The following is a 57,671-nucleotide window of genomic DNA, read 5'->3' on the forward strand; positions in this document are numbered from 1 at the left end:
TCACTAAAAGATCTTTTGGCCTTGCAAGATAAGCTGGTGAACATTGATAATATCCAGCGCATTGTGGCGGAATATTATAAAATTAAGATCAGCGATTTGTTATCCAAGCGTCGCAGTCGTTCTGTCGCTCGTCCTCGTCAAGTTGCCATGTCACTTGCGAAGGAATTGACCAACCATAGCTTGCCAGAAATTGGTGATGCGTTTGGCGGCCGTGATCACACCACGGCTTTGCATGCGATTCGTAAGATCAAAGAACTACAAGATACGGATTCTGATATCCGTGAAGACTACAAACAATTGATGCGAATTCTGACCACCTGATGGTCTAAGACGTTGAGTTAACGGGGAAAATAATGAAATTTTCAGTTGTCCGCGAGACACTTCTTAAGCCACTTCAATTGGTGGCGGGCGTTGTAGAGCGCAAACAGACCATGCCTGTTTTGGCCAATGTATTGGTGGAAGTAAAAGACCAAACATTAACCCTTACCGGTTCGGATTTGGAAGTGGAATTGGTGGGCCATGTCCCATTAGACGAGTGTGAAGAAGGTCGTATTACTGTACCTGCTCGTAAACTAATGGACATCTGCAAAAGTTTGCCAGACAGTGCTGTTATTGAATTTACACTTGATGAGCAAAAAGCGGTGATTCGTTCTGGTCGCTCGCGTTTTAGTTTGTCGACATTACCAGCCGATGAATTTCCGAATATTCAAGACATGCAAGGTGATCTAACGGTCTCTATCCCGCAAATAAGTGTGCGTCGTTTGATTGATCGCACCGGCTTTGCCATGGCTAACCAGGATGTTCGTTACTATCTTAACGGCATGTTGTTCGAAGTTGCTGATGGTCAGTTACGAGTTGTAGCAACCGATGGTCACCGTTTGGCGACAGCGGTTGAAGATGCACAAGTGAGTGGTGATTTAACGCAAGTCATTGTCCCTCGTAAGGGTGTCTTGGAGTTAAATCGTCTATTAAACGATACCGAAGAAGTGGTTGAACTAACGATTAGTTCCAATCATATTCGCGCAAAAGTAGGCGAATTTGTCTTCACATCTAAGCTTGTTGACGGCAAATTCCCAGATTATCATCGGGTTATTCCTCGTAATAACGAGAAAATCATTATTGCGGATCGTCTTGAGCTACGCCAAGTCTTTTTACGCGCTTCGATTCTATCGAATGAAAAATACCGCGGTGTACGTTTAATTTTGTCTAACGGCATGTTGCAAGTTTTTGCTAATAACCCAGAGCAAGAAGAAGCCGAAGAATCCGTATTGGTTCAATACCAAGGCGATAATCTAGAAGTTGGCTTTAACGTGGGTTATTTGTTGGATGTTCTGGGTGTGGTCGATACACAAGAAGTGCGTTTATCGCTCAATGACTCCAATAGCAGTGCGCTCGTTGAAGAAGCACAAAGCCATGCGGCACAGTACGTTGTGATGCCAATGCGCCTATGATCTCTTGTTAACCATGTAGTCATTAGTTGCCTAATGACTACATGGTTTTCTCTTTCTCACTCCGATTAAGGTTTCCGCTTTATGCCGCTGGTGCGTTTGGACATCTCTCATGTTCGCAACCTCTCAAGTGTGCGCTTTGAACCTTCGCCTCAAGTTAATATAATTATTGGTGAAAACGGCAGTGGTAAAACCTCTGTTCTTGAAGCCATTCATTTGCTCTCTTTCGGGCGTTCCTTTCGTAGTCATAAACACAAAACCTACATCCAACACGAAAACGAGCACTGTTTAGTGTTCGCCCAATTGCATCAAGAGCAAGGCAATCCAATCCCTGTCGGGCTGCAACGCCATAGAGATGGGAAAATAGACGTGCACATTCAAGGTCAGCGTGCCCAATCAGTTGTGGAACTTGCTGAACGTTTGCCTGTGCAACTTATTAACCCTGATGCGTTTCGATTATTGGAAGGTGCTCCTAGCGTTAGAAGGCAGTTTATTGACTGGGGCGTGTTCCATTTTGACGGTGAATTTATTCGTGCATGGCGTGGCTGGCAAAAAGCATTAAAACAGCGGAATACCTTGCTCAGACGTGGTAAAATATCTCCCAGTTTATTGGCGGCTTTTGATCAGGAATTAATCCGCCTCGGTGAACAGGTCAATACCTCGCGTAAAGCTTATGTTGAACGCCTAACGCCTTATTTTTTAAAGGTGTTAGCTCTGCTGAACGAAGACTTAACCGTCTCTCTGCAATTCTTCCAAGGCTGGGATTCTCAAAAATCCTTACAAATGGCTGTGGAAGCTGGACGAGAGCGCGATATTGAACTGGGTTATACGCATACCGGCCCACAAAGAGCCGATTTACGTGTAAAAGCCGAGACTGGCGATGCATTAGATACCTTGTCACGTGGACAGCAAAAGTTAGTCGTGTCCGCATTGAAAATCGCCCAAGGGCAACTACTGATCGACATGGGTCGCCCCTTGGTCTTTTTAGTGGACGATTTACCCGCAGAGTTAGATGCCAATCATAGGCAAAAACTGTGTCGTTTATTGGAATCACTAAACAGCCAAATTTTTATTACGAGTGTTGGACCAGATACCACGGATTTTACGTGGGCCGACACCACAGACGTTCGTCACTTTTCTATGAATAACGGCGAATTGTCCTTATCGAGCAAAGGTTTGCAGGAGAGTTAAATGAGTGAAAATAATTACGATTCGTCCAGTATCAAGGTGCTCAAAGGGCTAGATGCCGTACGTAAACGCCCTGGTATGTACATTGGCGACACGGACGACGGAACCGGTTTGCACCATATGGTGTTCGAAGTTGTAGATAACTCGATTGATGAAGCCTTAGCGGGTCATTGTGATACGGTCACGGTACTTATTCATCCAGATGAATCGATTTCTGTTTCTGATAACGGCCGTGGTATCCCTGTGGATATGCACGAAGAAGAAGGCGTATCTGCTGCCGAAGTTATCATGACCGTTCTGCATGCTGGCGGTAAGTTTGATGACAATTCTTATAAGGTCTCTGGCGGTCTTCATGGTGTAGGTATTTCAGTAGTAAATGCTCTATCTGAAGCCGTTACCTTGACGATCCGTAAAGAAGGTAAAGTCTATGAGCAGCATTATACTCATGGCGTACCAGATGCACCGTTAGCCATTGTCGGCGAGTCCGATGGTGCGGGTACGACGGTTCATTTCAAACCATCTGCTGAAACATTCAGTAATATCTTATTTGTTTATGACATCTTAGCGAAACGCCTTCGTGAATTGTCTTTCTTGAACTCTGGTGTTGCGATTCATCTAAAAGATGAGCGTACAGGTAAAGAAGATTTCTTTAACTATTCCGGTGGTTTACGTTCGTTTGTTGAGCATTTGAATACCAACAAAACCCCTATCAATGATATTTTTCACTTCATCTGCCAACGTGATGACCTGGAAGACGGTATCGCGGTTGAAGTGGCATTGCAGTGGAATGAAGGTTTCCAAGAGAACATCTACTGTTATACCAATAACATCCCTCAGCGCGATGGTGGTGCTCACTTAGCGGGTTTCCGTGGCGCGTTGACGCGTACTTTGAACACCTTTATTGAGAAAGAAGGTCTAGCGAAAAAACAAAAAGTAGCGACCACCGGAGATGATTCTCGTGAAGGTTTGACCGCGATTGTGTCTGTGAAAGTACCCGATCCAAAATTCTCTTCTCAGACCAAAGATAAGCTTGTCTCTTCTGAAGTGAAAACGGCCGTTGAACAAGAAATGAGTAAGCGCTTTTCTGAGTACCTTCTTGAGAAACCAAACGAAGCCAAAATCATAGTTAACAAAATGATTGATGCGGCTCGTGCTCGTGAAGCCGCACGTCGTGCGCGCGACATGACTCGTCGTAAAGGCGCGTTAGACATCGCAGGCTTGCCAGGTAAATTGGCCGATTGTCAGGAGAAAGACCCAGCACTTTCCGAAATCTACCTAGTGGAGGGTGATTCTGCGGGTGGTTCTGCAAAACAAGGTCGTGACCGTCGTACACAAGCGATTTTGCCTCTTAAAGGTAAAATTCTTAACGTCGAGAAAGCACGTTTTGACAAAATGCTATCGTCTGTCGAAGTAGGTACTCTAATTACCGCTCTAGGTTGTGGTATTGGCCGTGATGAGTTCAATGCAGACAAACTACGCTACCACAGCATCGTCATCATGACCGATGCCGACGTCGATGGATCGCACATTCGTACCTTGTTGCTGACTTTCTTCTTCCGTCAAATGCCAGAGATCATCGAACGCGGTCATATCTTTATTGCGCAACCGCCATTGTTTAAAATCAAACGTGGTAAGCAAGAGCAATACATTAAAGATGAAGCGGCGATGCAGCAATACTTGATCGAAGTGGCGTTAGATGGCGCGCACATGCACGTTAATGAAGAAGCACCGGGCATTCAAGGCGAACATCTAGCAACATTGGTTCGTGATTACATTCGCATTGAAGGTGATATTGACCGTTTGTCTCGTGTATACCCAAAAGATGTTATGGGTAAGCTTCTGTACTGCAAAGCGTTAACTCAAGACGATCTAATGAACGAAGCCGCCGTAACAGAATGGGTCGAAGCGATTCGTAGCCAAATGCCATTGGATGCACGTACCGGTTTCCGTTTTGACTTCTCAGTAGAGAAAGACGATGAGCGTAACTTGTACTTGCCAGTGGTCAACATCATGTCTCATGGTGTGTCGAACCGTTACCGTTTTGAAGCGACTTTCTTCAACTCTCCTGAATACAAGCGCATTGTGGCTATGTCTGAAACCGTCGCTGAATTGTTTGGTGAAGAATCTTTCATCCAACGTGGCGAACGTCGTCAGCCGGTAGAAACCATCAGCGACATGAAAGCTTGGTTGATGAAAGAAGCGTCTCGTGGCTTAACGACACAGCGTTACAAAGGACTGGGTGAGATGAACCCTGACCAGCTATGGGAAACAACAATGGACCCAGATGCACGCCGTATGTTGCGGGTTACCATCGACGACGCTGTTGCCGCTGACCAAATGTTCACAACCTTAATGGGTGACGAAGTAGAACCACGTCGTAACTTCATTCAAGAAAATGCCTTGAATGTAGCGAACTTGGATATCTGATTCTTCGTACCAATATTCTTCAAAAAAGCGGTTAGAGTGAAAACTCTAACCGCTTTTTTTATGGCTAGATAAGCCTTTTATTAATAATAGGTCTGAATCATGGTTGTTACATGATCCATCTACACTGCTTTAAAGTGCGGCTTTGATGCTGTCTTCGATTGGTGTCGTTGGTCGGCCGATCAGTGTCGATAATGTTTTACTGTCATTGAATAAGCCGCCTTTTGATGCGCCAACGTCTGAGTCTGCGAGTATGGCGGCAAGGCCTTCAGGTAAGCCAACTTGAACGAGTACTTTAGCGTATTCTGCTTCTGGTAGGTTTTGGTAGACCACGCTTTTACCATTGATCTGACTGATTTTTTGTGCGTATTCGGCTAACGTAAACGCATTGTCTCCTGCTAACTCGTATACTTTTCCAGCTTGGTTTTCAGCTGTAATAGCGACCGCCGCGGCTTCTGCATAGTCTGCTCGTGCTGCTGTGGCGTATTTACCCTCTTCTGCACTGCCTAAAACAGCGCCATGTTCAATGGCCATAGCGACGGTGCCAGTGTAGTTTTCTGAGTACCAGCCGTTGCGCAATAGAACATGAGGAACACCAGAATCTAGTAGCGCTTGTTCTGTTTCTACGTGTTCCGCAGCAAGAGCCAATGGCGAGTTTTGCGCATCGAGAATGCTGGTATACGCCAGTAGTTCAACCTTGGCATCTTTTGCCGCTTGAATCAGGTTTTTATGCTGTGGTGTACGTTGGCCCACTTCACTGGATGACACCAGCACAACTCGCTTTACGCCTTCCATTGCAGCGGTTAAAGACGCTGTATCTGTGTAGTCCGCTTGGCGCACAATAATACCCTGCTCTGCTAAGTCTTGTGCTTTTTCAGGTGAACGTACGGCTGCGACGATTTGATTGGCAGGCGTGCCGCGTTGGATTAAATTTGCGACGATAAGACGGCCCAATTGACCTGATGCACCGGTGACTAAAATCATGGTTTTCTCCTTTGAGTTGTTCGTTGATGAGAGTAGAATAATCCACTAACAAACTTTTAGTAAGTACATACAAAAAGGTAAGTATGAAAAAACATGATAATAATTTAAATGGATCTGAAGAAACGGGGTTAAGCCAAAAGTTTAATCGCGGAAATGTATTTTCAGACCAATGTCCCTCTCGGAATATTCTCAAGCATGTAACGAGCCGCTGGGCTGTACTCGTGTTATTGGCCTTGAAAGGTGGAGAAACACACCGTTTTAGTGAGCTACGTCGTACTATACATGGCGTTAGTGAGAAGATGCTGGCGCAGACGCTGCAAGTGTTGGAGAAAGATGGTTTTATATTGAGAGTGTCTTATCCTGTCGTACCGCCTCATGTGGAATACAGCTTGACTGAGATCGGCCAGCAAGTATCAGAGCACGTCATTGGGTTGGCGGATTGGATCGAGGACAATATAGACATTCTGATTAAGTCAGAAAATGAGGTCATGGACTAACATGACCTCATTGTTTATTTGCTGGGGAGTCTAAAAACTTTCGGAGTATATGTGGTCTCGTCTTATGCCAAGCGCTTCAAGTTTTATTATTAAATCAGTAAGGAAATTTGTAGGCCCGCATAGGTAAAAGTCGGCGTTTAAATCGGCTACTTTTCGTTGAATGAGCTCTCCTGTAATTCGCCCTGTTTCATCGTAGTCTTCGCCAAGTGTATCCTGCTCGCTAGGCTGACTAAATAAGATATCCAGATGAAACCTATCATGCTGCTTTTCTAGAACCCGAATTTCAGGTAGCAAAGGTGCATGGGTACCATTACGAGCGCCATAAAAAAAATGAATCGAGGGCGCAACATTTGATTGGATCGCGGAATGTAACATGCTGACTAAAGGAGTGGCGCCAATGCCAGCACTGATTAATACCACTGGGCGGGTGGGAAATTTTAGTAGGAAGTCGCCATTAGGTTTTTTAGCCTGAATAATATCGCCAACTTGAATGGAATCGTGCAAATAGCGTGAGCCCAGACCATGGCTCTCACGTTTAACACTGATGCGATAGTGTTCGTCTGTTGGTGAGTTTGAAAGAGAATAAGTTCGTTCTGTAAGAGCATCTTGCGCAGATAAAGCGAGTTGTATTGGCAGGTATTGTCCTGCTCGAAAAACTGGCAGCGCGGTTTGATTGTGTGAAACGAGTTCGAACGAGGTGACATCGTCGCTTTCTACGACCTTTTTGGTGACCATTAGTCCACCTTTAATGCCTTCTGGTAAGCGCCAGCGCAATGGCAAAACACCGTCTAACTGTACTATTTTATCTATATCTATGTTCAATAATCGATGTGCGCCTTGGTACGCTCGTACTTTTTCTGAATCCCAATCTATTTTTGCTCGACCACTCAATTGCAATAAACTGCCTGTATCGAAGTCAATAAATAGTAATCCTATTAAAGGGTCTAACAGTAAATTCCCGATGGTGTTAAAGAAATTATTACCAGAATAATCAGGTATAACCAATTTATTATCATTAGAAATGGTTACAAATCCCGCGGCGCCACCACGGTGTGAAGCGTCCATCCCATAAGCTGATGGTTTGTTTTCATCGTGACTGTCTTCTGAATAGCCGCTGGCAATAAACAGAGTGTCTGCAGATGCGATCCATTTCTTCATAGAGGGTGTTAAGTGGCGATGCTGTGTAACAGATATTTTATTCTCATCAACATCGGTATGTTGCCATTCTCTTTCTGAAATGTACTGGGGACAATTTCCATAAGATTGAGAAACGGCGAAAGTGATGCCGCTTTTATCTGCCTTTGTTACTGAGCCACTCGCCCTGTTACGACGACGACTTTCTAATTCAATACCAATAAGGCCGATTTCAGCGCCATCTGTAAAAGCATGTTCAAGTGCATCGCCTTTGTTTGGTAAGGCTGAAAAATGTAAATGTGCCTTGTCTGGTGAAGAAATAAAGCCAATGTCCCCCGCCAACATGGTTACCCAAGGTAAGCCGTTCTTATCTCTAGCAGAAGCGATAATGAAAGGAAGTTGGCGAAAGAAATCACGGTGTTGTTCTGGAAAGAAAGGTCGAATGGCCCTCCCTCCCCAATGGGCAAGTGTTTCACGTGCGCCAACACGTTCTTGCGCTTGCTGTTCACCGATATGAAAAGGTGCATTAGGGGAAGTATTAAAGGCCATATATACCTCTGATATTGTATTAATAAATCATGACGAGGTGATTAAATTGCAATCAATTCAAGGCGAATGTTACCAGGGATTCGGCACATCATGTGTTGCAATCCACTTTCACCTAAATCTTCTGGCGCAAATTCGATGGTCACGTCATCGCGTGAACTTAGTTGTTCATGTAGTAATGCCAACGTCGTCGTGTCGGCAAGACGCAACGCAAAATGGTGTAGCCCAATATTTTCTCGACGATTAAAAGGCGTTGCTTTTTCGGGATTTTCTGCCTGCCAAAGTGTCAGCATGACGACACCATCAGTAACAAAAGCCGCTGGATACGATGGTACTTCTTGTACTTGTGTGAAACCTAATGCTTCTACAAAAAAGGCACTTGCCTCTTTAACGTCAGGAACAGTAAGACCAAGATGATGGATTCCTTGAGTATGTGCCATGTTTTTTTGCCTTCTAATTAGTTAAAAATTATAACCTTTGAAATCAAGGTTTAACGGTTATGTTATATTTCCTTTTCTAACCTGTAAAGATAAATTATAATGGTTAGTATGAGAGAAGATAAAAAAACCTTTATCCGAGTGGGAAATAATCTCGCTGTGGATTTTATCAATACGCAATTCTCCACCCATGAAAAAGTGGTGAATCAACTTGAGTGCCTGCAGGACTTGTTTCAGTGGGCGGCAGAAATGGAGGTGCCTTTAGAAAGTATTGATACCAATGCAAATATAGAAGATGTATGGCAGCTTAGGAGTAGTATAAAAACATTGGTTACTGCAAACACAGACAAGCAGGTATTGCCTGAAGATGCGCTCAGTGTGCTTAATAAGCATTTGCGCAATGCACCGCTTCAGCAGCAATTGTTAGTGGTTAACCAAGATATTTCATTGCAGCCTTTTGATAAAAAACTGTCGGTAGATAAATTGCTTGGAAAAGTAGCTTACGAAGCGGCCAATTTACTGACTTCGCCTCTTAGTCTTCATGTTAAACATTGTTCGAATGAAAAATGCATATTGATGTTTGTGGATACGTCTCGCTCGAAAAAACGGCGATGGTGTAGTATGGATATCTGTGGGAACCGCGCAAAAGCATCGAGCTTTTATCACGCACATAAAGAACAATAGTATTTCAAAATAAAGAGTTAGTAAGTGATCACTAACTCTTTAGTCTTCTATTAGAGATACTTGTGTAATGTTGATATGGTGAAAGCCGCTAGATCGGTATATATTTCGAAATGAAAGTCGATGGCTTTATATTGAGTCTCTCGGCCATTGCCTGTTAGTACAAGTACGGGCGAGCAGCCTCTTGCTTTGCCGGCTTGTAAATCTCTTAATGAGTCTCCTACCATGATGGCTGGCGTCGTTTCGAAAGACAAACCAAGCTGTGTTTCGATGGCTTCAATCATGCCGCTTTTTGGCTTTCGGCATGAGCAATTGTCATCTGGCCCATGTGGGCAATATTCAATACCAGCAATCGAACCGCCTTCTTTCGCGACGAGTGCTTTCATCTTATCGTGCATCGCGTTGAGTGTTGCTTCGTCGTAATAGCCTCGAGCAATACCAGATTGGTTTGTTACGACAAATACCTGAAAACCTGCTTTTGATAATGCCGCAATGGATTTAATACTACCTGGTAACGGAATCCATTCATCGACAGACTTTACATAAGCATCAGAATCTTGGTTAATCACACCGTCTCGGTCTAATAGAATAATGGGTTTTGTTTGCAGCATTGTGTTGATTACCTTTCTTTAAATGTACCTAGCCTTAAATATTAAGACGGATACAAACGTATCTAGTGGATTATTTTTCGTCACGAATGTCAGCAAAGCTTGCCTCATGACACGCTTTGCTTAAATCTTGTGGTGCAAGTCCGATGTCTAATCCTCGCTTTCCGCCGCTCACATAAATTTTTTCAAATGCCAGCGCACTGCTGTCTATGCAAGTTATCAGGCGTTTTTTTTGACCTATAGGACTGATACCGCCGACTAAATACCCTGTTAATCTTTCTGCTTCTTTCGGTTCTGCCATGCGTAACTTTTTCACACGCAAGGCCGCTGCCGCGCGTTTTAAGTTAAGCGTCCCTGTTACTGGGACGATGGCAACAAAGAAGCTTTTCTCATCGCTGACTAATAATGTTTTGAAAACAGTCGCAGGGTTTAAGTTGAGTTTTTCTGCGGCCTCTTCGCCAAAATTATGGCAATCAGCTTCATGCGCATATTCGTGAATAGTCACGGCAATATTGAGTTTCTTTAATAAATCGATAGCCGGAGTCATATACTTCTCTCTTGGTTATTTCTGCCAGAACATAGGCGTAAATAATACCAACAAGGTAAACACCTCTAAACGCCCTAATAGCATAGAAAAACATAACATCCATTTCGCTGGATCATTTACATCTGCGAACGTGTTCGAAACGGCGCCGAGCCCTGGACCTAAGTTGTTTAGCGTGGCAGCAACAGCAGACCATGCTGTTACTTGATCCATACCTGTTGCCATTAAGCCAATCATTAAGACGACATACACTAAAAGGTAAGCGGAAAAGAACCCCCAGACGGCGGAGACCACACGCTCAGGAATGGCCTTGCCACCCACTTTGACAGGGATGACCGCATTAGGATGCACCAGACGCTGTATTTCTCGAACCCCTTGCTTGAGGATTAATAAGATACGAATCACCTTCATACCGCCCCCTGTCGAGCTGGCACAACCACCGGCAAAGGAAGTTACAATTAATAAGAAGGGTAAAAAATGTGGCCACGTCGAGAAATTGGAGGTACTAAAACCAGACGTCGTTGCAATTGAAACACTTTCAAAGACGGCATAGCGTATTGACGTTCCCCAATCATAGGTGGATGTCATTGCTAATACGAAGGTCGATAGCGTGATAGTACAAGCCAAAATAAACAGAAAGAAACGGGCTTCTGGGTCGAGCAAATAATGCAATACGCTTTTATGTCGCCACGCATGAAAATGAAGAGCAAAGTTAAATGCAGAAACGACCATAAAGAAAGTCGCGATCATTTCAATTGGAACACTATTAAAGTAACCAATACTGGCATCATGTGTAGAAAAACCACCGATGGCGACTGTTGAGAAGCTGTGACAAATCGCATCGAATAAACTCATTCCAGCAGCCCAATAACCTAATGCACAAAGACAGGTTAACGTTGCGTAGATGTACCACAGCGCTTTGGCTGTTTCGGCAATACGAGGAGTAAGCTTGGTATCTTTTACTGGGCCAGGTGTTTCTGCCCGATAAAGCTGCATACCACCAATGCCTAGCATAGGCATGATTGCCACGGCCAGAACGATAATCCCCATACCGCCTAACCAAGTTAACAGTTGACGATAAAAGAGAATGGATTCGGGTAAGCCATCAATGCCCGTTAAAATGGTTGCCCCTGTTGTCGTCAACCCGGAGATGGATTCAAACAAAGCATCAGTAAAGGAAAGGTCTGGTGTGTCAGCTAAAAAGAATGGTACTGATCCAAAAAATCCTAGGACTGTCCAAAACAGAACAGTAATCAAAAAGCCATCACGTATTTTTAGCTCCCCGCGGTGATTGCGCACAGGAAACCAAAGGAGAAAACCACCGATTAAGTTAATGCCCATGGCATAAACAAAGGAATCTAAAACGCCATCAGAATAAATTAAAGAGACAATCATAGGCGGAATTAAGGAGAGGCTAAACACCATAACCAATAAACCAATAACGCGTAAAATTACTTTAATATGCATAGCTGCTTCCTAGCACCAGATTCTCTTGAATCTGGTTTGATTAAATCACCTAGCTGAAGGTCTTTTTATTTTCAGCGCCCTCCCATGTCTCGGGCGGATTTCCTCGTGATGGAAAAGATAGTTAATGACGCTTAACGTTATTCGGTCTTTTGGCTAAAAGAAAGTTAATCCTACTTGGAACAATTGCTCAACGGCTGGAATCTGTTTCTTATTCGATACAAAGATGATGACATGATCCTCAGCTTGAATGACAACATCCCCAGTGGCGAGAATAATTTCATCACCTCGAACAACCGCGCCTATGGTTGCACCTTCTGGTAAATTGATTTTGGCAATACTACGACCGACTACTTTAGAGGATCGGAAATCACCATGAGCAACAGCTTCTAATGCTTCAGCAGCGCCTTTGCGCATTGAGTGTACGTTTACTACGTCGCCACGACGAATATAACTGAGTAACGAACTGATGGTTGTTTGCTGAGGGGAAATTGCAATGTCGATCATACCTTCCTGAACGATATCAACGTACGCAGGGTTATTGATAATGGTCATTACCGTACGTACTCCCAAAACTTTGGCCAGCATTGAAGACATGATATTGGCTTCATCGTTGTTGGTCAGCGCACAAAATACATCGGTTGATTCGATATTTTCTTCTAATAATAATTCTTTTTTCGAAGCATCACCGTTAAGCACAATGGTGTTATCTAGGTTTTCAGAAAGATAACGGCAGCGTTCTAAATCTCGTTCTATGATTTTTACACGGTATTCTTTTTCAAGGCTATGAGCTAAACGCTCACCGATGTTACCGCCACCGGCAATAATAATTCGTCGATAAGGCGTATCTAACGGGCGCAGTTCACTCATTACATCTAACACATCACGTTGTGGCGTTAGAAAGAAAACCTCGTCATTGGCACGAATACAGGTATTACCGTCTGGTTTTATAGATTTACCATCGCGATAAATGGCCGCAATTCGAGTCTGGATTGACGGCATATGTTCGCGTAAATAGCTGATAGGTTGATCAATAAGAGGACCTCCCTTTTCTGCTTTTACAACAACAAGCTGGACTTTACCTTCTGCAAATTCCATCACTTGAAGTGCACCAGGATAACGAATCAATCTGCTTAAATGTTTTGTTACTTCCTTTTCTGGACTGATACGAACATCGATTGGTAATGCTTGGTCGTTAAACAGTTGCGGGTAATTAGCGTAGGCGCTTGAGCGAACACGGCCAATTTTTGTTGGCGTTTTAAATAAGGTATGCGCAACTTGGCAAGCCACCATGTTGGTTTCATCATGGTTACTTACCGCGATTAACATATCAGCATCATTACAACCTGCTTGCTCCAATACGGCAGGATGCGAGCCACTGCCTTCGACAGTCTGAATATCCAAACGATCCTGAAGCTCTCTTAGGCGCGTTAGATCAGGATCAATAACGGTAATGTCATTGTCTTCGTTAGCAAGGTTTTCAGCGAGCGTTGCGCCAACTTGGCCAGCCCCGATAATGATGATTTTCATATTTTGCCTTAGAGCGCGATCTTAAATCATTGCTCTTTTTTAGTTGTTCTTGTTGGCTCTCATGAGCGCTAATAATGATCTTGATTTACCCTACATGGTAGGCTGTATTTTAAAGACTTCAAACTAATACTTTAATGACATTTGTGAAATATTTAAAAAATTAAGCTTTAAATAGTCATATAGAGGGAAAGTAAGCATGAGCCTTAAAAAATGCTCAGACAGTTTGTGTGTTTCATGTGAAACAATTGCCCGAGCATTTTTTAAGTTGTCGAATCTAAACGATTCTTTTCTTCGATTTAGTGTTCTGTGTTACTTAGCTGTTTTTTTGGATCAGGCAATAATAGAAGCCGTCGTGTCCCTTAAGTGTTGGGAATAATTGACGCCCATGAGAAACAGCAATGCCCCACTCTGTATTTATGGATGGATTTAAAGCGTTCATAACCACCTCTTTAGCATCAGCATGAGACGCTAAGAAATCAGCAATTTGCAGTTCGTTTTCTTCAGGCATTAAAGAGCAAGTCGCATACAAAAGATGGCCGCCTGTTTTCAGTGTGCTCCAGACCTTATCCAAAATAACTTTTTGAATGGCAATGAGCTCTTCAATGTCGACAGGTTTTCGATTGATCTTAATGTCTGGGTTCCGACGAATAACACCGGTTGCAGAACAAGGTACATCAAGAAGGATTTTGTCGAATGACGTACCATCCCACCAAGCATCCAAATCCCCTGCATCGGCGCATTGTAAGTTTGCCATTAATCCAATACGTTCTAGATTGGCTTCGATTTTTTCTAAACGCCACGGTTCTAACTCAACGGCGGTTAAGTCGAGTGTTTCTTCTGCGTCTTGTGCCGCAGCAGCAAACTCAAGCAGATGGCCTGTTTTGCCCCCCGGCGCGGCACACGCGTCTAAGACGTGTTCGCCAAGGCTTGGAGCCAAAATATGTGCAGCCAGCTGAGCTGATTCGTCTTGAACGCTGGAAAAGCCTTCATCGAATTCAGGTAACTCATTTACTCTAACGGCAGATCTTAGGTACAAAGAAGAAGGTGAAAGTAACCCTTCTTCTGAATCTATACCCTTCTCAGCCATTTGAGTCTTGTATGTTTCACGTGAAACTTGGCTTTCGTTTACGCGAATGCACATTGGAGGATGCGCATTACTGGCTTCGATTATTTGTTCGAACTGTTCTGGCCAATGTTTCTTAAAGCGTTTCACTAACCATTTTGGCTGGTTGTATTCCACTGATGGCATGGCTTCAAGTGTCTCAACAATGTCGTCTGCTTCGCGTTGGTAGCGGCGCAGTACGGCATTGATCAACTTGGTCGCCCAGTCTTTCTTTAGTAAACGGCAGGCTTCAACGGTTTCATTTACCGCAGCATGATCTGGCGTATTCATGTAGCCAAGCTGGTATAAACCAATCAACAGAGCGGCATAAAGATCCATGTCCTTCTCTTCGAACGGATGGTTCAACAGGTGCAGAGCAATACTGTTTAATAATGGGAACTGACGGCAGACACCAAAGCACAATTCCTTTAGAAGCGGGATGTGCTCGCTGGCAACATCGTGTTGGTGACGTGCTAGCTGAGTGCTAAGGGAACCTTGTTGTAACAAGACATTAGTAACAACTTGAATCGCGACTTGGCGAGCGCTGTGTTGGATTGAAGGGACATCTGTTGGTTTCATTATAATTACTCTACTAAGCCGAAGCGTTGGCCAATTTGTAAGGCCGCTTTGTGTTTACCGTTTAAGGCATCTTGTACTTTTATGCGCTTGCCGCCGGCAAACTGTACGTCCGTGATTCGAATGCAGCCTTGCCCTGTTGCAACAATAACACCCTCTTTACTGACGACTAGAATCTCACCCGGTGTTGCGCTATCGGATTCGACGCTGGTCAATTCTGCCGCATGAATTTTCATTACGCCTTCGCTGCTTTGAGTGAAAGCAGACGGCCAAGGAGACAAACCACGCACCAGACGTTCGATGAGCTCTGCTGATTGTGACCACTGAAGCTCTCCTTCTTGCTTGGTGAGTTTAGCGGCATAGTTACTTAAACTGTCATCCTGTTTCTCTGCAACAAGCTCGCCTTTTTTGAGTTTCTCCAATGCTTCAACCAATGCTACGCCACCGAGTTTAGCTAGATGATCGTGCAAGCTTGACGAAGTATCTGTTGGCTTGATATCGCAATAAGCTTTCAGCAGCATATCACCTGTGTCTAGCCCAACATCCATTTGCATAATAGTGATGCCAGTCGTTTCATCCCCAGCGATGAGCGCACGATGTATAGGTGCAGCCCCACGCCAGCGAGGCAAGATGGAACCATGGACGTTAAGGCAACCTAACTTTGGCGTGTCGAGTACGGCTTTCGGTAAAATAATCCCATAAGCCGCGACTATCATAATGTCGGCGTTGAGTGCCTCAAGAGCGGCCTTGTCTTCTTCCGATTTAAAGTTAACTGGTTGGAATACTGGAATATCATGCTCAAGCGCCAATTGTTTAACTGGGCTCGCTACTAACTTATGACCACGGCCAGCGGGACGATCTGGCTGCGTGTAAACGCCAACTAACTGATAGTGATTTTGTTCTTGGCTATCTAATAAAGCTTGAAGACTGATGGCGGCAAATTCGGGTGTGCCTGCAAATACAATACGAAGTGGAGAGGTGGTCATTTTGTTTCCTTAACGAAAAAATCAGGCCGAAGCCTGATTTACTCAACGGGTATTCATTTGTTCAACGGTAACCTTTCTTTCAGTACTCTCGCACTTCAGAAAAGCTTGGCATTGAAGCGAAAACAATCAGCTTTAAGGTTTCGCTGCGTTTTTCTGCGCTTTGACTAATTTCGTTTTAATGCGATTTCGTTTTAATGGTGATAGGTAATCTACCATTAGTTTGCCGTCTAAATGATCTACTTCGTGTTGTACGCAAACGGCCATTAGCTCATCTACTTTCATTTCAAACGGTTTTCCGTGTCGATCTAACGCTTTGACGACAACTTCCGCTGCACGGTAAATATGTTCATAAAAACCAGGCACGGATAAACAGCCTTCTTGGTACTCATTAGGCTCATCGTTGATTACTTCAAATTCAGGGTTAATGAACACAATAGGCTCACTATGATCTTCTGAGAAGTCCATCACAACAAGGCGATGATGGTAATCAACTTGCGTTGCAGCTAGACCTAAACCTTTATCTTCGTACATGGTTTCTATCATGTCATCGATTTGGATTTGTAGTGCATCGGTAAATTCGGTAATAGGTTTTGCGACTTTACGTAGGCGCGGGTCTGGGTATTCTAGTATAGTTAAAACGGCCATGATCTTTTCCAATATGTCTTTTATTCGTCGGCCGAGACGCTTTTGGTCTCGACTCTTTGTCTTAGCTATATTGTAACGCAAGTCATCAAGATGGGCATTGCTGAGATGTCGGTTTTTTAAGCAATTCTAATAAATCGGCTTAATAGTATTAACCTATCCTAGACTTTTCATGGTGAAAGTGGGATTTTTAAATGAGACCAAGGAATGGTCTGTTTACAAATTATTGTTATATCTATTTTATTGAATGGCAAGGATGCACACAATATGACAACTTCTTCGCGTTTGATCGGTGGGCTCAGTCAAGAGAATTGGCTGTGTTTGAGTTTTTTGACGGGTATAGGTCCTTCCCGACTTTCTCGGTTGTTTACTTATTTTGATCAGTTGGATCAGTCCCATGAGTGGGATTTATTTTCTGATGAACAGACCGTTGATGATTTACCCGATACCATTGTCTATGAGCTGCTAAGGCAATTGAAATGGCCTGAGGTGACAGCTCGTGAAGCGATGGCGTATCTAGATCATGGCACTTTATCTGAAGAACAAACTCAAAAAAAACAAGTCAGTTTAGAATGGCTTGAAGCCGATGCTCATCACCTCTTACTGCAAAGCGACCCTGCTTATCCTAGCGATTTAAAAGAGATAGCTGTAGCGCCCGCATTCCTTTATGTCGATGGTGACTTAACCAGTTTTTCCTATCCCAAATTAGGTATTGTCGGCGCGCGGCATTGTACTGGATATGGACGTGAAGCGACTCGACAATTAGCGAGCCAGTTATCGCACCGGGGCATTGCTATTGTCAGTGGTGGTGCAAGAGGTATTGATACTGCCGCTCACCAAGGTGCTTTAGAGGCACAATCAACACCCACTATTGCCGTAATGGGAACCGGTTTACTAAACCACTACCCAAAACAAAATAAGGCATTGTTTCAAGATATTTTATTGCATGGCGGGTGTTTGGTTAGTGAATACCCTTTAATGACAGATGTTCGTCCTCATCTTTTTCCACCTAGAAATAGAATTATTAGTGGTCTGAGTTTAGGTATTCTTGTTACTGAAGCATCTCCAAAAAGTGGATCTTTGATCAGTGCAAATTATGCGGTGCAACAGAACCGTGATGTTTTTGCTTTACCTGGTCGAGTTAAAGATATTCAGGCCGAAGGTTGCCATCAGTTGATACGCCAAGGAGCGATACTAGTTCGTCACGTGGAAGATATTTTGGAGGAAATCCTACCCTACTCTAACGAGGAAACTGGCAATAACAAGAAGGCTTTAATGGTTAAAAAGAAGGCAAATGTTTCACGGGAAACATCTATAAAACAACCAAGTTCTAATAAAGAGGTCGTGGAGTCTTTGATCGAAGAGCCTAAAATGAACCCCCTTCCTTTGCATTTATCCGCAAGTGCTCGTGCCATAGTGAAGGTGCTAGAGGTTGAAGCGCAAGCTATGGATTTCGATTCACTTATACGACACACTCAGATAAACGCCGCTTCAATGATGCAAGCGCTTATGGAGCTGGAATTAAGTCAATGCATCGAAAATAAAAACGGTGCTTACATGCGGTGCTGAAAAGCCTGTAATATATGATGTCTATTGAATGGGCTACTCTGTACCACTAAACATGTCTTTTTTGAGTTGTTTAATGTCTCGGCGTTCTTTCTTGTTCGGCTTATGGTCGGACATAATACGACCACCAAAGGATTTGTGTTCGAGAGCTTTCTTTTCGCGTTTCTCAATAGACTCTGATGTTTCTTCGTACAAGAGTTGTGCTTCTGGTGCTCCGCGGCGTTGTCCGCTGATGGTTTTGATCTCGATGGTTTTTTCATCCCAACCAAGACGTAAGCCAATAAGCGCTCCCACTTCTACGTTACGACTGGCTTTGCCCTTACTACCGTTGTAAGAAACCTTGCCGCCGTCTATCGCATCTTTGCAAAGAGAGCGAGTTTTAAAAAATCGTGCGGCCCAAAGCCATTTATCTAGACGTACTGCTTGTGATGCTGGTTGTTTTTCTGCTTTACTCATAAGTTACGTATTAACCCAATTTTGATTATTGTCATGTTCGAGGCTGTTATGCGGGATGTAAATCATCACCCTATTTTCCAAGCGTTACAAAAAATAATACACGATGCTGCTGATGTGATCATGGAAATTTATCAGCGTGCTGATTTAGGCATTGAGCAGAAATCAGACCATAGTCCGGTAACGGCGGCTGATATTGCAGCACATCAAACCATCTTAGCGGGTTTATATGCCATGGCGCCAGAGGTGCCCGTTTTATCAGAAGAAGGCGTAGTCCCTTTTGAAGAGCGCTCTCAATGGCCACTATTATGGATAGTTGATCCTTTAGATGGCACTAAAGAATTTATTAAACGCAATGGTGAATTCAGTATTAATATTGCGTTGGTTGAAAATGGCGTGCCAATCATTGGCATGGTCTATTTACCAACGACATCTGAAGGTTACTTTGGCGTTACTAAAAGTTGGCGAGGGTTGCCTCTTGGGGCAGTTAAATGGCATGGCAAGGATATTGAGCCTATTAGTGTCCGCAAACCTAATACGCCGTTAATAGCAATGACGAGTCGTAGCCATGGTCCCTCTCTTCCTGTTGCATTAAAACAAGATTTGAAAAACATCTATGAATCGGTACGTGAAATTCCCAAAGGGAGCTCTATTAAGGCATGTCGTATTGCCGAGGGTGTTGCAGATTTACATCTACGTCGTGGGCCAACGAGTGAATGGGATACCGCAGCACAACAAGCGATAGTCGAAGCTGCCGGAGGTATGTTGGTATCGTCAAAAGGCAAACCATTTAAATATAACCAAAGAGAGTCACTGCTTAATGGCCATTTCTTCGTATCAGGGCCAGAAATTGCACCTAATGTGTTGGCTTGGTATCAGCAAAGAAATTCTGATGAAGAAGAGTAATCACTCGATTACTCTTCTAGTTGGCGTTAATCAGGTTTAGTTTTTTAACATTTATCTGAGACAATTTTAGTGTCTTGAATTGCCAAATTGATTCTATTAAAAATGCGTGATTGGGCGCGTTTTAAAAAATCTCTTTGTAATGGCTGAGTGATGGAACGAGCAATGGCGACTGTTCCTACTAACGAGACAACGGTTTCTTCCGCAAGGTCTTTTACATCACCTGTACTGCCTTGTTTTTTAAGAATGATCGTTAGCCTATCTACCAGACTATCAAAGCATGCTTGGTAGGCCTTGCGAACCTTTTCTTCTTTGTGTGCTGCATCAGTGACCAAAAACTCTAATGGGGATGGAGAGTCACCGCTATTTCTTGTCCAGCTAAGATATCGAGTGAGGAGTGCTTTAATATGAGTCTCTTTATTCTCCGATTGCTTCTCTCTGCGTGCCCAAAATGAATGGGAGGCAGCAAGTTGCAATGCGGCTTCATATAGACTGCTTTTACCCGAGAAATGAGCATAAAAAGCCCCATGAGTCATGTTGGCCTTTTTCATGATTTGATCTAGCGTAACGCGGTCAAATCCATAGGTACAAAATAACTTGGCGGCCGTTTGCAAAATTCGCTGACGGGTTTGTTCTTTGTGCTTTGGCGTGTAAGGCATATTTAGTCTCCTAAATATTATCTTGATCATATATAGCACTACTCTAACATGGCATGTTTCCTTGAGTCGAAAGTAAACGAGGTTTTCTTATGTCAATCAAGCAAAGAATTGTTATCACAGGCATGGGCTTGGTATCTCCTTTAGGCTTGGGAGTGAATGCTGTCTGGGATCGCATTACCAAAGGTGAATCTGGTATTCGCCGCATAGCCCTGCAAGGATCTGAGGCATTATCAACCCAGATAGCAGGACAAGTACCGAGTCATATCGAACAAGAAAATGGTCTAAACGAAGCCGACTATATGACGCCAAAAGAGCGTAAACGCATCGATTTATTTACCTTGTTTGCATTAGCCGCAGCCGACGAAGCATTGACGCAAGCAAATTGGTTTCCAACATCGGATGAAGACAAAGAAGCGACGGCGACCATTATTGGCACTGGCATCGGTGGTTTGCCAGCATTAACAAATGCTCAAAAAATATTGGACGCGCAAGGGCCAAGACGTTTGTCGCCATTTACGGTACCCTCTTTTTTAGCCAATTTAGCGGCTGGGAATGTCTCAATCAAATATGGTTTCAAAGGCCCTTTAGGTACGCCAGTGACAGCCTGTGCTGCGGGTGTTCAGGCGATTGGCGATGCGGTCCGTATATTGTTGACTGGTGAAGCAAAAGTGGCGTTAGCAGGCGGTACAGAAGCCTGTATTGATCCATTGTCATTGGCAGGCTTTGGTGCGTTGAAAGCTTTGTCTACATTGAATGAAGCGCCAGAGCACGCATCGCGACCGTTCAGTAAGGACCGTGATGGTTTTGTCATTGGTGAAGGTTCTGGTCTATTGGTGATTGAAACTTTGGAGCACGCGTTAGAGCGTGGTGCCACACCACTTGTTGAAATTGTCGGTTACGGCACCAGTAGCGATGCTTATCATTTAACGTCTGGTCCTGAAAGTGGCGAAGGCGCCGCGCGTGCAGTGAAGCAAGCGCTGAAAATGGCGAATCTGGAGCCAAGTAAAATAGGCTACGTGAACGCCCATGCAACCTCGACGCCTGTGGGCGACCGTAGTGAAATTAACGCCCTACGGAGTATTTTTGGTGAAGGCATTAAAGACGTCGCAATCTCATCGACCAAATCGGCAACAGGTCACTTATTAGGTGCCGCTGGCGGGATTGAAAGTATCTTCAGTGCGCAAGCTATCTTGACCTCTACTCTTCCGCCCACCTTGAACTTGCGTGAGCCAGACGAAGGTATGGAAGACTTAGACCTAGTGCCACTAGTGGCGCGTAAAAAAGACGTGGAATATGTACTTTCAAACGGCTTTGGATTTGGTGGTGTCAACGCAGCATTGATTCTGAAACGCTATAAAGCATAAATTAATAAGTAAGTGTGTACTTACTTATTGTATGCGTTAATTGATCAAAGGCGACTCATTGAGTCGCCTTTTTTGTGTTCATACATCAGAGTAGAAAAGTAAAGGCGGATAACGCTCGCCTTCTTTTAAGCGGTATAAGAGAATACTTGGCACAGATGAATATAAAGCAGAGGAATGAGTTGCCATGAGCGCAAAAAATTACTCATTGGGTCAAGTCGGCGATTATGAGATAAAGCAATTAAAGGTGTTTAAAACTGTGGTGGATTGCGGTGGTTTTTCGGCGGCAGAAACGGCGTTGAACATCGGTCGCTCAACCATCAGTTTGCATATATCCAACTTAGAATCGCGTCTAAACTTGGTGCTTTGTAAGCGTGGACGTGGCGGCTTTTCTTTGACTGAAGAAGGCGTTGTGATTTATCAAATGACAGAGAATTTATTGGATTCTTTGGATGCTTTTCGAACCACGGTGAACAATCTTAATGCTAGTCTGACTGGGAAATTAAGAATCGCTTTATCTGATAAGGTGAGTTTGGACCCTCGTAGCCATTTTCCAGAACTGATTGAACGTTTTTCTAATGAAGCCCCAGAAGTCTCTATCACGACCAATGTGGCGTCTATGTCGAATATCGAACGTATGATACTCAATGATGAGGCTGATATAGGCTTTATTCCCTACCATCGTAAGCTAGAAGGCTTGGATTATATCCACCTTTATCGTGATGTTTGTTATTTGTATTGTGGCAGTGATCACCTATTAGCGAGCATGTCAGAGGCAGAGCAAGACAGCACAGCGGATCTCTATCCGGCGACTCACGCAGGATTGAAACCCCATGAAGCGATCAGTAATCAGATTGCGAGGATGAATATGACCGCCGTGTCTTACTTCTACGACAGTCGTCTTGCGCTGATTTTGTCTGGTAAATACATTGGTTTTTTACCTGACTTGTACGCCCAGCCTTATGTTGAACAAGGCAAGATAGTAAAAGTAGCGCCACAACATCGCTCTTATACGTTAGGCGTAGCGGTCATCTGCAAAAAGTCATCTCAACCTAATAAACCACAAGAACTGTTTCTTAATCTTCTTACACAAGCCTTTCAAGAGTTAAACGCCGCGCCTTATTAATCGCGAGCCTGTTAAAAGCAAAAAAATCGCTGTATCAAAGGATACAGCGATAATAGGAGGCAAAATCATTATTAACAACGAAGCCTAGTTTTAGCTTCGTTGTTCTTCTGTTTTTTAAACAAGTTCAGCAAAGCAACGTTTAAAGATCGCCATGCCTTCTTCAATAATGTCAGTTTCGATGGTCAGTGCCGGCAAGAAACGAATGACGTTGCCGCGAATACCACAAGACAAAAGCACCAAACCATTTTCAGCGGCTTTAGCGGACAGATTTTTTGCCATTTCCGGATAAGGTTTATTTACATCTCCATCGTGTACAAGTTCCACCGCGATCATGGCACCGGCATTACGAATATCGCCAATAATGTGTGGGTATTCCGCTTGAAGACCTTGTAAATGCTCTACAAATTGATTGCCTATTTGTGTTGCTCGAGTGCACAGCTGTGCTTCTTCGATGATATCAAAAACAGCCAAAGCAGCGGCACAGCCGACAGGAGAACCACCATAAGTACCTCCTAAACCTCCAGGAATTGGCGCATCCATTATTTTTGCTTTACCAACAACCGCGGCTAGAGGGTAGCCTCCAGCAATACCTTTTGCTGTTGTCATCAGATCCGCTTCGATGCCTGCTTGCTCGTGGCAGAACATAGTCCCAGTTCGTGCAAAACCAGACTGTATTTCATCTAGAATTAATAATATGCCATGTTTATCACACAGTTTACGAAGCGTTTGTAAGAAGCTTGCAGACGCTTGGTAGAAACCACCTTCACCCTGCACTGGTTCGATAATGATTGCGGCAACACGGGCAGGCTCAATATCACAAAGAAAGCGTTCTTCTAGGTCAGTAAGTGCTTGCTCTTCAGTGATACCAAGGTAGTCATTTGGATAAGGAATATGATAAATATCGCTTGGAAAAGGTCCAAAGCCAATTTTATATGGATTCACTTTTCCTGTTAGACCCATGGTCATATTAGTACGACCATGAAAGCCACCATTGAACGCAATCACACCAGGACGTCCCGTGTAAGCGCGAGCGATTTTAACGCAGTTCTCTACCGCTTCTGCACCAGTAGTGACAAACATGGACTTTTTCGGTGTATCACCAGGAGCCACTGCATTTAACTTTTCAGCCAAAATCACAGCTGATTCATAAGGCGTAATTGTTAAGCAGGTGTGAGTGAAGCGTTCAAGCTGTGCTTGCACCCCCGCTTTTACTTTAGGATGGTTATGACCTGTGTTGACGACGGCAATACCGGCACCAAAATCAATATGGCGCTTGCCTTCAACATCCCAAATTTCCGAATTTAGAGCATGGTCAATATAAATAGGAGCCATGTTGCCTTGACCACGAGCGATCGCACTGTCTTTGCGTTTTTGTAAATCTGCGTTGTTCATTTTAACTTTCACCTTTTAGAGTATGCTCAATAATCGAAATGCGGCGTGTGATACGCGGCCTCTACTTATTAAATAGGATAAATTAGTGGTACTAATGGAATGGCTTAAGCCAAACCGCCCATACACATATATTTAATTTCAACGTATTCATCGATACCGTATGAAGAACCTTCACGACCACTGCCAGACTCTTTTACACCACCAAATGGCGCAACTTCAGTGGAAATAAGACCTTCATTAATGCCGACCATGCCGTATTCCAAGGCTTCAGAAACACGCCAAATACGCGCGATATTTTGGGAATAGAAGTACGAAGCCAAACCAAAAGGGGTATTGTTTGCCATAGCAACGGCTTCTTCTTCCGTTTTAAACTTAAATAATGGCGCGACCGGACCAAAAATCTCATTAGAGAAAATGTCCATCTTGTCAGTGACGCCGGTCAAAATGGTTGGCTCAAAAAAGCGTTCGCCGACGCTGGATTTAGCCCCACCAATAATCGCCTTCGCCCCTTTTTCGATCGCGTCGTTGACGAGCGTCTCAACTTTTCCGATGGCCGCATTATTGATTAATGGACCGATAGCTACGCCCTCTGAAAAGCCATCTCCTGTTTTGAACTCCGCCACTCGCTTCGCTAATTTCTCAGCAAAGGCATCGTAAACACCTTCTTGGATCAATAAGCGGTTAGCACATACACAGGTTTGACCTGCATTACGGTATTTAGAAGCAATCGCTCCTTCTACTGCTGCGTCTAGATCAGCGTCATCGAAAACGATAAAAGGTGCGTTGCCACCGAGTTCCATCGACGTGCGTTTTACCGTTTGTGCGCATTGAGAAAGCAGTAACTTCCCTACTGGTGTTGAGCCTGTAAAAGACAATTTACGCACCGTAGGATGACCTGTTAGGACGCCACCAATGGCTTTCGCATCGGTACCCACAACAACGTTTAACACACCGGCTGGAATGCCTGCTTGATGCGCAAGTTCCGCTAAAGCAAGCGCGGATAAAGGCGTTTCATCAGACGGTTTGATGACGATCGCACAACCCGCAGCCAAGGCTGGCCCTGCTTTACGAGTGATCATTGCGATTGGAAAGTTCCACGGCGTAATCGCCGCAACCACACCAATAGGTTGTTTGATAGTCAATACGCGTTTGTCTTTGGCAAAGGTAGGAATAGTATCGCCATTTAGACGACGGGCTTCGTCGGCGAACCAGTCAATGAAGGACGCGCCGTACAATACTTCGCCTTTTGCTTCTGCAAAGGGCTTACCTTGTTCTAATGTCATGAGCGTAGCGAGGTCATCTTGATTGTCTAGAATCAGTTGATTCCAGCGGCGCATTAACGTCGCACGTTCTTTAGCCGTACGAGCTTGCCATTCTTTTTGAGCCACGGCAGCGGCTTCAACCGCTTGCGTTGTCTCTTGCGCGCCCAAATCTTGCACATCAATCAGGTGTTCGCCATTTGATGGATTGATAATTGCAAAGGTCTTACCTGATGCCGAAGGCACCCATTCGCCACCAATATAAGACTGGCTTTTAAGAAGAGTTGGCTGTGTTAACTGTACTGACATAAATGACTCCAAACTCGCTGCGGAGAATTGTTGTAAAGTGCCGTTAAGGTAGTAATAACCGCGTTCTTTGATAGTAGATAAAGCGCTGGAATAGAAAAATGAAAAGCTATCAACGCAATGTTTGAAGTTTCTCAAACATTGTGATCAAAAAACAATCAAACATAAGTGGTCTTCTTTGTTTTTGATGACTTTTTACTAAAAGTATCCGTTCAAAGCCCAATACTACAAAAGTGGTTGTAGATGTATCTTTCTGGTTTTAATGTGAATCAACTGGTTTATATCGTCGCCAAATATCGCGAGGAATCTGATGAAAACAACAATGATGGGTAAAATTTTGGAGAGGATTAATTGAATAATAGGTCTGCTTTGTAGACCTTAGTGAGTAGGTTTTGAATTGACTCACTAAGGGGCAATAGCCGTAGTCGCTGGTAAAGTACGCTTACCTTTAGAAAAGACTAAACCCTCAGCATGAGGACTTATTGTCAGATATTGGTTTTAGTTTTGATGATTAAGTGATTGTTACTTAATCTAATTCTTAAGTTTTAAAAGATCATTATAAAGTGTTTTTGGAATGTCTACGGCATTTCTAACTAGGTTCCGCTCACGTGCTTGATAGCGACGTTGTGATGGTAGACGAGCACCTTGTTCAATAATATCGGCAAACAAACGCTCCGCTCTATCATTATTGGCTGGGACATTACCGCCGCTTAATAGATTAGGGTCAAAAGCGATAATAATTTCTCCATGATACGGCGCCTCAGGTTGTCCGTTAGCGGCTTCCATGCTCTCTTTACTGGTTAAATCATCAATTAAAGGGCCGGCGAGCAGCTCGATCATAATCGACAACGCCGAGCCTTTATAATCCCCAAACGTCAGCATGGAGCCATCCATCGCGGCTTGTGCGTCTGTGGTTGGATTACCGTCTTTATCAATCGCTACGCCCTCAGGAAGTGGTTTTCCAGCTCGGCGATAAAGTTCTATTTCACCGCGTGCGAATTGGCTGGTGGCAAAATCAAACGTAAATGGATTCGTTCCTTGGCGCGGCCAACTAAAGGCCAGCGGATTGGTGCCAAGCGTACCGCGTTTTCCGCCTGCAGGTGCGACCCATGCATGGCTAGGTACCATCGCCAAACCGGCTAACCCAACGGCTGACAGTTTCTCAACTTCAGGCCATAAGGCAGAGAAGTGGAAGCAATGGTTAATCGCCAACGCCGCAATCCCATTCTTTTTCGCTTTTTCAATCAATAATGGCAAGGCGGCATCCAGCGCCAATAATGAAATACCACCGCTTGCATCAGCTTTTACGACAGATGGCGCGGCATCCACGATCGTTGGTTTGGCCGAGCCGCTAATACGGCCGATTTTCATACTTTGGGTACACATGAGAAGACGAAATAGGCCATGAGAATGACAGTCGTCTTGCTGGCAAGCCGCGATGACATCGGTAATAGACTTAGCGTGATCGTCACTGAAACCGTTGTCCATTAGAATGCTTTCGCTTAGTTCTCGTACTTCTGCCAAGCTCAGAGTGATGGTATCGCTCATGCCTTTCTCCATTAATGATGAATGTTTATTGAATGGCGCTTATTATAAAAATCCATTTATCGTTTTCTTGCAAGATAGCAGATTACGACCGACACGGGTAATCGTTAGAATGGCTAGTATTAATATTTTGTGATTAGGGTGGAGCGGTGTCTTTTTCTTACTTAGAACAATTTATGCAGCAGTGGAAGGTGTATTTAAAGCAACATTTTAAACGTTGTGGGTTGAGCTACGTCGAAGTAGAAGGTGATGATCAGCTGGATATTAAAGCGAATTCGTTGACTTATTTTGCTTGTTTACGGACGACCTCTCAATCTATCTTTAATATGGATGAATCACGGGATGAGCTTGCTTGGATTATGCTTGAGAAACAGTTAAAGGCGCTGGCGAAGAAGGCCGAGATAGGCGCGTCTAATCTCGTTTCTAAGCTGTATATTGAAGAGACTCAAATCTTGATCCGTCTGAATTTTAGTTACGATAATGAGCAGCATATTATCTATGTGGGTTAGCATCAAAGAGCGAGTAGAGGCTGGTGAGAAGGCTAAGAAACGTCTCTAGCAGCCATTGAACGTACAGACGCGATTTCGGCCGGTCTGTTTGGCTTTGTAAAGCGCAGTGTCGGCTTCTCGGAGCAATTCATCAATATAACAATGCATCCCGAAGCTGAAAGTCACTCCAAGAGACACTGTGTAATAAATCGTTTGCTTATCATGGCTGGATAAGCCATCTGCCGCGAGTGATTCACGTAGAGATTCTGCAATTTCTAGGGTGGTTGCTCGGTCGGTATCGGGTAATAAAATAGCGAATTCTTCACCACCAATACGCCCTAATACCGCACTCTCTGGCAGGTTAACAAGGCTGTTTCGAGCCAGATGCTGTAATACTAGATCACCGTGGTCATGACCATGAATGTCGTTTATTTTCTTGAAGTGATCAACATCCATCATCAACAATGCACAGTTTTCTTTCTCTATCGATGCTTGTTTAAGCATGGCGTTACTGAGTTCAAAAAAAGAGCGGCGATTGCTGAGCTCTGTTAAATAGTCAATGTTTGCGCGCCGTTCCAGCTCTTGGTGCGCGTTGTGGTTTTCAATGGCAATGCTGGCTAAGTTGCTGGCGAACTGAATCTGCTCAATGTCTTTGTCGGTTGGCTTTGCTGACGGTGCGTTGTAAATAGCAAAGGTGCCCAGCAATAAACCATCAGAAGAGATAATAGGTTCAGACCAACAAGAGGTTAGTTCTGCGGCTTGTGTAAGATCAGTAAAGGCGCTCCAATTAGGGTGCGTATTAATGTCTTCCACTATGACTCGTTGTTTATGGTAAGCCGCGGCGCCGCATGAGCCAACAGTAGGTCCTATGGGAACACCATGAATCGCTTGGCTGTAAAAAGCGGGTAGGTCTGGCGCGGCACCCAGTAACAGGCGCTGTGCTTCTTTGTCGAATAATAAAACGCTACACAAAGATTGAGGGCTTTCTCTTTGCACCTGTTGGACAATCATGGTGAGTACGTCTTGAAGAGATGAACTTCTGGCCACCATTTCGAGCATATCACTGCGCACTTTCAAGCGTTGTTCAATGATTAGGTGATCAGTGATGTCGTTCACATAAAACAGCTGTTTTCCTTCGAACAAGGTGAGAGACAAACTAACCTGTCGGACTCGGTCGTTTTTGTCGCGCAGACTTGTTTCTATGCTGGTCGATGCGTTATCGAGCGCGATTTGCGCCAACCACGATTGTAGAGTTTCTTCTTTGGCATTGTGAAGAGAAAAAGACTTGGCGTACCAGCTATCAATGTCTGGAATATCTGTTTTTGTATAGCCGAACGATTTACGAAAAATGTCATTGAGTAATAGGGTTTGTTTTGAGTCAGAATCGAATACACCGATTGCTACAGGAGCAAACTCTAATAAGTTTACTAATTGCACCATCTGATTATTTTCTGCCAATTTCGTCATGCCATGCTTCTCTCGTAAATCTGTTCCAATCAGTGGTCCTCACCGATTACTTGTTGAGCTGAGGGCGCTCATTGGAACAACTTAATTGCTTAGTAAATATACAGTAAACGCTGAACTTAAGCGTGTAGTATTACGCTTTTTGATGGTGTCTATTGTCATAATTTTGTAAGCGGAGGTATTTTACTGAAGGCAGAGCTAGAAACGAACCCATGAGAACACTCAATGGGCTCGTTGCAAAAGAAACTAGCGACGCTTCTTATTCGGAAGGTCAGTAATGGTCCCCGCCCCTAGCTCAGCGGCTAAGCCTACGCTTTCATGCAAACTTGGGTGTGCATGAATGGTTAAGGCGATGTCTTCTAATGTGGCACCAAATTCGATGGCTAATGTTAGTTCGCCTAACAGCTCGCCAGCATGGGAGCCAACAATACCAGCCCCAAGCACACGCTGACTTTCGTCGTCGTAGATCAGTTTAGTTTTACCTTGGGTGACACCAGAAGCGATAGCGCGACCACTCGCACTCCATGGGAAAACGGCGGATTTAACTGCAATATCTTGTTTTTTCGCTTCTGTTTCAGTTAAACCAACCCAAGCAACTTCTGGGAAAGTATAAGCAATAGAAGGGATAGCCAGCGGTTGGAAATCAACCTTGTGTCCAGCGATAACCTCAGCGGTAATATGTCCTTGATGAGACGCTTTATGGGCCAACATAGGACCATGAGTTACATCACCAATGGCAAAGATATTAGGTACATTGGTTCTGCCTTGTGTATCGGTCAAGACAAAACCACGCTCATCCAATTCTACACCCATTTCTGGAATGCCAGCTTTGCGGCCATTAGGCGAACGCCCTACTGCCACTAACACAGCATCAACCGCTAGATTACGAGCACCATCTTTATCTTCTAACGTGATGTTCAGCGCTTCAGGTGTGGCTTCGATGTTGGTCACTTGTGTTTTAGTTAAAAACGTCATGCGGTCTTTGTTTGCTTGTTCAAAAACACGCACCAAATCTTTATCGGCGCCCGTCATAATTTGGTCGCCCAGCTCAGCTACGGTGATTTTCGAGCCTAGAGATTGGTAGACAGTGGCCATTTCCAAACCAATAATCCCACCGCCTAGTACCAATAAATGCTCTGGAATACGTTCCAATTGCAGTGCGCTGGTGGCATCTAGAATGCGCGGATCATCGTAAGGTACGAAAGGCAAGCGAATGGCACGAGAGCCAACTGCAATAATGGCGTTTTCGAATTCAACTTTCTCGTCTTTGCCATCTCTACTAACGACGATGGAATGCGTTGAGTCGAATACCCCTTCCCCTTGAAGCACAGCTACTTTTCGGCCTTTTGCCATGAGCGCCAAGTTACCTGTAAGCGTATCGACTGTGGATTGGCGATGATGACGAATGGCATCTAAATCAATTTTTGGTTTAGGGAATTCGACGCCATGACTTGGCTCATCTGCCATGCGGATTTTCCCAGCAATATGCAGCAGCGCTTTTGATGGAATACAGCCTACGTTTAAACAAACGCCACCGATGCGTTCGTGACGTTCGACCATTGCAACAGACAACCCCAGATCGGCGGCACGAAAAGCGGCGGCATAACCACCAGGACCACTGCCAAGAACCAAAAGATCGTATTTCATTATATGTCCTCTATAGATTGAGAGTGAAAAGCTTACCTATCACCTGATAGGTTTAAATATAACTTGTTACTTTCGTTAAGGTCAATAAAATACCTATCTATAGATAGGCTAATAAAATTGGATAATGCAATGACTGCGAAAAATATGTTTTCTCACAACCGTCTTCCTAGTATGGACACAAAAAGCAAAATAATGAATGCAGCAGAGGCCGCCATTGTTCAAGGTGGCTACGGGTCTTTTAGCTTTCGAGACATTGCCGAAGAAGTGGGTATTAAAAGCGCGAGTGTTCACTATCACTATCCGACAAAAGCAGATCTGGTGGTTGCTGTGATGGCGCGCTTTACCGATGATTTTCAGAGAGCTTTACCAGACCCTAGCGCAGAAGACTTTGATGCTAAAAACACGCTTAATGCTTTTATCGATGGCTTTAGAATGCAGAATGTAGATCGCCATAGTATGAGTATCTGCACCATGTTAACGGCTGACAAACAGCAATTATCAGCGCCTGTCAGTCAGTCCTTAGCGGATTTTTATCAGGTGAAATTAGCTTGGTTAACTAAGGTTTTCATGCGCTTAGAAGGAACCTCCGAAGAAGTATCCAATACAAGGGCTGGTCAATTTATTGCCACCTTGCATGGCGCGTCCGTGTTGGTGCAAGCCACAGGCGAGCTGGCATGGTATGAAAAAGTTGCTTCAAGCTGGCGTCAATCAACTGACTAACAAGGTAAAGAATGAAAAATAGTCTGTTTTCAGCGGCTATTTGCTGATTTAAATGGGATGGTTATTTTGAGGCTAATTCGCCTTGATGTACTATGTGGGCTTATTTCATTCAGGCAAGATATTGTTAAAGATGAGCACATCAGACAAACATTTACATAATCCTACGTTCAAGTGGCGTTTTCTTCTTCCTCAGCATTGGTTAACTTGGATTGGCCTCTTCTTTGCGGCATTGCTGGCATTTGTTCCTTTTCGTCTGCGTGACAAAATGGGGGCCAAAATTGCTCACATTCTTGTGAAACGTGATAACAGCGCGCTAAAGCGTGCTCGTTTGAATTTGCAGCATTGCTTTCCAGAAAAGTCTCTTGAAGAGCGTGAAGATATACTCACTCGCTGCTTTGAAACCGCGGTGCAGTTTTTTCTGGGTTACGCCGGTTTATTAGTGCGCAGCAAAAAGCACAATCAAGCAAAAGGCGTAATGATTGGAGGTGAGCACTTACTTCCATTATTAGACCGAGGTGAAAAGATCATCGCCTTGGTTCCCCATTGTTGGGCGATTGATTATGCCGCGGTGATGATTGCCGCAAAAGGCTATCAAGTCTCGACCATGATGAAACCGCAGAAAAATGAGATTGCTGACTGGCTAATTCACAAACAACGGATGCAATTTGGTGGAAAAATTTACCCTAGATCGGCCGGTATTAAGCCTTTTTTGAAGTCCGTTAAAGAGGGCTATTTGGGGTATTACTTGCCGGACGAAGACCTAGGGCCACAACATTCTGTGTTTGTGCCCTTCTTCGGCGAAACCAAAGCCACTATGAAAGGCTTAGGCAAATTCGCCAAGCTGACAAAAGGCGTTGTGGTGCCTATGTTGCCAACCTACAACGCAAAAAATGGTAAGTACGAGCTGTTTATCTTACCGGCGTTGGAAAACTTCCCAACGGGGGACGAAGAGCAAGATGCCATTGCTATGAACCAAGCCATGGAAGCGCTGATTGTTGAGCACCCTGAGCAATACATGTGGATTCTCAATCTGCTGCGCAGCCGACCTGACGGCACTAAGCTTTATTAGATTAAGAAAGTAGATTAAAAAAATTCAAAAATAACGTTGTTGCATAAGAGATTTTTTTATCGAGAAACCTCTTCTCTTCTTCATAATATTTTATTCATCAATGATGAACTGCGGCTCATCGATTGCCTGTTCTAGAGTAGCAGGCCGAACCAAACGTGATGGAGCTCTTCATGTTAGACAGTACCAACCCTTCCCTAACCCGTCTTGATATTGATGCGGTTAAAACCTACCTACTTTCCTTGCAAGATCAGATCTGTCAGGCGTTAGAAGGCGTCGAGCCAGAGCGCCGATTCAGCGAAGACGCATGGGATCGCCCTAATGGTGGCGGTGGTCGTACCCGAGTGATTGCCGATGGTCAGGTGATTGAAAAAGGTGGAGTGAACTTTTCCCATGTGATGGGAGATCATTTGCCGCCATCAGCGACCGCGGATCGTCCAGAATTGGCCGGAGGAAGCTTTGAAGCCATGGGCGTATCGTTGGTGATTCACCCTAAAAATCCAATGGCGCCGACTTCCCACGCCAACGTGCGTTTGTTTATCGTACATAAAGAAGGCATGGAACCAGTTTGGTGGTTTGGTGGCGGCTTTGATTTAACCCCTTATTACGGTTTTGATGAAGACTGTGTCGAGTGGCACCAAGCGGCTTTTGACGCTGTGGAACCATTTGGTGAAGGCTATTATCAGCGCTTTAAACACTGGTGTGATGAGTACTTTTACCTCAAACATCGTGGTGAGCCACGCGGCATAGGCGGATTGTTTTACGATGATTTTAACGAGGGTAGCTTCGAGCACGGTTTCGGTATGATGCGTGCAGTAGGAGACGCCTATAGCAAGGCATATGTTCCTATTTTAGAACGCCGTAAGCACCTCCCTTTTACTGAGCAGCAGCGTGATTTCCAGCTGCATCGTCGTGGTCGTTATGTGGAATTTAACTTGGTATTTGACCGAGGCACACATTTTGGTTTGCAAAGCGGTGCAGGTCGAACTGAATCGATTTTAATGTCCTTGCCACCTGAAGTTCGCTGGACTTATGACTATCAAGTCGAGGAAGGCAGCGAAGAAGCCAAGTTGACAGAGTATTATCTAACTTCCAAAGATTGGCTTAACGGCTAAGCACATAACATAGCGCCATTAGACAGTGGTCTGGTGGCTAACAAGATTGATATTAAGAGGCTAAACCGTGGATTTATACGCCGTTGTTGGTAACCCTATAGCACACAGTAAATCACCGAGCATTCATACGTATTTTGCCAATCAAACCCAGCAAGATCTAAACTATTCGACGCTATTAGGCGACGAAGAGCGTTTTGAAGAACAAGTTACAGAGTTTTTTAAAAACGGCGGCAAGGGGCTTAATGTCACTATGCCGTTCAAAGGTCGCGCTTATGATATGTGTGATGTGTTGAGCAAGCGAGCCAAACAAGCCGGTGCGGTGAACACGCTAATGATAGGTCGCAATGGCGATATCTTTGGTGATACCACAGATGGCGTGGGCATGGTTAACGACATTACCAAGAACCACGGACAGTCTTTGCAAGGCAAACGGGTGTTGGTGATTGGCGCCGGTGGTGCAGTGCGTGGTGTATTAGAACCAGTATTAGCTGAGCAGCCAGCCTCAGTCACTGTGGTGAACCGAACCGTGTCAAAAGCCGAAGCATTGGCTGAGCAATATGCTTGTCTGGCGTCTTCATTTGACGACCTAGAGGGACGCTTTGATATCATTATCAATGGCTCTGCGAGCAGTATCTCAGGTAGCTTACCGCCGTTAAAAGACAGCATTATTGATGCTAATACCTGGTGCTATGACATGGCCTACAGTAAAGAACAGACCTTGTTTTTAAACTGGGCAGAACAACACGGAGCACAAGGTGTGGATGGCTTAGGTATGCTGGTGTGCCAAGCAGCTGAGTCATTTTATTTATGGCGCCAAGTTCGTCCAGAAACCAGCTCTTTAGTCGCTAAAATGCGCCAAGAAATGGAAGCCTAAAGATGAAAGCGCAGTGGTTTAATAGAGTTGAACAGATAGGTGAAGCCAACTGGCAAGCGGCTATTGGTAACACTCGTTATCCCTTTGCGCAATACGCGTTTCACCTAGCGTTAGAACAAAGCCGCAGTATTGGTGAAGGCACAGGTTGGTACCCAGAATATTTGCTGATTACTGATGCAGATGAGCTGGGCGAGGATCGACCATTAGCCATTGCCCCAACGTATCTTAAAACCCACTCACAAGGCGAGTTTGTCTTCGATTGGTCATGGGCCGATGCTTATCAGCGCTATGGAATGGAATACTATCCTAAGCGGATTTGGGCGATTCCTTTTTCTCCTGTCACTGGGCTGCGGATATTCTCTCATCTTGACCCAAAAGGTGACGATGCAGACTTTGCGAATCTGTACCCAGCGCTGGCGAAGCTGATGACCGAAGCCAATCAGGAGCGCCAATTTTCAAGTTGGCACTTGCTGTTTACTAAGCCTGAACACGTAGATTTATTGCGCCAAGATAAAACCCTATTACAGCGTGTTTCTTGCCAGTTTCATTGGTTTAATCGTGATTATCACGACATGGATCATTACTTTTCGCACTTCTCAAGCCGTAAGCGAAAAGCCGCACGCAAAGAGCGCGACAAGGTGGTTAAGCAAGGCGTGACTCTGACGCGTACCCTTGGTAATGAACTGACGGCCGCTGAAATTGACTTCTTTTATCTGTGTTATCAATCAACCTATGCCAAACGTGGTCAACAAGGTTATCTGACTCGAGAATTTTTTGGCTTATTGGCGGACACCATGGGCGATCAAATCCTCTTGGTGCAGGCGTACAGAGAAGGCGAAGCGATCGCCGCGTCGTGGTGTTTCTTTGATGATCATTCACTATATGGGCGTTATTGGGGCTGTATGGAAGAAGTGGATTGCCTGCATTTTGAAGCTTGTTATTACCAAGGAATCGAGTTTTGTCTCGAAAAAGGGTTACAGCATTTCGATCCGGGTACACAAGGGGAACACAAGATTGCTCGTGGCTTTGAACCTGTTTTTAGCCACAGCGTACATTACATTGCTCATCAAGGATTTCGAGAGGCGATTGGGAATTTCTGTGAGGAAGAAGCGCAAGCGGTGCGCGAGTATCATCAAGATACCCACGCGTTATTGCCTTTTAAACAAGAGCCTAGCTAGCGCTACGCCAGCCAGACTGATGATTAAGATGCCACGATAAAGATGGCTTAAACGTCTTGATGTGGGCCGAATAATTCGTAATGAACACGGTCCGCTTCAACGCCTAATGTCAGTAATTGCTGTTTCACAAACATCATGAAACCGACTGGACCACATAGGTAAAAATCCCCATCTGTCAAAGGCAAAGCGTCTTTGATGTCTGCTAGTTGCATATTACCTTCGTAAACACCCTCTTCTGTTTCGTTAGCGCGCTCATACCAAGTATGAACAGACAGTTGAGGCAATTGCGCTTTAACGCTGTTTACGTGTGCTTTAAAGGAATGCTGACCTTCGTGAGCACAAGCATGTAAGTAACTAATTGGCTGGCTGTAACCTTGCTTAGCAAAGGTATCCAGCATAGCTTGCATCGGTGTTAAGCCAACGCCGCCAGAAATAAGCACAACAGGTTTTGCTTTGTCTTCGAAGATAAAGTCACCCGCTGGTGGCATCGCTTCGACAATGTCACCGACATTAATGTGATCATGTAGATAGTTAGACATCACGCCCGCCATCTCATCATTTCCTTCACGTTTGACACTGATGCGGTAGCTTTTGCCATTGGCAGTGGTAGACAAAGAGTACTGACGGATTTCGTCGTACTGGTTACCTTTAGGATGTATTTTAACACCTAGGTATTGACCAGGAATGTAGTCAATTACAGGATTACCATCTACCGGCTCTAGAACGAAGCTAGTGACTAATTCAGATTCTGGTGTTTTAGACGCCACACGGAATTCACGGAAATCTTTCCAGCCACCGGTTTCGGCCGCATTTTTCGCGTATAGGTCACCTTCTACCTTGATAAAGATTTCGGCTAATTGAGCGTAAGCCGCTACCCAAGCTTCTTCTACATCAGGAGTGAAAGCCTCTGGCGCAAGTTCACGCAGGGTTTCAATCAAGTGATGGCCAACAATGTCGTATTGATCAGGCTGGATGTTAAAACTAGTGTGCTTATGAGCAATGCGCATCACAGCGCTGGTTAAGACTTCTAAGTTATCAATATGAGTCGCGTAAGCCGCAATGGCATTAAACAAAGCCGCTGGTTGGCGACCTGTTTTTTGGTTTGTCATGTTGAAGATGTCACTCAACTCTGGGTTGTGAGTAAACATGCGCTGGTAAAAGTACTCAGTAATCGCTGGGCCAGCTGAAGCCAACAATGGGATAGTCGCTTTTACTGTATCTATATGTGTTTGGGATAGCATGGTGGTGCTCCTTTCTACTAAAGTATCGTAATTGAATTTCTATTACTGTTTATATAGCGAAAGTCGTGCCAACAAAATAAATCGTTATTTTTCAATGGTTTAAAAATAAAAATATTTCAATAGAGTCATATAGACACAAATATAAATAGGTCTTTATGTTTCTTATGTGTCAAAATGACTCTATCTTAGCTATTTCATAGGTTGAAGAGAATGAATCAGGTTTCAAACAATGCCTTACTGAGTTTTGCGCTGGATTTGGCGAGTGCGGTAACGCAAACTAACCGCTTTGAGCAATTGGTCTACGCGGTTCGAGCGACCATTAATTGTGATGCGGTGGTATTGCTGATACATCATCACGGTGTGTTGACGCCGATTGCTCAGCGCGGTTTGTCTGAAGACCTAATGGGACGACGCTTTACCATTACCGAGCACCCACGGCTGAGCGAAATCTGTGCGGGCCACTACCCCGTTCGATTCCCGTCTGATTCTTCTTTACCTGACCCTTACGACGGCATGGTGCTAGGCCATGATGAGCATTTGCGCGTGCATTCTTGCATGGGCGTGCCCTTGTATTTGGATGGCAAGTTGATTGGTGTGGTGACGCTAGACAGCATTACGCCTAACCTATTTGATAATATCGACACCAGAGCGCTTGAGATCATTGGCACCATGGCGGCGATGACACTGAATACCGCGATGTTAATGGAGCAGTTGGAGACAAAATCTCAGCGAGCGGAACATGCGTTGCAGGTCATGAGCGAAGAGGCAAGAGTCAAAGACGGCTATGAGATGATTGGTCAAAGTGATGTAATGAAAGCGCTTCATCAAGCAATTAAGCTGGTAGCGCCTTCCGATTTTGCGATTTTAATAGAAGGCGAAACCGGTGTGGGTAAAGAGCTGGTCGCACGTTCTCTCCATCATGCCTCCAATCGCAGGCAATCGCCTATGGTGTATGTAAATTGCGCGGCGATTCCACAAAACTTGATTGAAAGTGAGTTATTTGGCCATGTAAAAGGCGCCTTTACCGGCGCCGATCGTGACCGTGAAGGAAAGTTTGTCCTCGCCGATGGTGGTACCCTCTTTTTGGATGAGATTGGCGAGCTGCCATTAGAAGTACAAGGTAGTTTGCTAAGAGCGATTCAAAATCAAGAGATCCAAGCCGTGGGTAAGGATGATATTCGCAAAGTAGATGTACGGATAATTGCCGCGACCAATCGACGCTTGGAACAGGAAGTTGCCGAACATCGCTTTCGGTCAGATCTTTTCCATCGCCTTAGTGTGTTTCCTATCCAAGTGCCTGCATTGAAAGAGAGACAAGGTGATATACCTCTATTGGCGGGATTTTTTGCGGAAGGCTTTCGTCGTAAATTAGGGCTTCAACAGCTTACTTTATCGGCCGCCGCGATCTCTTTGCTAGAAGCGTATCACTGGCCGGGCAATGTTCGAGAGCTAGAGCATGTTATTTCTCGAGCGGCTTTATTTGCTAAAGCGGACACTCCCACTGGCATTACCGTTATTACACCACAGCATCTTACTGGGTTACAGATAAGTAAGTTAAAAAAAGAAAAGGTACAAACAGACGAAGCTGTATTGGAAGAGCCTCAAGAGAGCGCTTTTGAATCCATTGATTTACGACTAGAAACCGAGCGATATCAAAAGGATAGGATTCGTCACGCATTGGAAGCAGCAAGCGGTAATTGGTCGCAAGCCGCGCGTCATTTATCGATGGATCGGGCCAACTTAATGCGATTAGCGAAGCGTTTGGGCATCAGTGTTGGCAAAGCAATAAAAAGCTAGTCGCTATGACCATGGCGTGCCGCACTGACTTGGTGGATTCGCTCTGCGGGAAACTCAAGTTTGGTGAGCAAATAAGCTCGCAGGTCTTCTTGATACCCCAGCTCAATTAACGCGGCTTCCATGCAATTAAGCCACATGGCCTTTTCCTTCTCAGTAATGATCAAGTGCGCATGGGCTTGAGGTAAGCTAATAGGACCAAATTTCTGCGAAAATAAACGCTCTCCTCCCATCCAACCTGATAAAAATGCCACTAACTTTTCGATCGTCAGTGAAAGGTTTTTTGGGTGCATGTCAAACAGCGGACGGTACTCAGGTGTCTCCGCCATTAGCCGGTAGAAGGTTTCGACTAATGTTTGTAATCCCGATAAGCCACCGACCGCTTGCAATGTGCCATCGCCTTCGCCATAAGGTGGACGAAAAGAGTCATTCATTTAATCGTGATCCTGTGTGTTGGTGTCGGATTTTTTCTTATTTTTAGCGCGATCCATCTTGATCGAATTACGGTAACCGCCAAGCGCAGCTAAAGCACCAATAATAAAGCTCATATAAAGTGGAATTTGAAACAGCATGGTGATGCTGATAAACACACAACCTACGGCCAATCCTTCTAATAAAGGTCTAAGTTGCTTTTTCATAGAGTCTCCGGTGCATAAAAAATAAGCGCGAGTTTAGCAAAATTTTCACGCCTTGTAGCGCTCGCTGTGGAAAAAAGCATCACTTATCCCAGAAATAAGCGAATAATAAAACGGTAAACTGATTGGTGAGTAAAAATGACTTATTCCCAAAAATAAGGAAAAAAGCCTCCCATAAAACAAAATTATCGTTAAAATACGGTTTTATTTCCCTAAAAAAGGGGTTGTTTGTGTATAAGTAGGCAAATTACCCACATTAAAAATGAAACCGGCGATGTGAATCAGACGGCTTTTTATCCACAATACAAAAAGTATCCACAAGGTTGTGATTCTGGTGCCTTTATTTAGTTTTCAACAAGTTATCCACTCTTATAAAAGCGATGTCGCTTTGCATCGAAAAATTTGGCGCATGGCTTGGCCGCCTATGGTATCCAACATTACTACGCCGTTATTAGGACTGGTGGATACCGCGGTCGTTGGTCATTTAGGTACCGCAACCCATCTTGCAGCGGTTGCGATTGGCGCGAGTATTTTTAGCTTTCTGTTTTGGGCATTTGGCTTTTTGCGAATGGGGTCGACAGGTCTGACTGCGCAAGCATTAGGACAAGGTGATGAGCGTCGGGTCCGAGAGTTGCTATTGCAGTCTATTTTGATGGGTGTATTTATTGGCTTAATGCTGATTCTCTTTCGTCATCCCATTATCGATTTAGCGATCACCTTAATGGCGCCAAGCGCCGATGTAGAGCCTTGGGCGCGCTTGTATTGCGAAGCTCGAATCTTTAGCGCGCCGGCAGTATTGGCAGGTTACGCGCTTATGGGATGGTTCTTCGGTGTGCAGTATTCAAAAGGCCCATTATGGATGCTATTAGTGATCAATGTTGTCAATATGATATTGGATTACACGGCTGTCTATGAATTAGGAATGGCCAGTGATGGCGTCGCTTGGGCGACAGTTGTTGCTCAATATGCGGGTGTCACGGTAGCAGGCTTTTTAGCGTGGCATAAACTAAAGGGTTTCAACGGTCATGTGCCTCTTAAAGCGTTGGTAAAATGGCGTGAATACATGGCGCTGATTCAGGTAAATCGCTATCTGTTTGTGCGCACCATTCTCTTGTTGCTGGTGATGCTGTTTTTTACCGCACAAGGTGCCCGTCAAGGGGACTCAGTACTCGCGGCCAATGCTGTTTTACTGACATTTTTAATGATCATTTCCAATGGTCTAGACGGCTTTGCCTTTTCTGTTGAAGCGCTTTGCGGCGAATATTACGGACGTAAAGATAAAGCCTCGTTTCAAAAGGTATTGCGTCTTTCTACCTATTGGGCGTGCCTTGCGGCCTTGATTCTGGTGGTTGTTTTTTGGATTTTCGGTAATGGAATCATAGGGTTATTAACCAGTGTGCAATCGGTTCGCTACGACGCGGCTCTGTACCTACCCTGGCTTATTATTTTTCCTCTGTTGGGTATTTGGTCTTTTATGTTGGATGGTGTCTTCATTGGTACCACCAGTGTAAAGCAGATGCAAAACACCATGATAGTGTGTGTTGTCGGCGTATTTTTTCCTGCCTGGTATCTGACTCAAGGCTTGGGCAATCACGGTTTGTGGCTTAGCCAAGCGTTGTTATTTATCGCCCGTGGTCTCACCTTGTATTGGTGTTATTTACAAAATATGAAAAAAGGGGTGTGGTTTACCAATGAAGCCAAGACATACAGTGACGAGTGAGTATTTCGTCGCTGTGATCTTGTGAGGCTGTTTTTTCGGTTTTATTTTATCGAGGCTTAACCGTCCCATTTACTGAGGACTAAGGCTTTCATTACGCCTTAGTGAGCGTTGAATACGGGTTTCTTCTTGGCGCATTTTTAGTAAATTTTCTTCTACAAACACAAGGTGTGCATGCACGGCATCTCGCGCCCCTTCTGCATTGCCTGCCATGATGGCGCTATACATGGCTCTGTGCTGATCCATAATAGTTTTACGTGCTACTTTCTTTTTAAATAGATTGTTTAAGTTTGCAGAGATACTGCTGGCCAGAATAGTAAATAAACTGCGCAAAGTATGGAGTAGTACAACGTTATGCGCAGATTCGGCGATAATCATATGAAATTCTGCGTCTAAACTGGCTTCTAGCGAAAAGTCGTGGTTTTGGTTCGCATCGACGAGTTTATTAAAGCACTGAGTCAGTCTTGCTTTATCTGCGTCGGTACTTCGTAATGCCGCATAATAGGCTGATAAGCTTTCTAAACCATCTCGAAATTCTAATTGATCATACAAAAATTCATCATGAGCACTGAGTAAGTCATGCAAGGGGTCGGCAAATGAGCTGCCTATTTGCTTTGACACATAAGTGCCGCCGCCATGTTGACTATAAAGAATGCCGCGGGCAATCAACTTTTGAATGGCTTCTCTTAGTGATGGTCGAGAGACTTCAAAGCGAGCTGCCAGCTCTCTTTCAGAAAGGAGTTTTTGGCCAGGCTTAAAACTTCCTTCTAAAATCATGCTTTCTAACTGCTGCATAATAATATCTGATATTTTTGGTTGTTTAACTGGCGCAAAGCGATTGGGTTCCATTGTTTGTCTCTCTTTCAACTCTATGTTTTTACTGGTTTTAGATATTAGTATTATTAAATGCTAAATTTATGGTTTATCTACACGATAGTGGTAACGGTTGTTAATAAAGACAAAAGTGGTAAAACCACTTCTAAATGTCGTTAAAATCCTCTAACTATCTACTATCGTATAGGTTGACAAATTATCTAAGGGTTTCTATTGTAGCTCAGAATTATAGGGTAAATTGGTATGACCAATTTATTGCTTTATTCAATCTCTGTCTAGTTGTTTATTTTTTTAGACTACCAAAACAATAAAAGTAAGCAGGCCTTTGCGCCTTGGGATGTATTGTTATGACTTCTCCGCTCTTAGCTTCACCAAATACCAATCCTCATTATCAGGATCTTTATAACGTATTAAAAAATGTTATAGATGATAGCCGGCTGATTCGTGATCCTCTTCGTACTTTAGCGTATGGAACGGACGCCAGTTTTTATCGCTTAATTCCCCAGCTGGTGGTTCGCGTTAATGATGAAGAAGAAGTACGTTTGGTTTTAAAAGAAGCGAAGTCGAGAAAGCTTCCAGTGACATTTAGAGCGGCTGGCACGAGCTTGTCGGGCCAAGCCGTGACGAACTCGATCTTAATCCAGTTATCTGATCAGTGGAAAGGTCACACCATTCATCAGCATGGGCATGTTATTTCCCTACAGCCTGGCATCATAGGTGCCCGAGCTAACCAATTATTGGCGCCTTTTCAGCGTAAAATCGGCCCAGATCCAGCGTCTATTAATGCTTGTATGATTGGTGGCATAGCAGCTAACAATGCCAGCGGAATGTGCTGTGGCACGGCGCAAAACAGTTACAACACCGTAAAAAGTGCTCGAATTTTATTGGCCGATGGCACTTTGTTAGATACGACAGACGAAACCAGTAAAAAGCGATTTTCAGAAACCCATGGTGATTTATTAGATACGCTGACGCTACTAGGCGAGAAAACACGTGGAAACACTGAGTTAGCAGATAAAATAAGACACAAATATAGACTTAAAAATACAACAGGGTACAGCTTGAATAGTCTGGTAGATTATCAAGACCCGTTTGATATATTGCTACATTTGATGATTGGTTCAGAAGGAACGCTAGGCTTCATCAGTGAGATAACCTATGAAACAGTGGTAGATCACCCTATTAAAGCGGCAACCATGATCTTTTTTGAAGACATGGAAGCGACTTGTCATGCGGTTACTGCCTTAAAAAGCGCGCCAGTCTCTGCCGTAGAGCTAATTGACCGTGCCGGATTGCGTGCAGTAGAAGGCAAGCCTGGTATGCCAGATATGCTGTCATCTCTGGGTGAGAATGCCGCTGGTTTACTGATTGATGTCAGGGCATCGGACGAAGACGAGTTAGCCAGTCATCTTGAATTGGTGTCGAGTTCTCTCGACGGTTTAAAAACACTTAATCCCATTGAATTCACACAAGAAAAAGCCGTATACGACTCTTACTGGAAAATCCGTAAAGGGTTATTTCCTGCAGTGGGTGCTGTTCGCCCCGTTGGAACTACCGTTATCATCGAAGATGTCGCCTTCCCCGTTGAGCAATTAGCCGAAGGCGTTTTAGAGCTCCAAGGCGTTTTCCATAAGCATGGATATGATGAAGTTATTTTGTTTGGTCATGCTTTGGAAGGTAACCTTCATTTTGTCTTTACCCAAGGCTTTGATGCACCAGCGGAAGTTGTGCGTTATGAAAAGTTAATGGATGAAGTCGCACATTTAGTTGCCGTGAAATACAAAGGCTCTCTAAAAGCGGAGCATGGCACTGGCCGTAACATGGCGCCTTATGTGTCTTTAGAATGGGGTGAACAAGCTTATGAGATCATGTGGGACATTAAACGTGCGTTTGACCCTGACTTTTTGCTCAACCCCGATGTGATTTTGACTCACAATGCCAATTTGCATGTACAAAATCTAAAACCGTTACCTAAAGCGAACGATAAAGTGGACACCTGTATCGAGTGTGGTTTTTGCGAATCGTCTTGTCCTTCTAAGTCACTTACTTTAACGCCACGTCAACGCATCGTCATCTGGCGAGAAATCCAGCGCTTGGTTGCTGCTGGAGATCAGCCTGAGCGTTTAGCGCTTCTGAAGAAAGATTATGATTACCAAGGCGTTGATACTTGCGCTGGTTGTGGTCTGTGTTCTATGCAATGTCCGGTTGGTATCAACACAGGCGACTTAACTCGAGAGCTGAGACACGATCGTATCCCTGATAGCAAGGTAGGATATTGGATCGGAGATCACTTTGAAGGGGTCACAAAAACAGCGCGCTTAGGGCTCGCTTCAGCATCAGTCATGAAGAACATCGTTGGCGATAGTGGTATGAATTTGCTAACAGGCGCGGCCAACAAAGTAACAGGCGGAGTGGTTCCGAAATGGCGTTCAACGATGCCCAAGACCTCTATCCCCTTGAAAACCTTGCTCGAAAACGACAACGATTGTGCTGTTGCGCAAACCGATCAAGGTTCCGTCGTGTATTTGCCGAGCTGCGCGACACGCGTCATGGGCAGTAGTCCTAATTCTAAGGATCAACGATCTGTCATGGAAGTGATGCTTAGCGTGTTTAGAAAATCTGGATACAAGGTCATTATTCCAAAAGGAGTGGAAAGTACTTGTTGTGGTTTGGCTTTTCAAAGCAAAGGTCAGTTCGCTGTTGCTGAGAAAAAGGCCAATGATCTTAATGCGTTATTACTTGAGGCCAGTGAGAACGGAAAGTATCCGATTGTGTGTGATACCAGCCCTTGTGTGTTGCGAATGAAAGAAACATTGGATGCCAAACTAAATTTGTACGAACAAGTGTCCTTCATTAGTGAGTTTGCGCTGCCGCACCTAAAAATTACTAAAAAAACGGCTCGTATTGCCGTTCATGTTACTTGCAGTACAACGAGAATGGGCTTAGCAGACAGTTTTGTTGCTTTGGCGAATCAATTAGCTGATGACGTAGTGTTTCCTCCAGACATCACATGTTGTGGTTTCGCTGGAGACAAGGGCTTCTCGACACCAGAACTTAATGCCAGTGCGCTGAAAACATTATCAAAAGCGGTCGAAGGGTGTGAGGCTGGCTATTCGAATAGCCGAACTTGTGAAATTGGCTTGAGTGAACACAGCGGTTTAGATTATCAATCTATTGTGTATTTGGTCGATGAACTGAGCCATTCTCTTTAAAAAGCGGTTTTCTATATAAATAGGGCATATTCAGGTGACACTGAATGTTGCTCTCATCAACTACCTGCGTTATCAATCAATGTCTATTCTCGATATCTATTATTAATCAGTATTGAGAATAGGCATCGATTACATGGGTAAAGCAGCTAATATTAAAAATGTTGAAAAATCATAATTTATGAATATTGACGGCCTAATGTAAAGAAACTACCTGTATAACGCGACTTGAATGATAGGTATAAGCGTCCGTTATGATTAATAGTGTAAGTTTTACTAAAAAGATCGTGAAGGAAATGCCGACAAACGCTAAACTACGCTTTGTGTGATTGTATATTTTTTGATATATTTCGCGCACCGGAACTCGCGGATTGCTGTGAATGCGCAATTTACGCCACTATTACTTGACAAAACTGGACGCAAAAATTGAATTCATTACAAACTATTTTGTATAAGAGAGTGCTTCTTTCTCTGCAAATGTCGCCTACATGGCTGACCGTTTTGTTGTGTCTGTCTATTTTCGCTAGCGCGTTTTATTTTACGTCCTTTACTCCTCTTTTCTTAACACCTGAACACCTTCTAAGCTCCCCTATTCTTGCTTCTGTGCTTTTAATGAGCACGGGAGTGACATACCTATTGGTAAGATATTGGCATGAAAATGCGGATATCAACCTTGCTCGCCAAAAAATGGCCTCCTTTTTACATCGTGATGACTCTTTATATAGAGCAGTTGGTTCGTGTCGAGACACAGCCCACGACAGGATGATATAGAGCACCCTTTTTCAGATTTAGGTGATCCATCAAGACAATTACTTCGTTAATGTAATAGTTACGCAGTAAGTGTTCTTGTAGTGCTGATGTCAGCATGCGGAGCATCTTTGCTGAAAACGCCGGTTTGGCCGGTTTTTTCGTTCTGCTTCTTTAATGTTAAAGATGCAGTGTTGTGAACCTCAGGGTTAGAGGATGATTCTTTTGTTAACTCGTATCCTAAGTAAAATCGCTTTGGCTATTGCAGTAGGCTTGCTTGCTGGTTGTCAAGGTGGCGTGCTTGATCCAAAAGGACAAGTAGGTATTGATGAGAAACATTTGATTATTTTATCAACTGTTTTAATGCTACTTGTCGTGGTCCCAGTGATCTTCATGACGCTTTATTTCGCTTGGAAATATCGCGAAGGTCGTGATGAGATCTACGAACCTAAGTGGTCCCACTCCACTAAAATTGAAGTTATGTGTTGGACTGTTCCAATTATAATCGTCATCATTCTTGGTGTGATTACATGGAAATCAACTCATGAATTAGACCCTTATAAACCGTTGAAATCTGATAAAGATCATATCACGGTTGAAGTTGTGTCGATGAACTGGAAATGGTTGTTTATTTATCCAGATCTAGGCATTGCTACAGTGAATCAATTAGTGTTCCCAGCTAATGTTCCTGTTGCATTCAATATATCTTCTGAAGGCGTCATGAACTCTTTCTTCATTCCTCAATTGGGTAGTCAGATTTACTCAATGGCAGGCATGGTGACTAAAGTGCATTTGATTGCAAATGAGCCAGGTACATTTAAAGGCTATTCTGCAAACTACAGTGGTGCGGGTTTCTCTGGTATGAAGTTTAATGCCATTGCAACACCAACTGAAGCAGACTTTGATGCTTGGGTTGCAGGTGTGAAAGCAGGTACACATGGTGATGTAATTAATCATAAAATCTTGGACCAAGCGTCTTATGACGAATTGGCTAAGTATGACTTACATGCTCATGTACATGTACAGACTCCTGTTCAGTACTACAACTCAATCAAACCTGGCATCTTCCATGACAATGTCATGAAGTTCATGAAAGATTACGGTCGTGTAGAAATGCTGAAAGGGACATCTTTCGATCCTCCAATGATGGGTGATATGAAAAACGGTGAGATGGATCATAGTAAGATGACACATGAGTCATCTGAACATTCGTCTGATGAGATGAAAATGGAGGCAGATAAGTAATGTCGATATTAGGCAAATTATCTTTAGAATCTATTCCTTACCACGAACCGATTCTTGTTGTAACGTTCTCAGTTGTAGTCGCATTGGTGCTTGCCATTGCTTTTCTTGTGATTCGTTATAATAAGTTAGGCGTGCTTTGGAATGACTGGTTAACCTCGGTTGACCACAAACGCTTAGGCGTGATGTACATAGTGCTGGCTCTTGTTATGTTGATTCGAGGCTTCTCAGACGCAATTATGATGCGTTTGCAGCTTGCTTTGGCAACAAACGGCGATCCAGGCTATTTGCCACCCCATCACTATGACCAAGTCTTTACGGCTCACGGTGTGATCATGATCATCTTTATGGCTATGCCATTCATGATTGGTCTAATGAACATTGTGCTTCCATTGCAGATTGGTGCTCGCGATGTTGCCTTCCCGTTCCTAAACAACCTTAGTTTTTGGCTAACGGCTGGTGGTGCGATTCTAATCAATATCTCTCTTTTTGTGGGTGAATTTGCAAAAACAGGTTGGGTGGCGTATCCGCCATTAGCCGGTTTGAAGTTCAGTCCAGATGTCGGGGTTGATTATTATATATGGGCACTGCAGATATCCGGGATTGGTACGACATTAACCGCCGTTAACTTCTTGGCGACTGTGTTTAAAATGCGTGCCCCTGGAATGAAATTGATGGATATGCCGATCTTTACTTGGACCTGTACTTGGGCCAATATTTTGATCGCTGCATCTTTCCCAATTTTGACTGCTGTTTTGGCAATGCTAACGCTTGACCGTTACCTAGATTTCCACTTCTTTACGATTTCTGGTGGCGGTAACCCAATGATGTATATCAACTTGTTCTGGGCATGGGGTCACCCTGAGGTGTATATCCTTGTTCTTCCAGCATTTGGTATCTTCTCTGAGGTTCTTTCTACCTTTACAGGTAAGCGCTTGTTTGGTCATAAGTCTATGATTTGGGCGAGTGGTGCAATTGCTGTTCTTGGTTTTGTTGTATGGCTACACCATTTCTTTACCATGGGTTCAAGTGCGAACGTTAACGCCTTCTTTGGTGTTGCAACCATGGTTATTGCTGTACCGACTGGTTTGAAGCTATTCAACTGGATCTTTACTATTTATCGTGGTCGTCTTCGCATTACCGTTCCGGTACTTTGGTCGCTTGGTTTCATGGTGACTTTCACTATCGGTGGTATGACTGGTGTACTTCTAGCGGTACCAGGTGCTGACTATGTATTGCATAACAGCTTGTTCTTGATTGCCCATTTCCATAACACCATCATTGGTGGTGCGGTATTTGGTTATCTTGCAGGTTTTGCTTATTGGTTCCCTAAAGCAATGGGCTTCCACCTTAACGTTAAGTTGGGTAAAGCAGCTTTTTGGTGTTGGTTGGTTGGTTTCTTCTTAGCCTTTATGCCTTTGTATGTACTTGGCTTCTTGGGAATGACTCGTCGTCTAAACCACACGAACAACCCTGAGTGGAATATCTGGTTATATATCGCGTTAGCGGGTGCTTTTGTCATCATGGCCGGTATCATTTGTCAGTTACTTCAGCTGTATGTCAGCTTCCGAGATCGTGCGCAAAATATGGATACCACTGGTGATCCATGGAATGGCCACACTCTTGAATGGTCGACTGCTTCTCCACCGCAGTACTACAACTTTGCAGAAACACCTGTAGTGTCTGATATCGATGCGTTCACTGACATGAAAGAAAAAGGTGAAGCTTACGTTCGTAAAGACAGCTACGCTCCGATTCACATGCCTAAGAACACTTCTTCTGGTATCGCAATCGCGGGTTGTATCACTGTCATGGGCTTTGCATTGATTTGGCACATTTGGTGGTTAGCTGCTCTAGGCTTGTTTGGCGCGTTTGTATCTTTGATAGTACGTGTTTACACAACAGACGTTGATTACTATGTTCAGCCTGATGAGGTCGCTCGTATTGAGAATGAACATCTAGATAACGTGGCTAAGGGGTAATCATGAGTACAACACATATGAATACACATTCAGCTCACGATGAGCATCACGACCACGAACCAGCACCGTATAACGTGTTTGGATTCTGGTTATACCTAATGACGGATTGCTTGTTATTCGCATCCGTCTTCGCTACCTACGCTGTGCTCTTTATGAACACAGCCGGTGGTGTATCAGGTAAAGATATTTTCGAACTAGACTTTGTTCTAGTGGAAACGGCAGCGCTACTTGTTTCAAGTATCACTTACGGTTTCGCGATGCTATGCGCACACAACAAAAACAAAGGTGGCACCCTTGCGTGGTTGCTAGTGACGTTTGCGATGGGTGCTGTGTTCATCAGCATGGAAATATACGAGTTTCATCATCTAATCGTTGCGGGACATGGACCTCAGACTAGTGCTTTCTTGACAGCCTTCTTTACCCTTGTTGGTACTCACGGCTTGCATGTAACAGCTGGTTTGATCTGGATGTTCATCATGATGGTTGAAGTTGCAAAAACGGGTCTTGGTGGTCGCACGATAACTCGTCTAAGCTGCTTAAGTTTGTTCTGGCATTTCTTGGATGTTGTCTGGATCTGTGTTTTCACCGTTGTTTACCTGATGGGGAAAGTATAAATGAGCAATCATTCTTCTGAAGCTAATTCACACGGCAGCGTTGGGTCTTACGTCACTGGTTTTGTATTGTCTGTTATCTTGACAGCAATTCCATTCTGGATGGTGATGACGCACACGTTTGATAATGAAACGACTTATATATCAATTGTTGCACTCGCAGTTGTTCAGATTTTTGTTCACTTGAAGTATTTCCTTCACTTGAACTTCTCTGAAGAAGGCAAGTTAGATACTTATTCTTTCTTGTTTGCTGCTTTGATTATAGTAATGGTTGTAGCATTGTCTGTTTGGATCATCTACGCGTCTAACGCGATGATGATGTAAGCTGAATAACTTGATAAATATGCGGAATAAAAACCGCGTCGATGGGAGTCTATAAAGATGTTTAAGCGTTATCTCCAGGTGACTAAACCTGGCATCATTATGGGCAACCTCATCTCAGTTGCGGGAGGCTTTCTTTTAGCCTCTCGTGGCGAGATCGACTGGATTCTTATGCTAGCGACAGTCATTGGCTTGTCGTTAGTCGTTGCTTCTGGCTGTGCCATTAACAACTATATAGACAGAGACATAGATGCAAAAATGCAACGTACGCGTAACCGGGTAACGGTCACGGGTGAAATGTCTGGTAAAGCCGCTTTTGTTCACGGTGTTGTATTAGGTCTAGTCGGGTTTGCCTTATTGGCTTACTTCACTAACTGGGTTGCTGTCTCCTTCGCAGGTTTTGGCTACTTTGTTTATGTTGGCTTATACACCATGTACTTTAAGCGAAAATCCGTATACGGAACTGCGATTGGTAGCTTATCTGGTGCTGTACCTCCAGTAGTTGGCTATTGTGCCGCTGCAGGTCAATTTGATGCAGGCGCTGCGATTCTTCTTGCGATGTTTTGTATTTGGCAGATGCCGCACTCTTATGCGATTGCCATTTTTCGTTACAAAGATTACGCCGCGGCTAATATCCCTGTATTGCCGGTTGCTGAAGGCATTGCCAAAGCGAAACGTCATATTGTCCTTTATATCGCCGCGTTTGCGATTGTGACCGCACTGCTGCCATTAACTGGCTACGTTGGTGTGGGCTTTATGATTGTGGCTTTATCTACCAGCCTTTGGTGGCTAGCGATGGCGTTAAGAGGCTATCGCAAGGACATTGATATAAACGGTTGGGCACGCCAAGTGTTTTTCTTCTCTATCATCACAGTAACTGCTCTGAGCGTTACTATGGCGGTAGACTTCAAAACACCCGCTGATCTTTTAGTTTTTGCTTCGGCACACTAATGCAGTCTTTATTACTGACGTCTCTATAAGTAATTGTTTATAAAAACGGGTCTTTTGACTCGTTTTTCATTTCTATCTCTCTCCTGATTATTTCTAAATAAGCCTCTTCCCTGCACCTTCATAATTCGCTATGTTGTTTACAGTGACTACTTTATATCCTTGATTATTCTAGTCTGTTATTTTTGTGCTATCGACATTAAGGACGATATGATGAAGGCACTTTTCCTAGTCCCCTTGTTTTGCTTTCTACTTGTTACTAGTAGTTTTGCGAATGCTATGGCCTGTAGTGAGCTAAAAAAAATAGCCCCAGAAGGCATACAGATTAGTGCTACCCGTTATTATCCTGATGGTAAAGCCTTGGCTTCATTTTGTCTTGTGAGAGGGCAAATGGATCATCGAATTGGCATCGATGGCAAGCCCTACTCGCTTAAATTTGAATTGCGTTTACCTGACTATTGGCAAGGGCGGTTTGCGTATCAATTCAATAGTGGGAACGATGGCGAAGTAAAGCCTGCATTAGGGAATGTGACCGGATTGCTCCCAGCGCAATATGCGATTAACCGAGGTTTTGCCGTAGTGTCTAGCAACGGAGGGCATGATGCCGAGCCCATTTCACAAGCAGGACTCGATGGTTCCGCATTATTTGGACGAGACCCTCAAGCACGCCGAGATTATGGCTACGATGCCGTGCGTAAACTCTATCCTGTAGCGAGAATGCTGATACAGAATTATTATGGTGCTCCGATTCGCTATAGTTATGGCATAGGAAGCTCAAATGGCGGTCGTATGGCAATCGTCGCCGCTGCTCGCTACCCACGTATGTTCGACGGCTTACTGGTTGGCTACCCCGGACTCGACCTTCCAAAAGCGGCACTTCAGTTTGCTTGGGACGCACAAGCACTTCATCGAGTCGCGTTAACCAAACGTGATCTCGTTATGTTTACCAAAAGCCTGCTGGATCAATGCGATGGTTTGGACGGGATTAAAGACGATTTGATCTTCGCATCAGATTCTTGTCAGCAACGATTTAAACCGAGTTTACTGGCGTGTAAAGGGGAATTTGATCGTTACTGTCTTGCTCCAGAAAAAGTAGCGGCCCTTATGCGAATGCAACAAGGTCCGAAAAATTCAAAAGGACAGGCGTTATATTCGGATTGGGTCTACGACACCGGCATACGTTCAGAAAATTGGCGTCGTTGGAAAATCCAAAGCACAGTCAATGTTTGGCAGTTTAAACCCATTTCTGATGTCCTTGGCGCAGCAGCTCTAGCCAATATTTTTATGACACCACCGGTACACACAGGCAGCACTCCAGGGCTATTAGAGGCCTTTTTGTTAGCGTTCAATTTTGATAAAGATGCTCCAAAAATTTATGCTAAAAATAGTCAATTTCCAGAATCTGCAATGAATTTCATGACATCACCTGGCGCGAATGGACCCAAATTACAGTCATTTAAGCAAAATGGCGGAAAAATGGTTATTTTCCACGGTAACAGTGATCCCGTATTTTCGGTTAAAAATACTATCCGCTGGTATAACGATTTGAACTTTAATCAAGAAGGTAAGGCGGACAGTTTTGTGCGCTTGTATCGTATCCCCGGAATGCCTCATGGAGAAGGAGGCCCGTCGCTGGACCGCTTTGATATGCTATTGCCCTTGATGCAATGGGTGGAGCGTAAACAGGCGCCTAATACTGTTATTGCGACAGCACGGCCTAATAATCCAGAGCTCACGAACCGCATGCAAGGGTTAGAGCGCCCTCTTTGTCCTTATCCTAGGACGGCTATTTACCAACGAGGAAGCGTGAATTTAGCCAGCTCATTTGTTTGCCGAAGCGAATAGCATGGTTATTTTCTCTCGCGAGTTTCATATTGCCTCACAGACTAAATGAAGACTTAGATATGTATTTTTATTTATACCTTATATAAAAAAATCAGTGCCTAGATAGCCTCTTCAGCCCAGTCTATACGGGTATTGAGGATAGATTGTGTACATTCTTTGTAACGCATTGTAAATGATAAGCAATATATATAATGTTCATTCTATATTAATAGTGATGAATCAATATGAGTACGGAAAACATCAGCTTCCTAATGGTAGATATCATTAGGCTAATGCGTCGTGAATACCAGCAAAGAGAAATGTCTCTGACATATATGCAAGCACGAGCGTTACTTTGCGTGCAGCGCTCTGAAGGCATGCGCCAAGTCGCGTTAGCCGAGCTATTAGAAATCCAGCCAATTACACTTGCCCGTTTAATCGATCAACTTTCAGAGGATGGTTTAGTCGAGCGTCGTCAGGACCCTACTGATCGTCGTGCCTACTGCTTGTATCTTAAAGAGCCTGCTTTAGAGCGTTTGAAAATCATCAACGCGATCAAAGATGAGGTGAGAGATAAAACATTAAACGGTTTGAATGAAGATCAAATTGCCACGGTAGTAGAAGCATTGCAGCTAATGCATACCAACTTGTCCAGTGAACTTTGATAGTTAAATCCTCTAAAAAATAATTTTATTGATACAGAATTTTTCTGGAGAAATATCCGATATGAGTGAACAAGAAAATACCCTAGAGCCGACGAAACAAGTTGCCAATCGTGGAAAGCGACGCCTGCTACTGGTCGGCGTCCCCGTTGTTATTGTGGTTGTGTCGACGTTGATCTATATGCTGAGTGGACGTTACATTGAAACAGACAATGCCTATGTTCAAGCAGACATTACCTCTATCACCAATCAAGTTTCTGGTTCTATTTCTGCTATCGATGTGAAAGAAAATGAAGTGGTATCTAAAGGTCAGCTTTTGTATGTGATCGACCCACAACCATTCAAGTTTGCCGAAGATAAGGCCGCAGCTCAGTTGTCTGTGATGCGCAGTAATATACTTGCACAACAAGCGACGTATCGCGAAAAAGCCGTGCAGCTAAAACTAGCAGATACAAAGCTGGCTTTTTACGAACGAGAAGAAAAGCGTCAAAAAGATTTGTTGGTAAAACATTACGCCTCGAATTCTGACTTTGATCAAGCTCAAGAAAATACCCGCGAAAGTAAGATGAACGTGGTGGCATTGCAAGAAAACTTAAATGCCTTAAAAGCCATGTTAGAAGGCAATCCAAGCATGCCAGCAGAAGAGTATTCTAGCTATAAATCACTGCAATCTGCACTCGACACTGCGCGTTTGAATTTAGGCTATACACAGGTTCGTGCACCCGCTAGCGGCATTGTGTCTAAGTTGCCTAAGCTAGGTGAATACACAGCGAAAGGGGCGACCACTATGGTGCTCGTTGCCGATCAAGACACACGAATTAAAGCGAATTTTACCGAAAAAGACCTTACCTACGTTAAGCCTGGTCAACGTGTTGAAATCGACGTAGATACTTACCCAAATTACACTTGGAAAGGCAAGGTTGAAAGTATTAGCCCTGCGACTGGTTCTGAGTTCTCCGTGATTCCAGCAGAAAACGCGACGGGTAATTGGGTGAAAGTAGCCCAACGCCTTGCCGTTCGCATAAAAATTGACCATGAATCCGGCGAGCCAGAACTTCGTTCGGGTATGAGCGCACAGGTTTCTATTGATACTAAGCATCATCGAAGCCTATTTGGCATCACGCTGTAAGGCCGTTTTATGACAACTACTACCATTAGTAACTCAGGTAGCAAAACGACCAACTATGTGATGATCACGCTATCCGTGATGCTAGCGACGATCATGCAGGCCTTGGATACCACCATTGCCAATGTCGCCTTACCGCACATGAAAGGCGCGATGGGAACCACTCAAGATCAGATTTCTTGGGTGTTAACCTCTTATATCGTCGCGGCGGCTATCTGTATGCCACTGACGGGTTTCGTTGCTTCTCGAATTGGCCGAAAACGTCTATTTATGTGGTCTGTGGTGGGTTTTACCGTGGCCTCAATTTTATGTGGTGCCGCTCAATCTTTGAATCAAATTGTGCTATTTCGTTTGTTGCAAGGGGTGTTCGGTGCCAGCTTAGTGCCCTTGTCTCAGTCCGTGTTACTGGATACTTACCCAAAAGAAAAGCACGGTTCTGCAATGGCAATGTGGGGCGTTGGTGTCATGGTTGGGCCGATTTTAGGGCCCTATCTTGGTGGTATCTTAACGGAGTATTACAGCTGGCGCTGGGTGTTCTATATTAACGTGCCGTTTGGCATTATTGCTTGGTTTGGTATTGGGACCTTCTTAGAAGAAACAAAAATTGATAAAGCCCGTAAGTTTGACCTCTATGGCTTTGCCTTATTGGCCGCGGCCATTGGTGGGTTGCAAATGATGTTAGACCGAGGGCAGTCACAAAACTGGTTTGATAGCCCCGAAATCGTCATTGAAGGCATGCTAGCGGTCTTGGGTGGGTATATGTTTTTGGTGCATATCTTTAACCACAGTCATCCATTCATCGACCCGCATATGTTTAAAGACCGAAATTTTAGTGTGGGAATGATTTTTATCTTTATTGTCGGGGTTATTTTGCTGACGACCATGTCGTTGTTGCCACCCTTTATGCAAAGTTTAATGGGCTATCCCGTTATCAGTGTGGGGAGCGTATTGGCACCGCGTGGATTTGGTACCATGGGCGCGATGTTGATCGTTGGGCGCTTGTCCGGCAAAGTAGACCCGCGCTATTTAATTGCCTTTGGCTTGTCTCTTGTTACGTTCTCTTTGTGGAAAATGACGCAGTTCACCACAGACAGCACCTCGTTCGATATTATCTGGACAGGGATGGTGCAAGGCTCTGGTTTAGGCTTCTTATTTGTGCCCATTTCTGCCGTGACTTTTTCTACGATTGACCCTAAATATCGAAACGAAGGCACCGCGATGTTTAGCTTGTTGCGAAATATTGGCAGTAGTATTGGCATTTCTGTTGTGACAACGTATCTAGCGCAACGGATCCAAATTAACCATGCCGTTTTTTCCGAATACATTACTCCGTTTAGCCTTGGTTTGAAGTTAGCAGAGGAAAAAGCCGCACTCTCAATACATTCCACAAAAGGTCTAGTGGTATTGGATAACCTAGTCAATCAACAGGCCGCCACATTGGGTTACCTGCAGGATTTTCGAATGATGATGTGGGTAACCATTTGTGCGATACCTATGGTGTTCTTGATTCAGCATAAGAGAAGAAAAGCTTAGCGTATAGAAAATCGTCTAAAAAAAGGGTAATGCTTGTCGCATTGCCCTTTTTTTATGCTCTCTCCTAACGGCATCATTTGGGAGATTTCTCTTCAAGCCTAGCGATGTGATAGGCCGCACGTTATTATGCATACCATAAAAATGTTGTTGTGCTGAAACCCTGTTTAGGAGACTGAGATGAGTTCACAAGACCGACACTTTATTTTAGGCTACGGTAGTCTGATTAATGGTGAAAGCCGTTCTAAAACAGGCGAAACAGGTGACGTCTGGCCAGTAAAACTACATGGTTTTGAGCGTCATTGGTCGGTGATGTCTTCTGAATATGGTATGAGTTCTGTTGCCGTTGTTAAGGCATCTGAACGCGCTTGTAATGGTGTTTTGGTGGAAGTCCCGTATGATCAGTTTCCACTCTTCGATCAGCGAGAGCAAGGCTACCAACGCTCTCAAATTGCACGAGAACAGCTAACAACATATCTTGAACACGAGCTACCACAAGGCACTTACTGGGTTTATCACACCCACAACGTGGTTGAGCCGGATGATAATTGCCCTATTGCGTTAAGCTATGTGGATGTCATCTTGTCTGGTTGCTTAGAGCATGGAGATGCGTTTGCTCAAGATTTTTTGGCGCTCACTAAAGGTTGGCAAGCGCCATTATTGAACGACAGACAACAGCCTCGTTATCCGCGAGTGCAACCTGACTTATCCACAGAGCGTTTAAACATATTGCTTGCGCCTGTATCTACCCTTTCTATTAAAGAGCTATCCGTAACCTATGAACCTTAATATGACGAGCCAATTATTGGCGCGCAATGAAGAATCTCTTACTGGCAAGATTTTGTTTGCTAACCCAGAAGACACCTATCCGCTGGATTTGAGCCGTAAAGCAGATGTCTATGCTTGGAGCCAATCTAAGACGCAATGTGATGCGTTGCAGCAAGTTGGATTTCCTGAAGAGAAACTGGTTTTTTCTGAGCAATGGTCTGAGTCAATCGCGTCTGATTTCGACAATGTAGTGATTTATCAGCCAAAAGCCAAAGAACTGCTAGATTACCTTATTGCCGCCATATTGCCGCTGGTTAAAATGGGCGGAAAGGTTTGGCTAGTGGGCGACAATAAAAGTGGCGTCAAATCGTCAATGAAGCGTCTAGAAAACGGCCTAGAAGACGTCGGTAAAGTGGAAGGTGCAAAACATTGCTTGTTGTATCAAGGTTACAAGCGTGAAGAAGCCAAACCGTTTGTATTTGAAAAATGGATTACCACGTGGCAGCAAGACGTAGCGGGTCAAACGCTTAATCTATGCAGCATTCCAGGTGTATTCGGTCATGGCAA

Annotated in this window: 51 protein-coding genes (2 of these 51 running past the window's edge); 30 read left to right on the top strand and 21 right to left on the bottom strand. The window is 44.2% G+C overall.

Going from position 1 to position 57,671, the window contains the following annotated elements; all coding sequences use genetic code 11:
• From dnaA to gyrB, 4 genes are all read left to right on the top strand, one after another.
• On the top strand, positions 1–321 hold the final stretch of the coding sequence (dnaA, locus tag V6259_RS00775; protein WP_133010661.1) for a chromosomal replication initiator protein DnaA. Its footprint begins 1,236 nt before the window's first position; 321 of the gene's 1,557 nt are visible here — the last part of the coding sequence; its start codon lies beyond the left edge, outside the window; it ends in the stop codon at positions 319–321.
• Positions 322–353: 32 nt separating this feature from the next.
• Positions 354–1,451, top strand: a complete 1,098-nt coding sequence (dnaN, locus tag V6259_RS00780; RefSeq protein WP_133010662.1) for a DNA polymerase III subunit beta — start codon at positions 354–356, stop codon at positions 1,449–1,451.
• An 81-nt stretch (positions 1,452–1,532) separates the two neighbouring features.
• Positions 1,533–2,639, top strand: coding sequence for a DNA replication/repair protein RecF (gene recF, locus V6259_RS00785; protein ID WP_133010663.1), 1,107 nt, complete (start codon positions 1,533–1,535; stop codon positions 2,637–2,639).
• Positions 2,640–5,063 (top strand): DNA topoisomerase (ATP-hydrolyzing) subunit B, encoded by a 2,424-nt coding sequence (gyrB, locus tag V6259_RS00790; protein ID WP_341582944.1) that lies wholly within the window; start codon positions 2,640–2,642, stop codon positions 5,061–5,063. It abuts the gene before it with no gap.
• A 129-nt stretch (positions 5,064–5,192) separates the two neighbouring features.
• Here the strand turns inward: gyrB and V6259_RS00795 are convergent, their stop codons facing one another.
• The gene (locus V6259_RS00795; protein WP_341582945.1) at positions 5,193–6,044 is read right to left on the bottom strand and encodes an SDR family oxidoreductase; all 852 of its coding nucleotides are present in this window, start codon (positions 6,042–6,044) and stop codon (positions 5,193–5,195) included.
• An 83-nt stretch (positions 6,045–6,127) separates the two neighbouring features.
• Here V6259_RS00795 and V6259_RS00800 point away from each other — a divergent pair, with 83 nt between their 5' ends.
• Positions 6,128–6,541, top strand: a complete 414-nt coding sequence (locus V6259_RS00800) for a winged helix-turn-helix transcriptional regulator (protein WP_341582946.1) — start codon at positions 6,128–6,130, stop codon at positions 6,539–6,541.
• Positions 6,542–6,571: 30 nt separating this feature from the next.
• Here the strand turns inward: V6259_RS00800 and V6259_RS00805 are convergent, their stop codons facing one another.
• Positions 6,572–8,224, bottom strand: a complete 1,653-nt coding sequence (locus tag V6259_RS00805) for an FAD-binding oxidoreductase (protein ID WP_341582947.1) — start codon at positions 8,222–8,224, stop codon at positions 6,572–6,574.
• Positions 8,225–8,265: 41 nt separating this feature from the next.
• On the bottom strand, positions 8,266–8,661 hold the full coding sequence (locus V6259_RS00810; RefSeq protein ID WP_341582948.1) for a VOC family protein: 396 nt from the start codon (positions 8,659–8,661) through the stop codon (positions 8,266–8,268).
• Positions 8,662–8,760: 99 nt separating this feature from the next.
• Here V6259_RS00810 and V6259_RS00815 point away from each other — a divergent pair, with 99 nt between their 5' ends.
• The gene (locus V6259_RS00815) at positions 8,761–9,342 is read left to right on the top strand and encodes a CGNR zinc finger domain-containing protein (protein ID WP_341582949.1); all 582 of its coding nucleotides are present in this window, start codon (positions 8,761–8,763) and stop codon (positions 9,340–9,342) included.
• A gap of 50 nt (positions 9,343–9,392) precedes the next feature.
• Here the strand turns inward: V6259_RS00815 and gmhB are convergent, their stop codons facing one another.
• From gmhB to def, 7 genes are all read right to left on the bottom strand, one after another.
• A complete protein-coding gene (gene gmhB, locus V6259_RS00820) occupies positions 9,393–9,950 on the bottom strand; it encodes a D-glycero-beta-D-manno-heptose 1,7-bisphosphate 7-phosphatase (RefSeq protein WP_341582950.1) in 558 nt (185 codons plus the stop codon).
• Positions 9,951–10,020: 70 nt separating this feature from the next.
• Positions 10,021–10,494 carry a Cys-tRNA(Pro) deacylase gene (gene ybaK / locus V6259_RS00825; protein WP_341582951.1) on the bottom strand — a complete coding sequence of 158 codons (474 nt, stop codon included), beginning with the start codon at positions 10,492–10,494 and terminating at the stop codon, positions 10,021–10,023.
• A gap of 15 nt (positions 10,495–10,509) precedes the next feature.
• The gene (locus V6259_RS00830; protein WP_341582952.1) at positions 10,510–11,958 is read right to left on the bottom strand and encodes a TrkH family potassium uptake protein; all 1,449 of its coding nucleotides are present in this window, start codon (positions 11,956–11,958) and stop codon (positions 10,510–10,512) included.
• Between the two features lie 153 nt (positions 11,959–12,111).
• On the bottom strand, positions 12,112–13,485 hold the full coding sequence (gene trkA / locus V6259_RS00835) for a Trk system potassium transporter TrkA (protein WP_133010673.1): 1,374 nt from the start codon (positions 13,483–13,485) through the stop codon (positions 12,112–12,114).
• Between the two features lie 313 nt (positions 13,486–13,798).
• Positions 13,799–15,166 carry a 16S rRNA (cytosine(967)-C(5))-methyltransferase RsmB gene (gene rsmB / locus V6259_RS00840; RefSeq protein ID WP_341582953.1) on the bottom strand — a complete coding sequence of 456 codons (1,368 nt, stop codon included), beginning with the start codon at positions 15,164–15,166 and terminating at the stop codon, positions 13,799–13,801.
• A 5-nt stretch (positions 15,167–15,171) separates the two neighbouring features.
• Positions 15,172–16,149, bottom strand: a complete 978-nt coding sequence (gene fmt / locus V6259_RS00845) for a methionyl-tRNA formyltransferase (protein WP_341582954.1) — start codon at positions 16,147–16,149, stop codon at positions 15,172–15,174.
• Between the two features lie 132 nt (positions 16,150–16,281).
• Complete coding sequence (gene def / locus V6259_RS00850; RefSeq protein ID WP_133010676.1) at positions 16,282–16,794, bottom strand: peptide deformylase; 513 nt, start codon at positions 16,792–16,794, stop codon at positions 16,282–16,284.
• 264 nt (positions 16,795–17,058) lie between these two features.
• On the opposite strand from def, the gene dprA reads away from it, so the two are divergent.
• Positions 17,059–18,360 (top strand): DNA-processing protein DprA, encoded by a 1,302-nt coding sequence (gene dprA, locus V6259_RS00855; protein WP_341582955.1) that lies wholly within the window; start codon positions 17,059–17,061, stop codon positions 18,358–18,360.
• Between the two features lie 33 nt (positions 18,361–18,393).
• Here the strand turns inward: dprA and V6259_RS00860 are convergent, their stop codons facing one another.
• Entirely contained in the window at positions 18,394–18,813 is a 420-nt protein-coding gene (locus V6259_RS00860; RefSeq protein ID WP_133010678.1) for an RNA-binding S4 domain-containing protein, read from the bottom strand.
• Positions 18,814–18,861: 48 nt separating this feature from the next.
• On the opposite strand from V6259_RS00860, the gene cysQ reads away from it, so the two are divergent.
• Complete coding sequence (gene cysQ / locus V6259_RS00865) at positions 18,862–19,716, top strand: 3'(2'),5'-bisphosphate nucleotidase CysQ (protein ID WP_341582956.1); 855 nt, start codon at positions 18,862–18,864, stop codon at positions 19,714–19,716.
• A 44-nt stretch (positions 19,717–19,760) separates the two neighbouring features.
• Here the strand turns inward: cysQ and V6259_RS00870 are convergent, their stop codons facing one another.
• Positions 19,761–20,372 carry a TetR/AcrR family transcriptional regulator gene (locus tag V6259_RS00870; RefSeq protein ID WP_341582957.1) on the bottom strand — a complete coding sequence of 204 codons (612 nt, stop codon included), beginning with the start codon at positions 20,370–20,372 and terminating at the stop codon, positions 19,761–19,763.
• An 89-nt stretch (positions 20,373–20,461) separates the two neighbouring features.
• Here V6259_RS00870 and fabF point away from each other — a divergent pair, with 89 nt between their 5' ends.
• Both fabF and V6259_RS00880 read left to right on the top strand, forming a co-directional pair.
• Positions 20,462–21,736: a beta-ketoacyl-ACP synthase II gene (gene fabF, locus V6259_RS00875; protein WP_341582958.1), complete on the top strand. Its 1,275-nt coding sequence runs from the start codon at positions 20,462–20,464 to the stop codon at positions 21,734–21,736.
• Between the two features lie 184 nt (positions 21,737–21,920).
• A complete protein-coding gene (locus V6259_RS00880) occupies positions 21,921–22,859 on the top strand; it encodes a LysR family transcriptional regulator (protein WP_133010682.1) in 939 nt (312 codons plus the stop codon).
• Positions 22,860–22,973: 114 nt separating this feature from the next.
• On the opposite strand, the gene gabT is transcribed toward V6259_RS00880, so the two are convergent.
• From gabT to V6259_RS00895, 3 genes are all read right to left on the bottom strand, one after another.
• Positions 22,974–24,251 carry a 4-aminobutyrate--2-oxoglutarate transaminase gene (gene gabT / locus V6259_RS00885; protein ID WP_341582959.1) on the bottom strand — a complete coding sequence of 426 codons (1,278 nt, stop codon included), beginning with the start codon at positions 24,249–24,251 and terminating at the stop codon, positions 22,974–22,976.
• Positions 24,252–24,355: 104 nt separating this feature from the next.
• Complete coding sequence (locus V6259_RS00890) at positions 24,356–25,819, bottom strand: NAD-dependent succinate-semialdehyde dehydrogenase (RefSeq protein ID WP_341582960.1); 1,464 nt, start codon at positions 25,817–25,819, stop codon at positions 24,356–24,358.
• A gap of 528 nt (positions 25,820–26,347) precedes the next feature.
• Positions 26,348–27,364, bottom strand: a complete 1,017-nt coding sequence (locus tag V6259_RS00895) for an Ldh family oxidoreductase (protein WP_341582961.1) — start codon at positions 27,362–27,364, stop codon at positions 26,348–26,350.
• 146 nt (positions 27,365–27,510) lie between these two features.
• Here V6259_RS00895 and V6259_RS00900 point away from each other — a divergent pair, with 146 nt between their 5' ends.
• Positions 27,511–27,870 (top strand): hypothetical protein, encoded by a 360-nt coding sequence (locus V6259_RS00900; RefSeq protein ID WP_341582962.1) that lies wholly within the window; start codon positions 27,511–27,513, stop codon positions 27,868–27,870.
• Between the two features lie 45 nt (positions 27,871–27,915).
• Here the strand turns inward: V6259_RS00900 and V6259_RS00905 are convergent, their stop codons facing one another.
• Positions 27,916–29,316 carry a diguanylate cyclase gene (locus tag V6259_RS00905; RefSeq protein WP_341582963.1) on the bottom strand — a complete coding sequence of 467 codons (1,401 nt, stop codon included), beginning with the start codon at positions 29,314–29,316 and terminating at the stop codon, positions 27,916–27,918.
• A gap of 243 nt (positions 29,317–29,559) precedes the next feature.
• A complete protein-coding gene (gene lpdA / locus V6259_RS00910; protein WP_341582964.1) occupies positions 29,560–30,960 on the bottom strand; it encodes a dihydrolipoyl dehydrogenase in 1,401 nt (466 codons plus the stop codon).
• Between the two features lie 129 nt (positions 30,961–31,089).
• Between lpdA and V6259_RS00915 the strand changes: the two genes are divergently transcribed.
• From V6259_RS00915 to V6259_RS00935, 5 genes are all read left to right on the top strand, one after another.
• Positions 31,090–31,680 carry a TetR/AcrR family transcriptional regulator gene (locus V6259_RS00915; protein ID WP_341582965.1) on the top strand — a complete coding sequence of 197 codons (591 nt, stop codon included), beginning with the start codon at positions 31,090–31,092 and terminating at the stop codon, positions 31,678–31,680.
• Between the two features lie 130 nt (positions 31,681–31,810).
• Positions 31,811–32,749, top strand: a complete 939-nt coding sequence (gene lpxM, locus V6259_RS00920; RefSeq protein WP_341582966.1) for a lauroyl-Kdo(2)-lipid IV(A) myristoyltransferase — start codon at positions 31,811–31,813, stop codon at positions 32,747–32,749.
• 170 nt (positions 32,750–32,919) lie between these two features.
• Positions 32,920–33,861 (top strand): oxygen-dependent coproporphyrinogen oxidase, encoded by a 942-nt coding sequence (gene hemF, locus V6259_RS00925; RefSeq protein WP_341582967.1) that lies wholly within the window; start codon positions 32,920–32,922, stop codon positions 33,859–33,861.
• A 67-nt stretch (positions 33,862–33,928) separates the two neighbouring features.
• A complete protein-coding gene (gene aroE, locus V6259_RS00930; protein WP_341582968.1) occupies positions 33,929–34,735 on the top strand; it encodes a shikimate dehydrogenase in 807 nt (268 codons plus the stop codon).
• 2 nt (positions 34,736–34,737) lie between these two features.
• Complete coding sequence (locus tag V6259_RS00935; protein ID WP_341582969.1) at positions 34,738–35,913, top strand: GNAT family N-acetyltransferase; 1,176 nt, start codon at positions 34,738–34,740, stop codon at positions 35,911–35,913.
• A gap of 47 nt (positions 35,914–35,960) precedes the next feature.
• Here the strand turns inward: V6259_RS00935 and hmpA are convergent, their stop codons facing one another.
• On the bottom strand, positions 35,961–37,154 hold the full coding sequence (gene hmpA, locus V6259_RS00940; protein ID WP_341582970.1) for an NO-inducible flavohemoprotein: 1,194 nt from the start codon (positions 37,152–37,154) through the stop codon (positions 35,961–35,963).
• Between the two features lie 210 nt (positions 37,155–37,364).
• Here hmpA and norR point away from each other — a divergent pair, with 210 nt between their 5' ends.
• Positions 37,365–38,951: a nitric oxide reductase transcriptional regulator NorR gene (norR, locus tag V6259_RS00945; protein ID WP_341582971.1), complete on the top strand. Its 1,587-nt coding sequence runs from the start codon at positions 37,365–37,367 to the stop codon at positions 38,949–38,951.
• On the opposite strand, the gene V6259_RS00950 is transcribed toward norR, so the two are convergent.
• Positions 38,948–39,382, bottom strand: a complete 435-nt coding sequence (locus V6259_RS00950) for a group II truncated hemoglobin (protein ID WP_341582972.1) — start codon at positions 39,380–39,382, stop codon at positions 38,948–38,950. The genes norR and V6259_RS00950 overlap by 4 nt on opposite strands.
• Positions 39,383–39,586, bottom strand: a complete 204-nt coding sequence (locus tag V6259_RS00955) for a hypothetical protein (protein WP_133010698.1) — start codon at positions 39,584–39,586, stop codon at positions 39,383–39,385. It abuts the gene before it with no gap.
• Between the two features lie 406 nt (positions 39,587–39,992).
• On the opposite strand from V6259_RS00955, the gene V6259_RS00960 reads away from it, so the two are divergent.
• Positions 39,993–41,303, top strand: a complete 1,311-nt coding sequence (locus V6259_RS00960; protein WP_445928494.1) for an MATE family efflux transporter — start codon at positions 39,993–39,995, stop codon at positions 41,301–41,303.
• A 69-nt stretch (positions 41,304–41,372) separates the two neighbouring features.
• Here the strand turns inward: V6259_RS00960 and V6259_RS00965 are convergent, their stop codons facing one another.
• Positions 41,373–42,149 (bottom strand): FCD domain-containing protein, encoded by a 777-nt coding sequence (locus tag V6259_RS00965; protein ID WP_133010699.1) that lies wholly within the window; start codon positions 42,147–42,149, stop codon positions 41,373–41,375.
• A 332-nt stretch (positions 42,150–42,481) separates the two neighbouring features.
• Here V6259_RS00965 and V6259_RS00970 point away from each other — a divergent pair, with 332 nt between their 5' ends.
• From V6259_RS00970 to V6259_RS01025, 12 genes are all read left to right on the top strand, one after another.
• Positions 42,482–45,346: an FAD-binding and (Fe-S)-binding domain-containing protein gene (locus tag V6259_RS00970; protein ID WP_341582974.1), complete on the top strand. Its 2,865-nt coding sequence runs from the start codon at positions 42,482–42,484 to the stop codon at positions 45,344–45,346.
• A 960-nt stretch (positions 45,347–46,306) separates the two neighbouring features.
• The gene (gene cyoA / locus V6259_RS00975; RefSeq protein WP_341582975.1) at positions 46,307–47,335 is read left to right on the top strand and encodes a ubiquinol oxidase subunit II; all 1,029 of its coding nucleotides are present in this window, start codon (positions 46,307–46,309) and stop codon (positions 47,333–47,335) included.
• Positions 47,335–49,314 (top strand): cytochrome o ubiquinol oxidase subunit I, encoded by a 1,980-nt coding sequence (gene cyoB, locus V6259_RS00980; protein WP_341582976.1) that lies wholly within the window; start codon positions 47,335–47,337, stop codon positions 49,312–49,314. The genes cyoA and cyoB overlap by 1 nt, the downstream gene beginning before the upstream one ends.
• Before the next feature lie 2 nt (positions 49,315–49,316).
• Positions 49,317–49,928: a cytochrome o ubiquinol oxidase subunit III gene (gene cyoC, locus V6259_RS00985; protein WP_341582977.1), complete on the top strand. Its 612-nt coding sequence runs from the start codon at positions 49,317–49,319 to the stop codon at positions 49,926–49,928.
• The gene (gene cyoD / locus V6259_RS00990; RefSeq protein ID WP_341582978.1) at positions 49,929–50,249 is read left to right on the top strand and encodes a cytochrome o ubiquinol oxidase subunit IV; all 321 of its coding nucleotides are present in this window, start codon (positions 49,929–49,931) and stop codon (positions 50,247–50,249) included.
• A gap of 57 nt (positions 50,250–50,306) precedes the next feature.
• The gene (cyoE, locus tag V6259_RS00995) at positions 50,307–51,197 is read left to right on the top strand and encodes a heme o synthase (protein ID WP_341582979.1); all 891 of its coding nucleotides are present in this window, start codon (positions 50,307–50,309) and stop codon (positions 51,195–51,197) included.
• A gap of 207 nt (positions 51,198–51,404) precedes the next feature.
• A complete protein-coding gene (locus tag V6259_RS01000) occupies positions 51,405–53,039 on the top strand; it encodes a tannase/feruloyl esterase family alpha/beta hydrolase (protein WP_341582980.1) in 1,635 nt (544 codons plus the stop codon).
• 224 nt (positions 53,040–53,263) lie between these two features.
• The gene (locus V6259_RS01005) at positions 53,264–53,683 is read left to right on the top strand and encodes a MarR family winged helix-turn-helix transcriptional regulator (protein ID WP_133010707.1); all 420 of its coding nucleotides are present in this window, start codon (positions 53,264–53,266) and stop codon (positions 53,681–53,683) included.
• Between the two features lie 61 nt (positions 53,684–53,744).
• A complete protein-coding gene (locus tag V6259_RS01010; protein WP_133010708.1) occupies positions 53,745–54,809 on the top strand; it encodes an HlyD family secretion protein in 1,065 nt (354 codons plus the stop codon).
• Between the two features lie 9 nt (positions 54,810–54,818).
• On the top strand, positions 54,819–56,339 hold the full coding sequence (locus V6259_RS01015; RefSeq protein ID WP_207923185.1) for a DHA2 family efflux MFS transporter permease subunit: 1,521 nt from the start codon (positions 54,819–54,821) through the stop codon (positions 56,337–56,339).
• 177 nt (positions 56,340–56,516) lie between these two features.
• The gene (locus V6259_RS01020; RefSeq protein ID WP_341582981.1) at positions 56,517–57,125 is read left to right on the top strand and encodes a gamma-glutamylcyclotransferase family protein; all 609 of its coding nucleotides are present in this window, start codon (positions 56,517–56,519) and stop codon (positions 57,123–57,125) included.
• A 1-nt stretch (position 57,126) separates the two neighbouring features.
• On the top strand, positions 57,127–57,671 hold the 5' portion of the coding sequence (locus V6259_RS01025) for a class I SAM-dependent methyltransferase (protein ID WP_341582982.1). It continues 505 nt past the right edge of the window; the window shows 545 of its 1,050 coding nt (coding positions 1–545); its start codon is at positions 57,127–57,129; the stop codon falls past the right edge of the window.

This window comes from Marinomonas sp. TI.3.20 (assembly GCF_038155025.1).
Lineage (GTDB): Bacteria > Pseudomonadota > Gammaproteobacteria > Pseudomonadales > Marinomonadaceae > Marinomonas > Marinomonas flavescens.

Excerpts from the sequence above, each read along its gene's own strand:
- dnaN (WP_133010662.1), top strand. The coding sequence starts at position 354 with ATGAAATTTTCAGTTGTCCGCGAGACACTTCTTAAGCCACTTCAATTG.
- recF (WP_133010663.1), top strand. The coding sequence starts at position 1,533 with ATGCCGCTGGTGCGTTTGGACATCTCTCATGTTCGCAACCTCTCAAGT.
- gyrB (WP_341582944.1), top strand. The coding sequence starts at position 2,640 with ATGAGTGAAAATAATTACGATTCGTCCAGTATCAAGGTGCTCAAAGGG.
- V6259_RS00795 (WP_341582945.1), bottom strand. The coding sequence starts at position 6,044 with ATGATTTTAGTCACCGGTGCATCAGGTCAATTGGGCCGTCTTATCGTC.
- V6259_RS00800 (WP_341582946.1), top strand. The coding sequence starts at position 6,128 with ATGAAAAAACATGATAATAATTTAAATGGATCTGAAGAAACGGGGTTA.
- V6259_RS00805 (WP_341582947.1), bottom strand. The coding sequence starts at position 8,224 with ATGGCCTTTAATACTTCCCCTAATGCACCTTTTCATATCGGTGAACAG.
- V6259_RS00810 (WP_341582948.1), bottom strand. The coding sequence starts at position 8,661 with ATGGCACATACTCAAGGAATCCATCATCTTGGTCTTACTGTTCCTGAC.
- V6259_RS00815 (WP_341582949.1), top strand. The coding sequence starts at position 8,761 with ATGGTTAGTATGAGAGAAGATAAAAAAACCTTTATCCGAGTGGGAAAT.
- gmhB (WP_341582950.1), bottom strand. The coding sequence starts at position 9,950 with ATGCTGCAAACAAAACCCATTATTCTATTAGACCGAGACGGTGTGATT.
- ybaK (WP_341582951.1), bottom strand. The coding sequence starts at position 10,494 with ATGACTCCGGCTATCGATTTATTAAAGAAACTCAATATTGCCGTGACT.
- V6259_RS00830 (WP_341582952.1), bottom strand. The coding sequence starts at position 11,958 with ATGCATATTAAAGTAATTTTACGCGTTATTGGTTTATTGGTTATGGTG.
- trkA (WP_133010673.1), bottom strand. The coding sequence starts at position 13,485 with ATGAAAATCATCATTATCGGGGCTGGCCAAGTTGGCGCAACGCTCGCT.
- rsmB (WP_341582953.1), bottom strand. The coding sequence starts at position 15,166 with ATGAAACCAACAGATGTCCCTTCAATCCAACACAGCGCTCGCCAAGTC.
- fmt (WP_341582954.1), bottom strand. The coding sequence starts at position 16,149 with ATGACCACCTCTCCACTTCGTATTGTATTTGCAGGCACACCCGAATTT.
- def (WP_133010676.1), bottom strand. The coding sequence starts at position 16,794 with ATGGCCGTTTTAACTATACTAGAATACCCAGACCCGCGCCTACGTAAA.
- dprA (WP_341582955.1), top strand. The coding sequence starts at position 17,059 with ATGACAACTTCTTCGCGTTTGATCGGTGGGCTCAGTCAAGAGAATTGG.
- V6259_RS00860 (WP_133010678.1), bottom strand. The coding sequence starts at position 18,813 with ATGAGTAAAGCAGAAAAACAACCAGCATCACAAGCAGTACGTCTAGAT.
- cysQ (WP_341582956.1), top strand. The coding sequence starts at position 18,862 with ATGCGGGATGTAAATCATCACCCTATTTTCCAAGCGTTACAAAAAATA.
- V6259_RS00870 (WP_341582957.1), bottom strand. The coding sequence starts at position 20,372 with ATGCCTTACACGCCAAAGCACAAAGAACAAACCCGTCAGCGAATTTTG.
- fabF (WP_341582958.1), top strand. The coding sequence starts at position 20,462 with ATGTCAATCAAGCAAAGAATTGTTATCACAGGCATGGGCTTGGTATCT.
- V6259_RS00880 (WP_133010682.1), top strand. The coding sequence starts at position 21,921 with ATGAGCGCAAAAAATTACTCATTGGGTCAAGTCGGCGATTATGAGATA.
- gabT (WP_341582959.1), bottom strand. The coding sequence starts at position 24,251 with ATGAACAACGCAGATTTACAAAAACGCAAAGACAGTGCGATCGCTCGT.
- V6259_RS00890 (WP_341582960.1), bottom strand. The coding sequence starts at position 25,819 with ATGTCAGTACAGTTAACACAGCCAACTCTTCTTAAAAGCCAGTCTTAT.
- V6259_RS00895 (WP_341582961.1), bottom strand. The coding sequence starts at position 27,364 with ATGAGCGATACCATCACTCTGAGCTTGGCAGAAGTACGAGAACTAAGC.
- V6259_RS00905 (WP_341582963.1), bottom strand. The coding sequence starts at position 29,316 with ATGACGAAATTGGCAGAAAATAATCAGATGGTGCAATTAGTAAACTTA.
- lpdA (WP_341582964.1), bottom strand. The coding sequence starts at position 30,960 with ATGAAATACGATCTTTTGGTTCTTGGCAGTGGTCCTGGTGGTTATGCC.
- V6259_RS00915 (WP_341582965.1), top strand. The coding sequence starts at position 31,090 with ATGACTGCGAAAAATATGTTTTCTCACAACCGTCTTCCTAGTATGGAC.
- lpxM (WP_341582966.1), top strand. The coding sequence starts at position 31,811 with ATGAGCACATCAGACAAACATTTACATAATCCTACGTTCAAGTGGCGT.
- hemF (WP_341582967.1), top strand. The coding sequence starts at position 32,920 with ATGTTAGACAGTACCAACCCTTCCCTAACCCGTCTTGATATTGATGCG.
- V6259_RS00935 (WP_341582969.1), top strand. The coding sequence starts at position 34,738 with ATGAAAGCGCAGTGGTTTAATAGAGTTGAACAGATAGGTGAAGCCAAC.
- hmpA (WP_341582970.1), bottom strand. The coding sequence starts at position 37,154 with ATGCTATCCCAAACACATATAGATACAGTAAAAGCGACTATCCCATTG.
- norR (WP_341582971.1), top strand. The coding sequence starts at position 37,365 with ATGAATCAGGTTTCAAACAATGCCTTACTGAGTTTTGCGCTGGATTTG.
- V6259_RS00950 (WP_341582972.1), bottom strand. The coding sequence starts at position 39,382 with ATGAATGACTCTTTTCGTCCACCTTATGGCGAAGGCGATGGCACATTG.
- V6259_RS00955 (WP_133010698.1), bottom strand. The coding sequence starts at position 39,586 with ATGAAAAAGCAACTTAGACCTTTATTAGAAGGATTGGCCGTAGGTTGT.
- V6259_RS00960 (WP_445928494.1), top strand. The coding sequence starts at position 39,993 with ATGGCTTGGCCGCCTATGGTATCCAACATTACTACGCCGTTATTAGGA.
- V6259_RS00965 (WP_133010699.1), bottom strand. The coding sequence starts at position 42,149 with ATGGAACCCAATCGCTTTGCGCCAGTTAAACAACCAAAAATATCAGAT.
- V6259_RS00970 (WP_341582974.1), top strand. The coding sequence starts at position 42,482 with ATGACTTCTCCGCTCTTAGCTTCACCAAATACCAATCCTCATTATCAG.
- cyoA (WP_341582975.1), top strand. The coding sequence starts at position 46,307 with ATGATTCTTTTGTTAACTCGTATCCTAAGTAAAATCGCTTTGGCTATT.
- cyoB (WP_341582976.1), top strand. The coding sequence starts at position 47,335 with ATGTCGATATTAGGCAAATTATCTTTAGAATCTATTCCTTACCACGAA.
- cyoC (WP_341582977.1), top strand. The coding sequence starts at position 49,317 with ATGAGTACAACACATATGAATACACATTCAGCTCACGATGAGCATCAC.
- cyoD (WP_341582978.1), top strand. The coding sequence starts at position 49,929 with ATGAGCAATCATTCTTCTGAAGCTAATTCACACGGCAGCGTTGGGTCT.
- cyoE (WP_341582979.1), top strand. The coding sequence starts at position 50,307 with ATGTTTAAGCGTTATCTCCAGGTGACTAAACCTGGCATCATTATGGGC.
- V6259_RS01000 (WP_341582980.1), top strand. The coding sequence starts at position 51,405 with ATGATGAAGGCACTTTTCCTAGTCCCCTTGTTTTGCTTTCTACTTGTT.
- V6259_RS01005 (WP_133010707.1), top strand. The coding sequence starts at position 53,264 with ATGAGTACGGAAAACATCAGCTTCCTAATGGTAGATATCATTAGGCTA.
- V6259_RS01010 (WP_133010708.1), top strand. The coding sequence starts at position 53,745 with ATGAGTGAACAAGAAAATACCCTAGAGCCGACGAAACAAGTTGCCAAT.
- V6259_RS01015 (WP_207923185.1), top strand. The coding sequence starts at position 54,819 with ATGACAACTACTACCATTAGTAACTCAGGTAGCAAAACGACCAACTAT.
- V6259_RS01020 (WP_341582981.1), top strand. The coding sequence starts at position 56,517 with ATGAGTTCACAAGACCGACACTTTATTTTAGGCTACGGTAGTCTGATT.